The sequence below is a fragment of the Azospirillum sp. B4 genome, assembly GCF_000333275.1.
GTDB lineage: Bacteria > Pseudomonadota > Alphaproteobacteria > Azospirillales > Azospirillaceae > Nitrospirillum.
In genome coordinates, this window is sequence record NZ_BACU01000528.1 from 1 (window position 1) to 53,861 (window position 53,861).

42 protein-coding genes and 2 tRNA genes are annotated in these 53,861 nt (G+C 68.3%); 17 read left to right on the plus strand and 27 right to left on the minus strand.

The genetic code is table 11. The annotated features are described in order from the left end of the window. A partial coding sequence (locus I55_RS23490) for an IS110 family transposase (RefSeq protein ID WP_044563050.1) occupies positions 1-412 on the plus strand: 412 nt, incomplete at its 5' end. An 8-nt stretch (positions 413-420) separates the two neighbouring features. On the opposite strand, the gene I55_RS23495 is transcribed toward I55_RS23490, so the two are convergent. From I55_RS23495 to I55_RS23515, 5 genes are all read right to left on the minus strand, one after another. Further along, the gene (locus I55_RS23495; RefSeq protein ID WP_044563051.1) at positions 421-1,272 is read right to left on the minus strand and encodes a glycosyltransferase family 2 protein; all 852 of its coding nucleotides are present in this window, start codon (positions 1,270-1,272) and stop codon (positions 421-423) included. A gap of 58 nt (positions 1,273-1,330) precedes the next feature. Beyond that, positions 1,331-3,082, minus strand: coding sequence for a hypothetical protein (locus tag I55_RS23500; protein WP_044563052.1), 1,752 nt, complete (start codon positions 3,080-3,082; stop codon positions 1,331-1,333). A gap of 203 nt (positions 3,083-3,285) precedes the next feature. Continuing rightward, positions 3,286-3,834 carry a GNAT family N-acetyltransferase gene (locus tag I55_RS23505; protein ID WP_044563053.1) on the minus strand — a complete coding sequence of 183 codons (549 nt, stop codon included), beginning with the start codon at positions 3,832-3,834 and terminating at the stop codon, positions 3,286-3,288. A 524-nt stretch (positions 3,835-4,358) separates the two neighbouring features. After that, on the minus strand, positions 4,359-6,224 hold the full coding sequence (locus tag I55_RS23510) for a DUF885 family protein (protein ID WP_049974431.1): 1,866 nt from the start codon (positions 6,222-6,224) through the stop codon (positions 4,359-4,361). Positions 6,225-6,374: 150 nt separating this feature from the next. Beyond that, positions 6,375-7,298, minus strand: a complete 924-nt coding sequence (locus I55_RS23515; RefSeq protein WP_252181285.1) for a ferritin-like domain-containing protein — start codon at positions 7,296-7,298, stop codon at positions 6,375-6,377. Positions 7,299-7,445: 147 nt separating this feature from the next. Here I55_RS23515 and I55_RS23520 point away from each other — a divergent pair, with 147 nt between their 5' ends. Further along, positions 7,446-9,509 (plus strand): TonB-dependent siderophore receptor, encoded by a 2,064-nt coding sequence (locus I55_RS23520; protein ID WP_083901368.1) that lies wholly within the window; start codon positions 7,446-7,448, stop codon positions 9,507-9,509. Positions 9,510-9,570: 61 nt separating this feature from the next. Here the strand turns inward: I55_RS23520 and I55_RS23525 are convergent, their stop codons facing one another. Together I55_RS23525 and I55_RS23530 are read right to left on the minus strand one after the other, a co-directional pair. Next, on the minus strand, positions 9,571-9,777 hold the full coding sequence (locus tag I55_RS23525) for a hypothetical protein (RefSeq protein WP_044563055.1): 207 nt from the start codon (positions 9,775-9,777) through the stop codon (positions 9,571-9,573). Between the two features lie 187 nt (positions 9,778-9,964). Then, the gene (locus tag I55_RS23530) at positions 9,965-10,543 is read right to left on the minus strand and encodes a flavin reductase family protein (RefSeq protein WP_044563057.1); all 579 of its coding nucleotides are present in this window, start codon (positions 10,541-10,543) and stop codon (positions 9,965-9,967) included. A gap of 552 nt (positions 10,544-11,095) precedes the next feature. Between I55_RS23530 and I55_RS23535 the strand changes: the two genes are divergently transcribed. Further along, on the plus strand, positions 11,096-12,004 hold the full coding sequence (locus tag I55_RS23535; RefSeq protein ID WP_044563059.1) for a DMT family transporter: 909 nt from the start codon (positions 11,096-11,098) through the stop codon (positions 12,002-12,004). A gap of 1 nt (position 12,005) precedes the next feature. Here the strand turns inward: I55_RS23535 and I55_RS23540 are convergent, their stop codons facing one another. Next, positions 12,006-12,617 carry a TetR/AcrR family transcriptional regulator gene (locus I55_RS23540; RefSeq protein WP_044563061.1) on the minus strand — a complete coding sequence of 204 codons (612 nt, stop codon included), beginning with the start codon at positions 12,615-12,617 and terminating at the stop codon, positions 12,006-12,008. A 200-nt stretch (positions 12,618-12,817) separates the two neighbouring features. Between I55_RS23540 and I55_RS23545 the strand changes: the two genes are divergently transcribed. From I55_RS23545 to I55_RS23555, 3 genes are read left to right on the plus strand one after another with little or no spacing between them, the layout of a single operon-like run. Next, a complete protein-coding gene (locus tag I55_RS23545; RefSeq protein ID WP_049974433.1) occupies positions 12,818-15,037 on the plus strand; it encodes a TonB-dependent receptor in 2,220 nt (739 codons plus the stop codon). 27 nt (positions 15,038-15,064) lie between these two features. Then, positions 15,065-15,955: a phosphodiesterase gene (locus I55_RS23550; protein ID WP_049974434.1), complete on the plus strand. Its 891-nt coding sequence runs from the start codon at positions 15,065-15,067 to the stop codon at positions 15,953-15,955. Beyond that, positions 15,952-17,286 carry an MFS transporter gene (locus I55_RS23555; RefSeq protein ID WP_083901370.1) on the plus strand — a complete coding sequence of 445 codons (1,335 nt, stop codon included), beginning with the start codon at positions 15,952-15,954 and terminating at the stop codon, positions 17,284-17,286. The genes I55_RS23550 and I55_RS23555 overlap by 4 nt, the downstream gene beginning before the upstream one ends. Here the strand turns inward: I55_RS23555 and I55_RS23560 are convergent. From I55_RS23560 to I55_RS23570, 3 genes are all read right to left on the minus strand, one after another. Next, positions 17,273-18,118, minus strand: a complete 846-nt coding sequence (locus I55_RS23560; RefSeq protein WP_044563064.1) for a class I SAM-dependent methyltransferase — start codon at positions 18,116-18,118, stop codon at positions 17,273-17,275. The two genes, I55_RS23555 and I55_RS23560, sit on opposite strands and share 14 nt — an antisense overlap. Positions 18,119-18,187: 69 nt before the next feature. Further along, a complete protein-coding gene (chrA, locus tag I55_RS23565) occupies positions 18,188-19,519 on the minus strand; it encodes a chromate efflux transporter (RefSeq protein WP_252181286.1) in 1,332 nt (443 codons plus the stop codon). 72 nt (positions 19,520-19,591) lie between these two features. Then, positions 19,592-20,140, minus strand: coding sequence for an ester cyclase (locus tag I55_RS23570; protein WP_049974435.1), 549 nt, complete (start codon positions 20,138-20,140; stop codon positions 19,592-19,594). A 245-nt stretch (positions 20,141-20,385) separates the two neighbouring features. Between I55_RS23570 and I55_RS23575 the strand changes: the two genes are divergently transcribed. After that, positions 20,386-22,140 (plus strand): DUF885 family protein, encoded by a 1,755-nt coding sequence (locus I55_RS23575; protein WP_044563067.1) that lies wholly within the window; start codon positions 20,386-20,388, stop codon positions 22,138-22,140. A gap of 1 nt (position 22,141) precedes the next feature. Here the strand turns inward: I55_RS23575 and I55_RS23580 are convergent, their stop codons facing one another. The 4 genes from I55_RS23580 to I55_RS23595 form a co-directional block, all read right to left on the minus strand. Next, complete coding sequence (locus I55_RS23580; RefSeq protein WP_044563069.1) at positions 22,142-24,082, minus strand: cytochrome c/FTR1 family iron permease; 1,941 nt, start codon at positions 24,080-24,082, stop codon at positions 22,142-22,144. A 303-nt stretch (positions 24,083-24,385) separates the two neighbouring features. Beyond that, positions 24,386-24,462: transfer RNA gene (locus I55_RS23585), tRNA-Arg, on the minus strand. A 16-nt stretch (positions 24,463-24,478) separates the two neighbouring features. Further along, positions 24,479-24,784, minus strand: coding sequence for an ETC complex I subunit (locus I55_RS23590; RefSeq protein WP_044563070.1), 306 nt, complete (start codon positions 24,782-24,784; stop codon positions 24,479-24,481). A gap of 110 nt (positions 24,785-24,894) precedes the next feature. Further along, a tRNA-Pro gene (locus tag I55_RS23595) sits at positions 24,895-24,971 on the minus strand. Between the two features lie 243 nt (positions 24,972-25,214). Between I55_RS23595 and I55_RS23600 the strand changes: the two genes are divergently transcribed. After that, a complete protein-coding gene (locus tag I55_RS23600) occupies positions 25,215-25,856 on the plus strand; it encodes an aspartyl/asparaginyl beta-hydroxylase domain-containing protein (protein ID WP_044563071.1) in 642 nt (213 codons plus the stop codon). A 462-nt stretch (positions 25,857-26,318) separates the two neighbouring features. Further along, complete coding sequence (locus I55_RS23605; RefSeq protein ID WP_044563072.1) at positions 26,319-28,169, plus strand: flagellin; 1,851 nt, start codon at positions 26,319-26,321, stop codon at positions 28,167-28,169. Positions 28,170-28,345: 176 nt separating this feature from the next. Here I55_RS23605 and I55_RS23610 read toward each other — a convergent pair whose 3' ends face one another. Beyond that, positions 28,346-28,699, minus strand: coding sequence for a hypothetical protein (locus I55_RS23610; RefSeq protein ID WP_044563073.1), 354 nt, complete (start codon positions 28,697-28,699; stop codon positions 28,346-28,348). Between the two features lie 369 nt (positions 28,700-29,068). On the opposite strand from I55_RS23610, the gene I55_RS23615 reads away from it, so the two are divergent. Then, positions 29,069-32,065: an autotransporter domain-containing protein gene (locus I55_RS23615; RefSeq protein WP_044563074.1), complete on the plus strand. Its 2,997-nt coding sequence runs from the start codon at positions 29,069-29,071 to the stop codon at positions 32,063-32,065. 81 nt (positions 32,066-32,146) lie between these two features. On the opposite strand, the gene I55_RS33425 is transcribed toward I55_RS23615, so the two are convergent. The 4 genes from I55_RS33425 to I55_RS23635 all read right to left on the minus strand — a co-directional run bounded on the left by I55_RS33425 (position 32,147) and on the right by I55_RS23635 (position 38,611). Then, positions 32,147-35,077, minus strand: a complete 2,931-nt coding sequence (locus I55_RS33425) for a response regulator (RefSeq protein ID WP_049974436.1) — start codon at positions 35,075-35,077, stop codon at positions 32,147-32,149. A gap of 201 nt (positions 35,078-35,278) precedes the next feature. Beyond that, positions 35,279-35,722, minus strand: coding sequence for a phosphoribosyl-AMP cyclohydrolase (gene hisI / locus I55_RS23625; protein ID WP_044563075.1), 444 nt, complete (start codon positions 35,720-35,722; stop codon positions 35,279-35,281). Further along, positions 35,719-36,918 carry a cystathionine beta-lyase gene (metC, locus tag I55_RS23630; protein ID WP_044563076.1) on the minus strand — a complete coding sequence of 400 codons (1,200 nt, stop codon included), beginning with the start codon at positions 36,916-36,918 and terminating at the stop codon, positions 35,719-35,721. The genes hisI and metC overlap by 4 nt, the downstream gene beginning before the upstream one ends. Positions 36,919-37,051: 133 nt before the next feature. Further along, positions 37,052-38,611 carry a tannase/feruloyl esterase family alpha/beta hydrolase gene (locus I55_RS23635; RefSeq protein ID WP_044563078.1) on the minus strand — a complete coding sequence of 520 codons (1,560 nt, stop codon included), beginning with the start codon at positions 38,609-38,611 and terminating at the stop codon, positions 37,052-37,054. A gap of 327 nt (positions 38,612-38,938) precedes the next feature. Between I55_RS23635 and I55_RS23640 the strand changes: the two genes are divergently transcribed. From I55_RS23640 to I55_RS23650, 3 genes are read left to right on the plus strand one after another with little or no spacing between them, the layout of a single operon-like run. Continuing rightward, on the plus strand, positions 38,939-40,246 hold the full coding sequence (locus I55_RS23640; protein WP_044563079.1) for a CitMHS family transporter: 1,308 nt from the start codon (positions 38,939-38,941) through the stop codon (positions 40,244-40,246). A gap of 25 nt (positions 40,247-40,271) precedes the next feature. Continuing rightward, positions 40,272-41,621: an acyclic terpene utilization AtuA family protein gene (locus I55_RS23645; protein ID WP_044563080.1), complete on the plus strand. Its 1,350-nt coding sequence runs from the start codon at positions 40,272-40,274 to the stop codon at positions 41,619-41,621. Then, the gene (locus I55_RS23650; RefSeq protein ID WP_044563081.1) at positions 41,618-41,929 is read left to right on the plus strand and encodes a hypothetical protein; all 312 of its coding nucleotides are present in this window, start codon (positions 41,618-41,620) and stop codon (positions 41,927-41,929) included. Before I55_RS23645 ends, I55_RS23650 begins: the two co-directional genes overlap by 4 nt. Here I55_RS23650 and I55_RS23655 read toward each other — a convergent pair. After that, on the minus strand, positions 41,855-42,829 hold the full coding sequence (locus I55_RS23655; protein WP_064742530.1) for a LysR family transcriptional regulator: 975 nt from the start codon (positions 42,827-42,829) through the stop codon (positions 41,855-41,857). The genes I55_RS23650 and I55_RS23655 overlap by 75 nt on opposite strands. A gap of 365 nt (positions 42,830-43,194) precedes the next feature. Between I55_RS23655 and I55_RS23660 the strand changes: the two genes are divergently transcribed. Beyond that, positions 43,195-45,834: a TonB-dependent receptor domain-containing protein gene (locus I55_RS23660; RefSeq protein WP_044563083.1), complete on the plus strand. Its 2,640-nt coding sequence runs from the start codon at positions 43,195-43,197 to the stop codon at positions 45,832-45,834. 61 nt (positions 45,835-45,895) lie between these two features. Here the strand turns inward: I55_RS23660 and I55_RS23665 are convergent, their stop codons facing one another. Next, positions 45,896-47,218: an amidohydrolase gene (locus tag I55_RS23665; RefSeq protein WP_044563084.1), complete on the minus strand. Its 1,323-nt coding sequence runs from the start codon at positions 47,216-47,218 to the stop codon at positions 45,896-45,898. A gap of 388 nt (positions 47,219-47,606) precedes the next feature. Between I55_RS23665 and I55_RS23670 the strand changes: the two genes are divergently transcribed. After that, positions 47,607-47,915 carry a hypothetical protein gene (locus I55_RS23670; protein ID WP_148293928.1) on the plus strand — a complete coding sequence of 103 codons (309 nt, stop codon included), beginning with the start codon at positions 47,607-47,609 and terminating at the stop codon, positions 47,913-47,915. A gap of 353 nt (positions 47,916-48,268) precedes the next feature. Beyond that, a complete protein-coding gene (locus I55_RS23675; protein WP_044563086.1) occupies positions 48,269-48,649 on the plus strand; it encodes a hypothetical protein in 381 nt (126 codons plus the stop codon). A 57-nt stretch (positions 48,650-48,706) separates the two neighbouring features. Here the strand turns inward: I55_RS23675 and I55_RS23680 are convergent, their stop codons facing one another. From I55_RS23680 to I55_RS23700, 5 genes are all read right to left on the minus strand, one after another. After that, complete coding sequence (locus I55_RS23680; protein ID WP_049974437.1) at positions 48,707-49,894, minus strand: FUSC family protein; 1,188 nt, start codon at positions 49,892-49,894, stop codon at positions 48,707-48,709. Continuing rightward, a complete protein-coding gene (locus I55_RS23685) occupies positions 49,891-50,589 on the minus strand; it encodes a GNAT family N-acetyltransferase (protein WP_252181287.1) in 699 nt (232 codons plus the stop codon). Before I55_RS23685 ends, I55_RS23680 begins: the two co-directional genes overlap by 4 nt. A 137-nt stretch (positions 50,590-50,726) precedes the next feature. After that, positions 50,727-51,350 (minus strand): GNAT family N-acetyltransferase, encoded by a 624-nt coding sequence (locus tag I55_RS23690; protein ID WP_044563087.1) that lies wholly within the window; start codon positions 51,348-51,350, stop codon positions 50,727-50,729. Positions 51,351-51,372: 22 nt separating this feature from the next. Then, positions 51,373-52,224 carry a 3-mercaptopyruvate sulfurtransferase gene (gene sseA / locus I55_RS23695; protein ID WP_044563089.1) on the minus strand — a complete coding sequence of 284 codons (852 nt, stop codon included), beginning with the start codon at positions 52,222-52,224 and terminating at the stop codon, positions 51,373-51,375. A gap of 13 nt (positions 52,225-52,237) precedes the next feature. Beyond that, positions 52,238-53,236 carry a cysteine synthase A gene (locus I55_RS23700; RefSeq protein WP_044563090.1) on the minus strand — a complete coding sequence of 333 codons (999 nt, stop codon included), beginning with the start codon at positions 53,234-53,236 and terminating at the stop codon, positions 52,238-52,240. A gap of 272 nt (positions 53,237-53,508) precedes the next feature. Between I55_RS23700 and I55_RS23705 the strand changes: the two genes are divergently transcribed. Beyond that, positions 53,509-53,861: hypothetical protein (locus I55_RS23705; RefSeq protein ID WP_199902696.1), on the plus strand; the 353-nt coding region annotated here is incomplete at its 3' end.

Consider the following 53,861-nt stretch of genomic DNA (forward strand, 5'->3'; position numbering starts at 1 on the left):
GTATCGCCGCCGCGACGCGATGGCCAGCCGGTGCGCCATCCTGACCAGCATTCCGGGCATCGGTTTCCTAACCGCATTCGCCTTGCTGGTCGAAATGCCTGAATTGGGGACTTTGGAACCGGGCCAAGCCGCAAGTCTCGCGGGGCTCGCTCCAATCACCCGCCAGTCCGGACAGTGGCGCGGGCGCTCTTTCATCCAGGCAGGACGCGCCACTGTCCGCACTGCCCTTTACATGCCGGCCCTCGTCGCCGCCCGATTCAATCCAGACCTCAGCGCCAAATACACCCAGTTGATCGCAGCCGGAAAGCCTCCCAAGGTTGCTATCACAGCCATCATGCGCAAGCTCGTCGTCCTCGCCAACGCTCTCCTCAAAAAGGGCTCACACTGGCAGGAAAAAGCGGCTTGCACATAACGGATACTCTAATGAACGCCCTGCCCCAGGTGGTTCACCATATGCGGCTTGCCCTGGTCGTCGTGGATCACCCGCGGCGGGTTGCCGAACCGGGTCAGCAGGTCGGCGACGCTGGTGAACCGGGCGACGTTCCAGACCTCCCCCTCTTCCATATACGGGTGTTCCTCATCGAAGAAGAAACCCTCGCCCGCCGAGCGGCCGGGGACGCCTGTCTCCAGTTGGGACCGTTTCGCCCGTCCGTCCGCCTCATACATCTCCGGCCTAGGGTCGTAGCATTTGAAATGCAGGTAGATCGGCATGCAGTTGGGCAAGGGCTCTCCCAGGTAATTCATAGGGATCACTTCCGAACTGGGCTTGGGATTCTCCAGGTCCCAGACGGGTTCGCGCACGAACCGCCACATGCGGAGCTCGCAATGCGGCAGACGGCCCCGGCGCCACCAGAAGTGCCGGAACAGGGCGATCGGCCGCCGTCCCCCCATGGCGTGCCACGCGTCCATCTCCGAGGTGTGGGGCAGGATGTGCAGCGGCAGCCATAGGAACAGGTTCCACGGAAGATCCATGAAGGAATGGGGATCGTGGACCAGGAATTCGTCCGGATGGGCGTTGAATATCCAATCGCCCTCGGTGATGTCCCCCCGCAGGAGTTCGAAGCCGTGATGGCGCAGGGTCTGGTCGGTGATGGGACTGGCGGGGTCGGTGCCGTACCGGATGTTGGGATAGGGCGCGCATGCGGTGCGCGTGAAGTCGCCATCCGATCCATCCACCACGGCGATGGTGTCGAACATATGGTGATGCCGCTCCAGCCAGTCCTCGATGATCAGGTCGTCGTTGCGGGTGATGAGGATGGCATGCAGTTTCATCGGCCTGTTCCGTGCGGTCCCCTGATTACTCACCCACACCATAGCGGGGGCCGGTTCGTCACGGAAGCGGGCCTGTGCGCCATTGCTGGATGGCGTTGGCAAGGCTGGGGATCACCTGGCAATGGTGTTCCCGGACCTGCTGGATGAAGCTGACTTGGTAGCCTTCCGGCATGTCGTCGAAATAGTACATGCGGATGCCGGGCGGCTTCGGATAGCGGGCCAGGTTCCGCTTCAAGGGGGCGAGCTGGTCCTGGCTGGTGGCGAAAATGCCGATGGCCTTGTCGCCGAACAGGACATTGTCAGGCCCGGCCCACAGGGCCACCAGACGCCAAGTGTCGGGAATCACCTCCGCGATGGGGTCCCAGCAGATCTGGATGATGGCCAGGGGCGCGCCCGCCGCCCGTGTCCAAGCGTCGACGGCCTGCCAGTCCAGCCCGGCGGGGGACAGGCGCAGACGGGCGATGTCGTTGTTGGCCAGACCGGCCAGGTCCAGCACGCGGGAGGCGGGGGAATACCAGGCCACCGCGCCGATATCGTTCACCACGATGGGACTGTCCGGGTAAAACTGGCGGACGAATTTTGCCGGTTCCACATGTTCCCACCGGCGGTCGGCCGGGGCGGCGGTGGCCAGATAGATCGCGTCGCCGGCACGGTAGGCCAGCATGAGCCCCAGGCCGGCCAGCACCAGTGCCCGCACGCGGGGCTTGTGATCCAGTATCAGCAGGACGAGGGCTGACACCAGGTTCAGGGACAGGACGGCGGCCTCATACCGGTAGAGCCAGCCGGCGGCCCCGGCCAGCAGTTGGGCGCCGGCACTGGCCAGCGCGGTGGCGGCGAAGACCGTGACCCAATCCCGCTGCCCGATCGCCAGGAGGGCCCGCAGCCGCCCGGCCCTCGTTCCGCCGGCGTCCAAGGCGCGCCACCGGCGGCGCAGCCGTACGGCGGCCAAGCCGGCGTTGACCGCCATGGCGCCGGCCAGCGTCAGGCTGCCGGGCAGGTTCTGGATAACATGCCTGCCGTTCTGGTCGTGCAGGATCAGCTTCATCACTATGGAATTGGGCACCAGCCAGCCGCCGTCCTGCAGCCACAGCAGCCCGAAGCTGGCGATGGGCAGGACGGCGCCCAGGATCAGCGCGGCGGCGTAGGTGAAGCGCCGGTTCAGCAGGGCGACGCCGGCCAGCGGCCCCACCACCAGGACGCTCTCATACCGGATGCCCACCGCCAGATAGGCGGCGATGAAGAGCAGCAGGGCGTCCTGCCAGGATTGCGCCCGCCGGCTGGCCACCGCCTTGCCGCCATGGTAGGCGAGGGCGACGTCCGTCAGGCACTGAAGGGTGTGTTCCATGCCGATCAGGGTCATCACGGCCAGCGGCGTGGCGACCGCCGGCGCCATCAGCAGGGCGAAGCGCAGGCGGGCTGACGGTCTGGCCGCCGCCGGCGCCATGGCGGCCGCGTCGTCCAGGATCCTGTCCCAGACCAGCAGGCTGCCCACCATCGCCAGGGCGTTGATCACCAGCGGCACCCATTCAAAGGCCGCCAGCTTTCCGGCCAGCGTGTAGGCCACGGCCAACAGCAGGACGTAGAATGGTGAGGACGAGGCGGCCGCCGGATCAAGGCGGTCGATCCCCCAGGTGCCGCTGTCGTGGAGCGTCCGCGCGACCGACATCTGGATGTAAGCGTCATCCAGGGGGTACGCGAACGGCCGGCCGCTGGCGAGGATCAGCGCCAGCAGGATCGTGATGTTGATCGATATGGCGAGAAGGACTTCCGCTCTAATGTCAGTCGATGAAGACCGGTCGATGGCGTCCATCGAATACCCAATCCAATTAAATAAATTGAAGAACAAATTATATTGTAGGGTATGTGGGTAAATATCTGCGCAATGCTATCACTATATGTCAGAATTTGCCATAAATAGTGAGCCGATGTAGCGATCGTAGCAAGAGTGTTGGCGGTGCGGCAATGGGGGAATCGGCCGCCATCAGATCTTATTTCTGGTCAGGGATGGGCGTCTTATTTGCTGTCGCGGGACTTACGGTACAGCACGTGGCGACGCAGGGGGTGACCCTCGGCCAGCCGGGGATGGTCGAAGTCCTCCGCAGGGTCACGCACCATGCCCAGCCGCTCCATGACGGCGCGTGAACGGCGGTTGGCCGGTACCGTCAGGGCGATGACCTCCTCCAGGCCGAAGCGGTCGAAGGCGGTGCCCATCGCCGCCGTCGCCGCCTCCGTGGCGTAGCCCTGGCCCCAGTGCCGGCTGTCCAGCCGCCAGGCGACCTCCACCGCTGGGGTGAAGGCGGCCTCGAACCCGACCATGCCCAGGCCGACGAAGCCGATGAAGGGCGCGTGCCCCTGCACCTCCACCGCCCAGTAGCCGAAGCCGTGCCGGGCGAAATGGGCCTCGACGCGATCCACAAGGGCGTCGCTGGCCGCCCGGTCCAGGGGCAACAGGAATTCCATCACCTTGGGATCGGCCGCCATCGCGGCGAAGGCGTCGCGGTCCTCGGCCGTCCAGGGGCGCAGCAGCAGGCGGGGTGTCGTCAGTGTGGGAATGGCGGGCATGGGACCTCTCCTTCAGGGGCTGAGGATGGTGGGACCAGATGGCGCGGCCCAGATGGCGTGTGGCCATCATTTTTCGAACAAGAATCCGGCGCAGCCGAAGATGTCGGCGCGATCCTGCGCGGCGCGGAGGCGCAGGCCAGGATATGTGGTGGTGGTGACGCCCTGCGCATACTGGGCGGTTTGCGATCCGCGACGCCGTACAAGCTGTGCGCGGAACTGGCGGCGGCCCGGCCGCCGGTCTCCAACCCCTTAAGACCGGACCCAGGGTTTCCCGAGCGATGGGGCCAAACGCGAAGGGGCGGCCCGTGATGAGGCCGCCCCCCGTGTTCGAAAACTGCCAAAGCTCTCGTTTGGATTGGGGGGCCACCTGTGGTTGGGCACCCTTTCCCCTGTTACGCGGCACCCTGTCCCGACCCGTCGCCGGCCGCCATCCTTTTCCATGGTCGGGGTCGCATGGCGGATATGGGCGGAGCGGTCGCCCGATTGGCATGGTCACCAAATAACATGACCGCCGAACAGTGGGGTCAGGCGGCGGTGCGCTTCACCCAATCCTGCACCAGTACCTCCAGCACCGGCAGGTTGACCGAGCCGGAGGTCAGCACCGTGTCGTGGAAGGCGCGGATATCGAACCTGGTTCCCAGCTTGGTCTTCGCCGCCTCGCGCAGTTCCAGGATCTTGTTCATGCCGATCTTGTAGGCCAGCGCCTGGCCCGGCCAGACGAAGTAGCGCTCGATCTCGGTTATGTTGTCGTGCTCGGGGTTGGCCGTGTTCTCGTTCATGTAGGCGATGGCCTGTTCCCGCGTCCATCGCTTCAGGTGGATGCCGGTGTCCAGCACCAGGCGGGCGGCGCGGAACAGCTCCGAGGCGATGCGGCCCGCGTCCGAGTACGGGTCCTGATAGTAGCCGTACTCCTTGGGGAAGCGCTCGGCATACAGCGCCCAGCCCTCACCATAGGCGCTGTTCCAGATGAAGCGGCGGAAGGTGGGCAGGTTGGCCATCTCCTGCGCGATGGCGATCTGCATGTGATGGCCGGGGATGCCCTCGTGATAGGCCAGGCTTTCCAGCATGGGGATGGGGTTGACCGACATGTCGTACAGGTTGGTGTAGAACACGCCGGGGCGCGACCCGTCGGGCGAGGCCGGCTCGTAGAAGGCGCTGGCCGTGGCCTTCTCACGGAAGGGCTCCACCGCCTTGACCACGATGGGGGCCTTGGGCTTGGTCAGGAAGAACCGGTCCAGATCCGACCGCATTTTATCGATGATGTCGGTGGCGCGCTTCAGCATGGTGGCGCGGCCTTCGGGCGTCGCCGGGTCGTAGAAGCGCTTGTCGGTGCGCAGATAGTCGAAGAAGGCCCGCAGATCGCCCTTGAAGCCGACCTTGGCCATGATGGCGCGCATCTCATCCTGCAGCGCCGCCACCTCCTTCAGGCCCTGGGCGTGCACGGCGGCCGGATCCAGGGGCAGGGTGGTCATCAGCGCCACCTGCGACCGGTAGAAGCGCTCGCCATCCGGCAGGGCCCAGACGCCGTTGCTGGCCGTGGCCTTGGCCTCCAGCGCCGAAATGGTGCTGATCAGCTTCTGGAAAGCGGGCTGCACCTGGCCGGTCAGGGCCTTTTCCGCCGCCGCCAGCAGGCGCGCCTGCTCCGCATCCGGCAGCTTCAGCGCCGTCACCTTCTCCGTGATGTCGGCCAGCAGGGGGCTGCTTTCCGTGGCGTTGGCGGAGCCGGCGAAGGGCTTGCCCGTGATGACGTTGCGCGCCGCCTCCAGGATGGATTTGAAGGCGAAGGCCGGGGGCAGGATGCCCATGTCCGCCTGCTTGGCGATGCGTGTCAGGTAGACGTCCATCAGCGGCGCGATGGCCACCAGGCGGGCCACGTAATCCTCAGCGTCCTGCGCGTTGGTCACGCCGTGATAGGTGATCAGGAAGCTGGCGATGTCGGTATGTGGCCCGGTCAGCTGGCTGATCACGTAATTGTGGTTGCGCCACGGATACTGGGTGATGGTCTGCTGCAGCTCATTCTCGAACAGGCGGGCGCTGACCTGGGCGCCGGGCGACAGCTCTGTCGCCTTGAAGCCCTTCAGGGTCTTCAGCCGCTGTTCGGCCAGATGGAAGGTCTCCAGCAGGCGGGCGTCATCGGGCACCGTCCACTTGTCATGGGGGCCAGGCAGGCCCAGCACGGTGCGCTGCTGCGGGTCGCGGGCCAGATCCTCGTTCCAGCAATCCTCGAAGAAGGCGTTCAGCGCCTTCTCCGTCGCCGATAATTCGGCCGCGGCGGCGGGGATGGACAGGTCCGGCAGGGCGGTCAGGGCCACCAGGGCGGTACCGGCCATCAGGCCGCGGCGCAGCAGGGTACGGCGGGACATGGCGTTACCGGAAGTGTGGGTGGTCATGGGCGTTCAGGTACCGTGGATGGGGCTGGCGGGCAGCCGGGAAAGGCGGGAACCGCGCGCGGGGCACGGCCGGATGGCGCGGATGGTAGCAAGGGCGATGCGTCCCGCCCAAGGACAGTTTGTTACCGAACGGTAACGGCGCGAACGGGCTTAGTCGTCCAGCCCCGGCAGGATGGCGTCCACCGGAGCCAGCGGCTCATACCAGTCGGGCGGGAAATCGGCCTTGATTCGGCTGGCGTCGTTGAAGGGCCGCTTGATCTCGCCCTTGAAGTACCGGCGCACTAGGGCGCGCCAGCGCTCCGCCGGGTCGTCGCCCGCGGCGCTGGTGATCACGCCGAACCAATGGCGGCCGGCGGCGACGTGGCCGATCTCCTCGTCATGGATGATCTGAAGCACGGCGGTGCTGTCCTCATCCCCCACCTTCTTCAGATTGGCGATCATCCCCGGCGTCACGTCCAGGCCGCGCGCTTCCAGCACCATGGGCACCAGCGCCAGGCGGGCGGCCAGGTCATGGGCCGTGACCTCGCTGGCCTGCCACAGCCCGTCATGGGCGGGCAGGTCGCCATAGGAGGCGCTCAGCGTGGCCAGGCGCCCGGCCAGCAAGTCATGGTGCTTGGCCTCCTCATCCGCCACCCGCACCCAGTCGTCCTTGAAAGCGCGGGGGGCCGGCGTGCCGTCAGGAAAGGCGGGGAAGCGGGCGATGATGTCCCAGGCCAGGTCGATGGCGTTCAGCTCGATATGCGCCAGCGCGTGCAGCAGGGCCACGCGGCCGGCCACGCTGCCCGCCTTGCGCCGCTTGGGCATGTCGCGCGGCATCTTCAGTTCCGGCCGCGCGGGCCGCGCCGGCCGGTCGGGTGGGGTGGGGCCGGGCAGGTCCGGCAATTGGCCCGCCCGCCAGGCGGCGGCATAGCCTCGGGTCAGCCGCACCTTTTCCGCCGGCGCCGCCGTGGTCAGCACGCGCACCGCCGCCGCCGCCAGGCTGGGCGGCAGGGGGAATGATTCGGATGCCGAATCACTCTGGAATGGTTCTAAAGTATCGGCCGGCATGGGGGCGGGAACATGGTAGGGTGCCATGGCGTTCTTGGACGCCACCGGCGGATTGAAGTCAAGGGGCCCCCTATCGCCGCCGGCCGTCGCCAGGTTTGACAGGGCCCCGGCCGACGCATAAGCCGTCGGGCCGGCGGCCTGGACGGGCCGCCGGAATGGATCAGGGGGCGGACCATGAGGCGGATCGGTTTGGGCATGGCGGCGTCGCTGGCGCTGCTGCCAGCGGTGGGTCGGGCGACGCCCGCGCCGGTGGAGGAGGTGCCGACGGTCATCATCACCGGCCGCGTGCCGCCGGATGCCGCCACCGAACGCATCTACGGCACCCTGCAACTGGACGGCGCCTGGTTGAACGCCGCGCCGGAGCGGCGGCTGGATGAGGCGCTGCGCGGCGTGCCCGGCTTCTCCCTGTTCCGCCGCACGGGCAGCACCAGCGCCCATCCCACCTCACAGGGCATCTCACTGCGGGCGCTGGGCCCCAATGGTGCCGGCCGCACCCTGGTGCTGGTGGACGATATCCCGGTCAACGATCCCTTCGGCGGCTGGGTGTACTGGAGCCGCCTGCCCACCGCCGCCATCGCCTCGGTCGCGGTGACGGAGGGCAGTGGTGCCGGCCCCTGGGGCAACCAGGCGCTGGACGGCGTCATCCGCATCACCACCAAGGCGCTGGAGGGGGGCGAGGCGCGGGCCGGCAGCAACGGCCTGGCGGAGGGCACGGCGGGCGCCTCGGCCGGCGGCGTTTCCGTCATGGCGCACGCCAGCCGCAGCGACGGCAGCTATCTGGTGCGCTCCGACCAGCGCGGTCCCGTCGACACCCAGGCCGGCTGGGATGACGCCTGGGTGGACGTGAAGGCCCGGGGCGACCTCGGCCCCCTGGCCCTGGCCGGCACCGTCTCCGCCTTTCATGAGCATCGCGGCAACGGCACGCCCTTTCAGGAGAACGGCACCGACGCGCTGGAGGGCAGCCTGCGCCTGGCCGACGCTGACGGCCCGCTGGGCTTGCCGTGGCACGGCACGCTGTACCTGCGCCGCTATGTCTTCAAGAACCGCTTCTCCTCCGTCAACGCCGCGCGCACGGCGGAGACGTTGTCGCTGGACCAGTACCGCGTGCCCGCCACCTCCGCCGGCGGGTCGCTGTCCACCACGGTGGAGGAGGGCGGCGGCCGCCGGACGGTGCTGGGCGCCGATTTCCGCTGGGCGGAGGGGGCGACGCATGAGCGCTTCCAGATGGTGTCGGGCGTCTTCACCCGCGACCGCGACGCCGGTGGCGATCAGGCGGTGGGCGGGACGTATGTGGAGCAGACCTGGCCGCTGACCGCCGCCATCGACCTGCACGGCGGCGTGCGGGTGGACGCCTGGGCCACCAGCGACGGCCACCGGGTGGAGCGCTCCATCCAGACGGGCGCCCTGACCCGGGACGACAGCTACGCTGGCCGAAGCGGCGCCTTGCCCACGGCGCGCCTGGGCGCCGACTGGCGGCCTGCGTCGGATTGGACCCTGCGCGCCGCCGCCTACACCGGTTTCCGCCTGCCCACCATCAACGAGCTGTATCGCCCCTACCGCGTCGGCAACGACATCATCGAGGCCAACGCCCTGCTGAAGCCCGAGCGCCTGGTGGGGGTGGAGGCCGGCGTCACCTGGCAGCCGGCCAAGGGTCCCACCGTCAGCCTGACCGCCTATCATGACGGCGTGACCGACGCGGTGGACAATGTTCTGATCACCACCCAGCCGGGCACGGTGCCGGGCTTCGGCGTGGTGGTGCCGGCGGGCGGCACCTTCGCCCAGCGGCGGAACCTGGACCGGGTGCGGGCGGAAGGGGTGGAGATGCGCGCCACCTGGACGCTGGACCCCACGCTGGACGCCGGGCTGGGCTACCTGTGGAGCCGGTCGACCGTGCTGCGTGCCGACGGTTTCCCCCAGCTGGTGGGCAAGCGGCTGGCGCAAAGCCCCCTGCACCAGGGCACGGCCGACCTGACCTGGGCGCCGGTGGCGGCCTTCACATCGGCCCTGCGCATGCGCGCCAGCGGCCAGCAGTACGAGGACGGCCTCAACAGCCGCTCGCTGGCGCCGACGGTGACGGTGGACCTGTCGGCCACCTGGCATGCGCGGGATTATCTGGATGTCTTCGCCACGGCGGAGAACCTGTTCGACCGGACGGTGGAATCAGGGCGCCGCATCGATGGCCTGGTGGCGATCGCCCCGGGACGGATCATCTCCGGCGGGGTGCGCGTGAACTGGTAGAAAAGCGTAGGGAGGGCCGAAGGAAGTCAGGCGGAAGACCCGCAAATACTCAGCGAAATACTCAGCGCGGGGCGGCGGGGGTGATGGCCGGCTGGCTCACGTAAAACTCGGCCGGATAGGCCGGCTTGTAGTAGTGGCCGGACTTCACCAGGGCGCGTTCGTGTTCCGAACGCATGTAGCTGATGACCGGCAGGGACCAGGCGATGCTCAGCAGCAGCACCCACAGCGATAAAGCAACCAGGCGATCTTTATTGAACACGGCGGTCATGATTCCTACTCCTGAACTGTCCTCACCGTGGTCCTTTATTGTGGAAGGATTGTGGCGGACAGTAGCGCGTTACGGCTCATGACATTATTTTTACGCCCCGGAAGATGAACAGGACGCTAACGCCCGCCCCGGGACCCCTGAATTTTTTGCACGGCGCTTTGGTCAAGCATCCCGGTCGGCGCAGGGCTCAGTCTGCGGTGGGGTTGACCGGTGCCCCGATGGCGCAGAAATGGCCGCCGGCGACGTGGTGCAGTCTGCGCAGGCTGGGGTCCGCCTTCTCGAACATCCAATGACCGTCCTTGAACACGCGGGCATCGGCCCAGGCGGCTTCCACCTCGCCGATGAACAGGTCATAGCGTTGCTGGTTGTGCGGCTCGGGCACCAGACGGCACGCCAGCCAGGCGGAACAGCCGGCCACCAGCGGGACGGCGTGGCCCGGCATGTGGAACAGCTCCACCCCCGCTTTCGTCAGTTTGTCAGGATCGTCGGCCAGGCTGACGCCGCCCACGGCCCGGGTCAGGTCGGCCTGCGCCACGGTGGGGACTTGCAGGGCGAACCGGCCGCTGCCCTCCACCAGCGCGCGGGTGCGGGTCGCCTTGTCCAGCACCACCGTCACCTTGGGCGGATCGAAATCCAGGACGCAGGCCCAGGCGGCGGCCATGACGTTGCTGGTGCCGTCATGGCTGGCGGAAACCAGGACGGTGGGGCCGTGGTTCAGCAGGCGGTAGGCCTTGGGCAGGTCGACGGGCAGCACGGGCGCACCCATGGAACAGGCTCCTGCGATGGTTGGGGGCACAGAGCTAAACCATTTCGGCGCCGGAGGCGCGCACAATCCCATCGGAAGAATAATGGAAGAAGGAATTCCCCCCAGCCAGCGCTACCGTCCTGTCGTCGGCGCCAGGCAATACCGCTGGCCCGATGGGAACGGGATATTAATGAAATGCCGGGGAATTGGCGTGCAGGTGCCGATATCCCGGCGCGAAATTGAAATGAAGAAGTCGTCATTTGGAATAGGTGCCGCGGTTGCCGCCGTTATTTTGCCGGTGGCTGGCTGGGTCGCCGATGCGGAGATTGTTGTCAGCACCCCGACGGCGGCGGCGCCTGCCAGCTGTCCGTGCGGGAGACGGTGACGTCGACGCCTAAGCCGCCCGCCACCGCGGTCACCACTTGTGGCCCGGCGCCGTCGAAAGGCGCCGCCGGGTGCGCCGGGAAAAATGTCACCGGCACAAGAAACGGATTGGCCCCGGGATGATGGGCGCTCTACCGTTGCGGCCCCCGCGTCGGTGATGACCGGCGCCTTGCTGCCCGGGTTGCCGCCATGTCGCCCACGCTGGCCCTTTACCTCGTCACCGTCCTCATCTGGGGGTCGACTTGGTATGTGATCGAATTCCAGCTGGGTGCCGTCGATCCGGCCGTGTCGGTGGCCTACCGCTTCGCGCTGGCCGCCGTGCTGTTGATGGGCTGGCTCGTGGCCACGCGCCAGCGGCTGGTCCCGCCCCGGCACGCCTGGAAGCAGGTGGCTCTTGTCGGCACCTTCACCTTCTCCACCAACTATCTGCTGGTCTACCTGGCGACGGAACGGTTGCCGTCCGGCCTGGTGGCGGTGGCGGGATCGGCGCTCAGCCTCATGAACGTGCTGAACGCCCGTCTCTTCCTGGGCCAGGCCGTCCGACCCCTGGTGCTGCTGGGCGGCCTGATCGGCATTTCCGGCGTCGTGCTGCTGTTCCTGCCCGAAGTGCAGGTGGATGGGCTGACCGGCAAGGCCGCCGTGGGCTTGGGCCTGGTCATGCTCAGCAACTACAGCGCCTCCATGGGCAGCATCACGGTGCAGCGCGGGGCCAAGACCGGCGTGCCCCTGATGCCGGCGACGGCGTGGAGCATGGCCTTCGGCGCCACCCTGATGGTGGGGGTGGCCCTGGCGCGGGGCGCCACCTTCAGCTTCCCGGCCAGCCTCAGCTACGCCGCCTCCCTAGGCTATCTGGCGCTGTTCGGCTCGGTCATCGCCTTCCTGTCCTATTTCACCCTGATCCGCCGCATTGGCGCCGACCGGGCCGGCTACATCGCCGTCATGGTCCCCATCCTGGCGCTGGTCATCTCCACCCTATTCGAGGGCTACCACTGGTCGCCGGCCGCCTTCATCGGGCTGGCGCTGGCCATCGCCGGCAACCTGCTGGTGCTGGGCCCCAAGACCTGGCGCAAGCCGGAGGGGGAACCGGCCTCGGCCTGACTTAAGCCTTCGGCACGGCCCCGTTCAGCCCTTCCAGCGCATCCAGGGCCATGTCGACCACCGCGTCGAACAGGGCGGTGTCGGGCTTGCGCGAATATTCCAGGGCGATGCCCCGGGTCAGGGAGCGGAAGAAGTATTTGAGGACGCGGAAGTCGGCGTCGCTCAGGCGCGACAGATGGGTCGCAATGTCCATGTCGCCCCGGTCGTTCACCTCGCGCAGGGTGGTGTTCACCCGGTCGCGCAGTTCGGGATCGCTTTTGGAGGCGATCCACACCTCGATCAGGAACCAGGTGGCCGGGTCGCGATAGGCGGCCTTCATCGCCGCCCGGGTATCCACCGTCTCCCCCTCGGCGGGTGACGCGCCATAGAAGGAGGCGTAGGCCTCCTGCCGTTCGCGCAGGATGTGCTCCGTCACCCGGGCGATGATGTCGACGCGCCGGTCGCCGAAATGATGCTGGATGGCGCCGCGGGTGACGCCGGCGGTCTGGGCGATGACGGTCATGGTGGCGCCGGCGTAGCCATGTTCGAACACGGCGTTCACCGTCGCCGTCACCAGCTTGCCGTAGGTCTCGGCGCTGCGCCGTTCCTGCGCCTGGGTATCGTCCCCCGCCATCCGCGTTCTGCCCGCTTGTGTGTTGCCCACCTGTCGCATCCCCTTAAAACTGGCCCGCACCGTTCCAAGATTTGGTCGCGGCGTCAAATGGTGCGGGCGCGATGTCATTGAATTGTAACGCTGGTGACGTCATCGCTTCTTACTCCTCCCCTATACATACATTCATGAATGTATCTTACATGGGGCGTGTGATGAAGAGAATGGCGGTGATCCTGTTGGCCGGCGCGGGGGCGATGCTGGCGACGGCGGGACGGGCGCAAACGGCGGCACCGGACGATGCCGCCGTGCTGGAGGAGATTGTGGTGACGGCCCGCAAGCGGGCGGAGCCGCTGGGCCACACCCCCCTGTCCATCACCGCCCTGAAGGGGGAGGAGATGCGCGAGCGGGGGCTGAACACGCTGGAGGATGTGGCCGCCGTCACCCCTGGCGTCAGCTTCCGTGAGGACGTGGCTGGCCGCGCCGGTCCCGCCATCACCATTCGCGGCGTGGGCTTCGACGATTATCACGCGGGCGGCAGCCCATCGGCTGCCGTGCACATCGATGAGGTCTATCAGGGCTCCAGCGCCTGGATCACGGCGCAGCTGTTCGACATCGACCATGTCGAGATCCTGAAGGGACCGCAGGGTACCCTCTATGGCCAGAACTCCCCCGCCGGCGCCATCAACATCCTGACGCGCCAGCCGACCGATACGGCACAGGGCTATATCACCGCCAGTTATGGCAGTTACGACGCCCTGCGGGTGGAGGGCGGGGTGGGTGGGCCCATCGCCCCGGACCTGTCCGGCCGCATCGCCTTCCTGCGCCAATCGGGCGGCGGCTACATGACGGCCAAGGGCAACGCGGCCCAGGCCGGCACCACGCCGCTGCCGGGCGTCATCCCGCCCCTGGCCAAGGTGGACGCCCAGGACGGCTTCGGTGACGCCGACTTCTGGGGTGTGCGCGGCACCCTGCGGTATGAGCCCGGCGCCGACACCCGCATCACGCTGGAAACCAGCTATGGCCGGGACCGGGGCGCCAACACCCAGACCGACGTGCTGGGCCGCTCCGCCACCGGTTTCACCGAGCCGGATGCCGATCCCCGCACCTTCTACGCCAATGTCCTGCCCTTCATCGATGCCCAGCAGGTGGGCGGCCGGCTGAAGCTGGAACAGGATGTGGGCGACGACGTCACCTTCACCGGCATCGCCGCGCAGCAGCATTTGCGGCGCACCTACACCCTGGATCCCGGCTCGCCTCTGCGCGCCTTCGACATCCTTTACGGCGACACGTTGGACCAGACGACGCTGGAGGCGCGCTTCGCCAACCGCAAGGGCGGGGCGGTGGATTGGGTGGCCGGCGCCTTCTACTTCCGCGACCGGGTGGCGTCCGACCAGAACGAGGACGTGACCGACCTCTATCGTTCCATCATCGATGCCCGGTCGGTGCAGCGGCGGGAGAGTGCCGCCGCCTTCGGGGAGGCCGACTGGCACGTCGCCCCTGGCGTCACTGCCACCACCGGACTGCGCTACACCCATGAGGACGCGCGGTTCAGCGGCGCCACCGTCGACCTGAACCCCTACGGCACCAGCATCGTGTCCCGTGCCTTCGCCTTGCCGGTGGTGTTCAACAACCATTTCACGGACGACAACGTCTCCGGACGCGGCGTGCTGACCTGGACCCCGGATGAGGCCAGCACGCTCTATGCCTCCATCAGCAACGGCTACAAGAGCGGCGGCTTCGATGGCGCCACCATCTTCACCGCCAGCAAGGCCCAGCCCTTCAAGTCGGAAACCGTGCTGGCCTATGAGGTCGGCTACAAATGGTTCCCCCGCGACCGTCCCTACACCCTGACGCTGTCCGCCTTCTATGACGATTTCAGCGACATGCAGGCGACCGCCGTGGTCAACCTGGGCGGCATCCCCACCAACGTCCGCACCAATGTCGCCAGCGCCACCCTGTACGGCGGTGAGATGCAGATGGGCCTGCGTCCCCTGCCGGGCCTGGACCTGACCGCCGGCCTGGCGCTGCTGGACAGCAACATCGACGACATCGTCTCGGCCGACAAGGCGGAGGCCGCGCGGCGCAAGGACCACAGCCTACCCAACGCCCCCGGCCTGTCCTTCACCGCCGGCGCCCGCTACCGGCGGGAGATGGCGGGCGGCTGGGTCCTGACCCCGTCCGTCAACTTGTCCTACACGGGCCCCCAGTTCATGGAGCTGGATCATTATATCGAGGCCGCCGGCTACGCCCTGCTGGACGCCCGCCTGGCGCTGGAGGAGCCGGGTGGCCGCTGGTCCCTGGCGCTGTGGGGCCGCAACCTGACGGACAAGACCTATTTCGTCGGCATCGTCCCGGCGGTCAGCGGCGGCGCTGTCATCGGCCAACAGCGCATCGCGGGCGCCCCCCGCACCGTTGGCGGCGAACTCAGCTACCGCTTCTGATCCCGCCGGCCTTTTGGAGCCCACGCCTTGCTGATCGCGCACATCACCGATTTCCATATCGTTCCCGAACCCGCCCTCTGTTACGGGCACAGCGACACCCGGGCCGGTCTGCGCCGGGCCGTGGCCGCCCTGATGGCGATACGGCCCCGGCCGGATCTGGTCGTCGCCAGCGGCGACTTGGTGGACGAACCATCACCTGAGGCCTACGCCACCCTGCGCGGCCTGCTGGCCCCGCTGGACATCCCGCTGGTGCTGATCCCGGGCAACCATGACGACCGCGCCCTGCTGGCCGCCACCTTTCCGGAGCACACCTACCTGCCGCCAGGCGGCGACCTCGCCAACTTCGCCCTGGATTTCGATGCCGTACGCCTGATCGGCTTCGACGCCGTGGTGGCCGGCAAGGAATACGCCGACCCGGCGCCGGCGGCGCTGGACTGGCTGGCCGCCACCCTGGCGGCGCAGCCGGGGCGGCCGACCATGATGGTCATGCATCACCCGCCGCTGCGCACCGGCCTGGCCTTCATGGACGCCATCCAGCCGCCCTGGCCCTCCCGCTTCACGGAAATCCTGGAGGCCAACCGCCAGGTCAAGCTGATCGCCTGCGGCCACGTGCACCGCGCCATCGAGGGCGTGCTGGGCGGCGCCCGCGTGTCCAGCGGGGGCAGCACCGGCCATCAGTTCGCCTTCGCCACCGACCTGGACCAGGCGCCGCAGCTGAGCGATGAACCGGCGATCATCCGCCTGCACCTATGGCATGAAGGGGCGGTGACCAGTTTCACCACGCCGGTGGGGCGTGACTTCACGGTCCGGCCCTTCGCCGGCATCGACGCGGCCGCCTGGCGGCAGATCAGCGCCGCCCTGCGCGCGGGCCAGCGGCGCCCCGCCGGTGCGGTGGCGGAAGCGGAGGGGGACGCATGACCCGATCGACTCTTAAGGTCACCACCCGCGTGGTGGCCAGTTACGCGGCGCTGGGATTCGCCATCAAGGCGCTGACCCTGCCGCTGATCTCCTACCTGCCGCCGGCCATGGCGCAGGCCACGGGGCTGTCGCTGGCCACCGTGGGGGTGCTGTTCATGGTGGCGCGGCTGTGGGACATCGTGCTGGATCCCATCGCCGGCCATGTCATCGACCGCTTCGACCCACCGCTGGGCCCGCGCAAGTTCTGGGTGCTGGCGGCGGCCCCCCTGATGCTGCTGACCATCCCGCCGCTGTTCGCGCCGGCCTGGTTCGGCGTGGGCGCCGGGGGTGACGTCGCGGGGCCGGCCCTGCTGCTGCTGGTGTTCTACTTCGGCTGGACCCTGATGTCGGTGGCCCACGCGGCCTGGCCGGGCGACCTGGCCCGGGGGGCGGCGGACCGGACGCGGCTGATCGCCTGGCGGGAATGGGCGGGTGTGCTGGGCATGATCGCCATCGTGGCGGCGCCGGCGGTGGTGGAGCAGGTGTTCAAGGGCCGGCTGGCTGACCAGTTGACGGTCATGGGCGGCTTCGCCCTGGTGGCCATCCCCCTGGCGCTGGCGGCCACCGTGGCCTGGCTGCCGGCCGGCGGACAGCGACGCACGGTCGCCGCCGACCCCCTCGCCGCCTTTCGCCTGGTGGGCGACTCATCGCCCTTGCGCTGGCTGCTGCTGGCCGATCTGCTGTCGGGCGGCGGTTTCGCCATGATCAGCGCCACGGCCTTTTTCATCATCGGGCAGTACCTGGATCTGGCCGGCCGCTTCTCCACCCTCATGCTGGTCTATTTCCTGGGCATGGTGGCGGGCGTGCCTCTGTTCCTGCGGATCACCCTGCGCCGGGGGCCGCGCCGGTCCTTCCTGCTGGCTATGGTCGGGGCGGCGGTGGCCACCCTGTGTTTCGCCGGGGTACCCAAGGGGGCGTTCTGGGCGGCGGCGCTGCTGCAATTGGCGACCGGCCTGTTCACCGGCGGCTACCAGACCAACCTGAATGCCGTCATGGTCCAGGTGGCCGACCACCATCGCCGCGACACCGGGCGCGACGCCACCGGCGCGCACTTCGCCCTGTTGGCCCTGACAAACAAGGTGGGCTACGCCCTGGCCATCGGCGTCAGCTATCCGCTGCTGCAGGTCCTGGGTTTCCACCCGGGCGGCCAGCCCACGCCGGCCGCCATGGTGGGCCTGCTGGCGATCGGCCTAGGCGGGGCCGCGCTGTTCCTGGTGGCGGGGGGCTTGGCTCTCCAGCGCCTGCCAGGGCCGGTGGCGGCAGGGACGGCGGTTCCTGCTACGGCCGCTTGAACTCCACCCGCACCAGGCCGGGCAGCTTGTGGCGCAGGGCGGGTGTCAGGCGGAAAAGCGTGTCCATCAGTCGGGGCAGGCCGCGGGGCATGCGGTACTCCAGGGTCTCCACCGTCGCCAGGTCGGGCACCCAGCCGCGCAGGGTGGATGCCACCCGATCGGCATCGATGCCGAACGGCATGGGCGGCATCCGGTAGTGCGGCGTGCGGTTCAGGCCGCGCAGGGTCAGGCGCGACAGCCAGACGGGGACGGTGTCGAACACCAGGTGCCCGCCGGGAAAGCGTCGGGCCAGGGTGGCGACCAACTGGCGCACGTCGGCCTCCGGCAGGTACATGAACAGGCCCTGGGCCACGATGTGGGTGGGGCCGCCGGCCACCGCGTCCATCCAGGTGGGGTCGCGGGCGTCAGCCGCCAGGTGGCGGACGCGGGGACCGGGCGGCAGGAAGCGCTCGCGCAGGGCGATGCCCTCCGGCAGGTCCACCGTCAGCCAGGTCAGGCGGCCGTTGTCCACCCGGGCGCGCTGCGTCTCCAGCCCTTCGCCCAGCGAGACGATGGTGCCGTCAGGGTGGCGTTCCAGCCAGCGGCGCAGGATGGCGTCGATGGCGGCGGCGCGCATGGCGTGCGAACCGTCCGCCCGGCCGAAATGCCGCTCATAGTCATAGGCCAGGGACTGGTAGATGCGCACGGCCTCCGGGTCATGGAAATCGCCGTTGGGCCGCAGGGCCTCCGCCGCCCGGTTGTGCAGGGTCCACAGCATGGTCTCCGGCACGCCGGTCAGGCCAGGGGAGGTTAAGCCCGGGGGCAGCTTGGGCGGCGGAACATCGGGACTCATGGATGCGGCACCTCTTCGACGGCGTGCGACAGGCTGTCCAGTTGCGTGCGCCACCAGTCGCCCTGGTTGTCAGGAAGGGCAGGTCAGCCAGACCATGGCGACACCGGCAACAGCGCATACCCCCAGAACGGGCAAGAGACCCACCTTGAACCGGTTGAGGGCGATGAAGGCCACGATCGCCAGCAGGGCCGCATCCCCGTCCAGGTCCGTGGGCAGGGGCAGGGTGACGGGGCCCAGGATGAGCGGCTGGCTGCCCCGGAACAGGACATGCAGCCCGAACCATACACCCAGGTTCAGGATGACGCCCACCACGGCGGCGGTGATGGCGGCCAGGGCGGCGGTGATGGTGGGGTTGGTCCGCACCCGCTCCACATAGGGGCCGCCCAGGAACACCCACAGGAAGCAGGGGGCGAAGGTGACCCAGCTGGTCAGCAGGCCGCCCAGGACGCCGGCCAGCAGGGGTGGCAGGACGCCGGGGTCGCGGGCGGCGGCCAGGAAGCCCACATGCTGCAGCACCAGGACCAGGGGGCCAGGTGTCGTCTCCGCCAGGCCAAGGCCGTCCACCATCTCCCCCGGCGCCAGCCAGCCATAGCCGCTGACCGCCGCCTGGGCGACGTAGGCCAGGGCCGCATAGGCGCCACCGAAGGTGACCACGGCCATGCCGCTGAAGAATTGGGCGATGTGTGTCCACACGCTGTCCGCGCCGGTGGCCAGGCGCAGGGCCGCCAGGGGGCCCAGCCACAGCGGCAGCCACAGGGCCAGTGTGCCCAGCGCCCGGTGGCGGCTGGGCTGGGCGTGGGGCGGCAGGCCCGTCGCCAGCCGCTGGTCCACAAGGGCGTCGGCCGTGGCCTCCGGCGGCTGCGGTGCGAAGGCGCGCCGGGCCGCCATGCCGATGCCGGCCGCGGCCAGGATGACCAGGGGGAAGGGCAGGTGGCCCACCGCCAGCGCCACGAAGGCCAATCCCGCCACGGCGACGGCGGGGCCGCCGCGCAGCGCCCGACGTCCCAGGCGGATGACGGCGTCGGCCACCACGGCCAGCACCGCCGCCTTGACGCCATGGAACAGGGCCGCCGTCAGGGGCGCCTGGTGGTACAGGGTGTAGAGCGCGCTGAGCCCCAGCATGACCAGCACGCCCGGCAGGATGAACAGGCCGCCGGCCACTAGCCCGCCCCGGCGGCCGTGCAACAGCCAGCCGACATAGGTGGCCAGCTGCTGCGCCTCCGGTCCCGGCAGCACCATGCAGTAGCTGAGCGCGTGCAGGAAACGCGCCTCCCCGATCCAGCGGCGGTTCTCCACCAACTCGCGATGCATCATGGCGATCTGCCCGGCGGGCCCGCCGAAGCTCAGAAGCCCGATGCGGGCCCAGACGCGGGCGGCCTCACGCAGGGTGGGTGGGGACATGGGACGCGGCCGGCGATGGGGACGGAGGGGCCCCATGACTAAGCCCCCGGCCGGACCGGGCGTCAAGCGCCGCTAGAAGACGCCGTCGGCGTTGGGGGCGCCGGCCGGTATCGCCTGGCGGACCGACCAATGCTCCACGATCCTGTCGTCCGCCACGCGGAAGATCTCCACCACCGCCTCGCCCTGGTCGCCGGGGCTTGGGATGCTGTGGACGTGCAGCACCACCATGTCGCCCTGGGCGACGCTGCGCACCACCTCCACCTTGGTGTCCGGGTGGTGCTGGAAGACCTGGGCGTAGGCGTCCTGCAAGGCGCGGCGGCCGTCGGCCAGGCCGGGGGTGTGCTGCTTGCACTCCTGCGCCACATAGCGGTCGGCCGCCGACAGGTCGTGCCTGTTGAAGAAGGCGTCATAGAAAGCCAGCACCGTCCGGCGATTGGCTTCCCCCTCCGCCGCGCTGTCGGGAATGCGGGTGCTGGTGGCGCCCGCCGCCTGGTTGGCCGGGGGCTGGTTGGCCGGGGGCTGGTTGGCGGGGGGCTGGTTGGCTCGGGCGGGGGAGCTGAACGGGGGGGCGCACCAGGCCACGGCGCATAAGGTCAGGCCGTGGATGATCAGACGACGCATCTCTTCCTCACCGGAGGTCTACACGACACGGGGTCAAGGCTGCTTCGCCAGCCCCTTCCCGCGCCTTCGTTACCTGCGCCGCCTTTGTGGCGACTCTATGGATGGCGACTCTGGGGTGGTGGCGTGGAAGGGGTGGAGCCAGCGTCGAATCACGTTAGAACTGGATATAATATTGGAAATACAATATCCAATCGAAGAGTATCGTTTACGATGACAAGCAGATGGGGGCTGTTGTGGGGGCACCGATGAACCGTACCGCGCTGGCGCTTGTGCTGGCCCTGGCCGCGATGGCGCCGATTTCCATCCCTGCCGCGGCCGAACCCGCCGCCCATGCGGCGGTGCCCGGGACTTCCGCCGTCGACGCCGTCATCACCGACTATGACGCGCTGGCCCGCCAGACGGACGGCGCCGACGGTCCGGGCTGGCCGGACGTGAGCAAGGCGGCGGCCGACCGGCGCGCCCGGGGTTACGCGGCGCTGAAGGCCCGTCTGGACAAACTACCCCCCTCCGCCCCCGATGGCGAGGAGGCGTTGACCCGCCGCCTGCTGGAGTGGCGCCTAGGCATGCTGATCGAAGGCGCCCGGTTCGATGAGGACCGCATCCCCTTCGACAACGGCGACGGCTTTTTCAACACCGCCAACTACGCCGCCGCCACGACCGTGATCCGGACGGAGGCCGACGCCCAGGCCTGGATCGGCCGTCTGCGGGCCTTGCCCGCCTATTATGACCAGCAGGTCGCCAACATGCGGCGCGGTCTGGAGACGGGCTTCATCCAGCCCCGGCCCACCGCCACCTCCGTGCTGAACATCCTGAAGATCGCCGCCGATCAGCCGGCCGATGCCAGTCCGCTGCTGTCGCCGCTGAAGACCCTGCCGGCCACCATCCCGGTGGTGCGCCAGGCGGACTTGCGTGCCGATGCGCTGGCGGTGGTGACCCAGGCGGTGAAGCCGGCGCAGGCCAGGCTGGTGGCGTTTTTCGAGCAGGAGTACGTGCCCCATTCCCGCGACACCTTGGGCGCCAGCAGCCTGCCCGGTGGCCGTGATTACTACGCCTATGCCGTGCGCCGCTCCACCACCACCGACCTGACGCCGGACGCCGTGTTCGCGCTGGGCGAGCAGGAGGTGACGCGCATCCGGGGGGAGATGGAGGCCGCGATGCGCGCCACCGGCTTCACCGGCAGCTTGCCGGAATTCATCGCCAAGCTGCGCACCGATAAGCAGTTCTACGCCCCCGACCTGGCGACCTACGTGGAAAAGGCCAGTGAGATCGGCAAGCGCATCGACGGCCTGCTGCCGTTGTGGTTCGGCAAGCTGCCGCGCCTGACCTGGACCATCCGGCAAAAACCGCCGGAGCAGGAAGGCTCCTCCAGCGGCTATGACCTGGGCGACCCGGTGAAGGGCGTGCCCGGCCGGGTGGTGGTGGGCTCCAAGTCCTTCGGCGACCCGCTGTTCGGCCTGCCCTCCTGGATCCTGCATGAGGGCGTGCCCGGCCATCACCTGCAGATCGCGCTGGGCCAGGAGCGCACCGACCTGCCGGCTTTCCGCCGTAAGGACGAGCCCACCGCCTTCATCGAGGGCTGGGCCCTCTATGCCGAGCAGCTGGGCGAGGACATGGGCGTCTACCGCACGGCTTACGAGCGTTTCGGCCGCCTGTCCTTCGACATGTGGCGGGCCTGTCGCCTGATGATGGACGTGGGCATCCACTGGAAGGGGTGGAGTGCCGAGCAGGCGGCCAGTTGCCTGCGCGACAACACCGCCCTGCCGGAGCGGGCGGTCCTGGGCGAAACCCAGCGCTACATCGCCTGGCCGGCCCAGGCGCTGGCCTACAAGGTGGGGGAGCTGAAGTTCCTGGCCGAACGCCGGCGCGCGGAACAGGCGCTGGGCGCGCGCTTCGACATCCGCGCCTTCCACGACGCCGTGCTGGACGACGGCCCCATGCCCATGGACATCCTGCACGACCAGATGGGCCGCTGGCTGGTGAAGCAGGGGGGGAAGTTGTAACTCACGCCTTTCGCTTGGCGTTCCAGCTGTTATAGGCGAATCCCGCCGCCAGGGCGGCGGCCATCACCAGCTGGGCCGCCACGGTCTGCGCCGTGGGGAACAGGCCCACGATGTCCACGCTGGGCACGTGCGCCAGGGGGATGACGTCCAGCCAGCCGGCCTCCTGCAGGGCCTTCACCCCCTTGCCGGCCAGCACGACGGCCAGCACCGCCATCAAGGCGGAGCTCCAGGCGAAGAAAGCGCCGATGGGCAGGCGGCGGCTGTAGCGCAGCAGCGACCACGCGATGACGGCCAGCAGCAAGACGGCGGCGCCGGCCCCGGCCAGCACGGCGGCGTGCGCCCCCTCCGCCCACAGCGCCATGTAGAACAGGATGGTCTCGAACACCTCGCGGTAGACCACCACGAAGGTCAGCAGGAACAGGAACCAGGCGGAGCGGCGCGACAGGGCGCGGGACAGCTTCTCCTTGATGTACTGCTGCCAGGCGCCGGCCTGGGATTTGCCGTGCATCCACACGCCCACCGACAGCAGCACCAGGGCCGCGAACACCGAGCCCAGGCCCTCCGTCAGCTCCCGGCTGGCGCCGCTGATGGACACCAGGTAGGTGGCCACCGCCCAGGTCGCCAGGCCGGCCACCAGGGCGATGGCCCAGCCCAGGTGCACGTGCGGCAACACATCGGTGCGCCCGGCCTTGCGCAGGAAGGCGATCATGGCCACCACGATCAGCAGGGCTTCCAGCCCTTCGCGCAGCAGGATGGTGAAGGCGCCGACGAAGGTGGAGGCGTCGCTGGCGGCGGCTGGCGACAGCGCATGCTCCGCCTCGGTCAGCAGGCCGGTGATGGCCTGGGCCTGAGCCCGCACCTCGTCCGCTGGCCGGCCCTGGCCGATGACACCGCGGAAGGCGCCCATGGCGCTTTCCACACGGGTCATCAGGCCGCCATCGCGTGCTTTCAGGATGGGCTCCACCGGCTCGAAGCCGTCGAGATAGGCGGCCAGGGCCAGGTCGCCCGCCGCCTTGGCGTCGCCGGCCTCATAGGCTTTCACGGCCAAGCCCAGCTTGGCGCGGGCGATGGCCAGGCTGTCGTTGGCCTTGGGCATGACCGCGTCGGGATGGGTGCGTAGATAGGCCAGCAGCGGCCGGGCGATGTCGGCGCCGACCTGGGGTTCCAGCGTGGCCAGGGAGGTCTGGGTCAGGGACTCCAGGCTGGGGAACAGGGTGTGCAGGTCGGCCCGCTCCCGCCACAGCCTGGCCCCGGCCTCGGTGTCGGCGGGGGTGAAGGCGAAGCCGCCGGCGACGAAGGCCAGGGCCCAGCGGTCCTCCGGCGGCAAATGCGCGAAGCTGACCATGGGCGTGCCGTCCAGCCCCTGCTCTATCACCTGCTCCAGGGCGAAGGCGCTGCGCTCCCGCGCCCGCTCTCCGTCGGTGAAGTCCACGGGCTTGGGGTCCAGCGCGGCGCCGGCTTGCCCGTCGCCCTTGCCGGTGTCGCCATGGCAGGCGGCGCAGTTCTCGGCATAGAGCGCGCGGCCCCGGGCCAGGTCGGGCGGGCTGGCGGGCGCCAGCGGCACGGGGTATGCGGCCAGCAGCTCCCGGCCCAGGGCGCGGGCCAGGGTCGCCACCTCGGTCCCCGGCGCCTTGGCGGCGATGGCGGCTTTCAGCGCGTCGGCCTGGGCCTCCAGCCGGGGCAGGGCGGGGGTGGGGGCCAGGGCCTCCATCCGCTCCCGCGCGCTGGCCGCGAACTCCGCCTGTTCGGCGTATTCGGAGTCGCTGACCACCCGCCCATCGACCACCGCGCCGGGATAGTCCACGGCCACATAGTCCAGCAGCCGCCAGATGGTTTGCGCCGGTGCCGTTTCCGCCCACGCGGGCGGGGCGGCCAAGGACAGGCCCAGCAGCATGCCCAGAAGTGGCAAGGCGAGGAGCATGAGGCGGTGCGGTGCGACCATGGACGGCGTGCCTGGGGCTGAGCAATGAGAGTCATTCTCAGTTAGCGTCGCCGGAAGTCTATTTGCAAGCGTTCCGTCTTATAGGCGTGGGATTTGATCGCGGCCGATCAAATCCACCCTCAGACGGCGGGCGCCGGCATCCGCCGGCTTGCCTGATCCTCGGTTTCCGGTCCGCTGACGCTCCCCAGAAACCTGCGGCGCCCGCAGTCGCGGGCTACAGCGGCATGAGCCGCTGGTCTTGCGGGGGCTGCGGAAACGACAAGACCCGCCGCACGGGGGGACGTGCAGGCGGGTCTGGCGTACTGGCGACCCCGGCAGGGCTCGAACCTGCGACATCTCGCTTAGAAGGCGAGTGCTCTATCCAGCTGAGCTACGGGGCCTTCCGGCTGGCCCTAATCAGAAGCGGCCGACGCGGGGACGGTCGGCGCGGAAGTTGTCGGCGTAGTTCTTCGGCCGGACGATACGGTCGTTGTGGGTGATGACCTCATAGTCCCAGCCCTTGCGCGTCGCGTAGGCGACGGCCTCGTCGGCGCTGTCGAAGGTCAGCTTCACCTGGTTCAGGGTGTCGCCGGAGCTGACCCAGCCCATCAGCGGCTCCGGCCGGCGGGCGGTGGCCAGTTCATATTCCAGAACCCACGACTGGGTCTTGGCGCGGCCGGACTGCATGGCCGTCTTGGCCGGCTGATAGATACGAACCTGCATCTCTGGAACGTCCCCGGGTTGAACGGAACAACTGATGCCCGCCGCCCGGTGCCCCGTTCGACAGGCCGTTGGAAAACCCGGACGTCGCCGCTGGGCGCCGGTCCGGGCGATGGTCGGGGCGCCCGGATTCGAACCGGGGGCCTACGGTTCCCAAAACCGTCGCGCTACCAGACTGCGCTACGCCCCGAAACCATCGCAGGGCTAGGGTTTACGCGGTTTGGCGCCAGGCGGTCAATCAGGAAAGCGGTCCACTGGGTGGCAACCTGGGCGTTGAATTTTACCGGCCGGTTCGCACTCCGTTCCGCCGAAAGCCCATGGCCGGCGGCGGCCCAGGTCGGTAAAAGGATTGGAACGCCTGATGGGGCGCTTACGGCACGCCCACGGCAGGCCTTTGGGGGGGCAAGGAGCGTAAGAAGGGATGGGGGCTGGATTGCATCCTTGGCAGGAGCGCACCCGCGGCAGCGGGCTGACCCTGCACGGCGCGTTGGACATGGCGATCGATCCGCTTCCCCTGCAACGCGATTTCGCGGTCCTGGACCGCGACCTGCCGCAGGGTGCCCGCAAACATTTCGGCGCCACCGATGGCTGGACCGCCGTGTCCTTGCTGGACCGCGCCCTGGACGCCCCGGCGCGGGCGACGCCGGCGCTGGCGCTGATGCCGTCCGTCGCCGCGCTGCTGGCGCGCGCGGATTGGGATGTGCGGGGTTGCTATCTGCTGCGCCAGGCACCGGGCAGCGTCCTGCGGTGGCATTTCGACCATCAGGCCCTGCACCTGGAGGAGGCGCGCCTTCTGATTCCCATCATCGTGCCGGCGGCCGCCACCACCTGGATCGGGCACGAGGCGGTGGCCTATCCGCCCGGTCGCGGCTGGACGGGCGATTTCGCCCTGCCCCACCAGGTCGACAACCCTTCGGACGGACAGCGGATCGTCCTGGGCATCGATGTCGTGACGACGCCCTCGCTGGTCCGCCGGTTTCCGGCGGCCCTGATGGCCGACGTTCCCCAGCGGTGCGCGCTGGCGGGCGAATGCAGCAACCTGCTGCTGGCATGGCGGGCCGGACAGGGCCTGTAGCCGGTTCCCCATGGTCGCTTCGGCGGCCCTCCACCAGGAAATCCTGACCGCTTGTCGGCGGCGTACCCGGCAATTTTGACCGACCGAGCGGAAATTTCCGCCCCCGGCCAGGGATGCGTCCCGGCCGGGAATAGCCTGCACATCGGCAGGAAATCCCTTTATTTGCAATGACGTGAATATCTCCCCGGTGGTTGGCACGGTTTCTGCGGTTAGCCCGCCGAACCTAACCGTCCATCAGAGGAGGTTGATGGCGACCACGGCAACGAACCGCCCCCGGGCATTCCCGGACGGACCTTTTCCGCCATTCCGGCAGGAAGGGGCCGCCGCCCGGAGACGGGGACTTAGGCCCCCCCGGCAGCGGGCGGGTGGCGTTATCGGTGCCATGGAAGCCAGCAGCTTGCTCTCGCCAGAAGGATCAGACCGGCCCAAACGGCCGCCCTCCGGCAGCTCAAAAGGAGATAGATGATGTCCCAAGTCGCCCTCACTTCGGCAATGCGTTCCAACCTGTTGCTGCTGCAGAACACCAACAGCTCGATCGACAAGCTCCAGACCCAACTGTCCACGGGCAACAAGATCAACAGCGCGCTGGACGGCCCCACGGCCTTCTTCGCGGCGCAGGGCCTGAACCAGCGTGCCAGCGACCTGTCCACCCTGAAGGACGCGATGGGCCAGGCCATCAGCACCATCAAGGCGGGCAACCAGGGCATCACCTCCATCCAGAAGCTGATCGACCAGGCGAAGGGCCTGACGACCTCGGCCTATTCCAACCTGGGCGATGACCCGTCCTCCATCGCGGCCCGCAAGTCGCTGGCCGACCAGTTCAACGCCATCAAGGACCAGATCGACAAGCTGGCCGGCGACAGCGGCTACGGCGGCAAGAACCTGCTGGCGGGCAGCGGCCAGACCTATGACGCCACCTCGGTGTCGCGGGCGACCGTCAACTCCATCACCGGCCTGTCCAACAGCCGCGTGACCAACGTCACCACCTCGGACACCTATTCCGTCCGCGTGGCCGGCACGGGCGACATCTCCGGCAATGCCGGCGACATCGCCGCCGCCGAAGATGCCCGCGGCCTGTTCGGCCTGAAGATTTCCGGCAAGCTCAGCGGCACCGCCGGCAACTTCTCCGACGTGTCGATCGAGGTGCGCGGCGCCGTGGGCCAGACCCGGACGGTGGTGATCACCGAGGGCGACGAATCCCGGTCCATCACCTTCTTCGACAACAGCCAGGCCACCAGCAACCAGCTGACCGTGGCCGGCAAGTCTGGCACGAAGCAGGCTTCGCAGGTCAACATCACCGGCAACATCGACGAAGGCGACACCTTCAACGTCACCGTCAACGGCCGGTCGTTCAGCTACACCGCTTCGGCGGGCGACGTGGCCAATCCGTCGCCGACCACCCGCCAGGCGAACATCGCCGCGCACCTGCAAAGCATCGTGAGCGCTGGCCTGGCGGCCTCCGGCTTCACCGTCGGCACCGCCGGCACAGGCAACAACTTCACCATCACGGCCAGCGGCTTCTACGGCACCTCCAACAGCTTCACCCTGGGCACCTCGGCCACCAACGCCCTGACCAAGGACATCTCCGTGTCCTTCACCTCGGGCTCGGTCGTGTCCTTCACCGTCGATCGCACCACGCTGGAAGCCCTGGGTACGACGGGCAACGGCACCTCGACCATCGAGAAGGACGTGGACGTCTCGATCACGGCCACCGACCTGAACGGCGTGTCCATCACCCGGTCGGGCACCAATGACCGGGGCAGCGCCAAGCTGGCGGACGGCGAGAACGCCATGTCCTTCAGCACCGGCACGGTGCGCATCAACGTCGACGCGACCAAGATCATGCAGGCGGCCTCGGCCAGCGGCTTCGCCAACATGACGACGACGCAGCAGACGCCGGCCAACACCCAGAACGATCTGTCGGTGCAGTTCAACGAGACCAACACCAACTCGCTGACGGTGAAGTCCACCAACGTCACCACCGACGGCCAGGGCCTGCGCCTCGACTATGCCCAGAACAACTTCCTGGATCGGTCGGACATCGACGCGGCGGTGGCCCAGCTGACCTACGCGACGAACCAGCTGCGGTCCGCCGGCCAGACGCTCAGCACCAACCTGAACGTCATACAGACCCGGTCCGACTTCACCGACTCGTTCAACAACGTCCTGACGGACGGTGCGGACAGCCTGGTGCAGGTCGACCAGAACCAGGCCGGTGCCGAGTTGCTGACCCTGCAGACGCGCCAGTCGCTGGGTGTCACCACCCTGTCGCTGGCCAACCAGAGCCAGCAAGCCATCCTGAAGCTGTTCTAATCGGTGACGGTAGGGGTGGGGCTGGTGGCGGGCACGCCACAGGGCCTCCCCCCACCGGCCCCATACGGACACGGACGGAAAAGAAAAACGGGCGGTCCCCAGTGGGCCGCCCGTTTTTCTTTTCCGGTCTCCGCCTGTACGGGCTTTTTCCGATTCCGGCCCTCACGGGCCGGCGATCACGCCTCGCCCAGGACGACTAGGCGCGCCGGCTTGCGGAAGTTCATGGTGATCATCAGCGTGGCCCGCCCCTTGATGACGTACAGGGCCTTGTCGGCCACCACCGGCAGGGGGACGTTGCGGGACATGCAGTACCCCACCAGTGACGCCTGCAATTCCTGCTCGGGCACGGCCAGCTCGCTGACCTGGCCGTTCAGCGTGGTGGACAGGCGGGCGCTGACCCCGCGGTTGAGGGTGTAATCCAGGCCGGTGACCTCGCCCTCGGGGAAGACCTCGTTCAGCTTGCGCCGCCGCTCCATGATGGCGGACACCACCTCGCGGTCGGTGAAGACGATGCAGCGTAGTTCCTTCATGCGGGGCGCGTTCCGGCAGGCCTGGGCGGGGAACTCTACGCCAGGTGTCCGCACCCCCGCCAGTTGCAAATGCCGCACGCTGTCCCGGTCGCCGGGCGCGGATGGATAGGGGGCACATCGGCCGCATAGGGCCGGCTGCGGCAAATTGGCTGAAAATTGCGGTTCCGCGACTTTTTTTATTCAGGCGCCCGCCGGGTTTCGACGGACGCGCCGTGTAATACGGTCCGTATGGGCCGCATTCCCGGTCCCGCCCCACCCTCACCGCAACCCCCAAGCCCGTCCCTCTTATCCGCCGGTGCCGCCGGCTGCGCCCATCGCCCGCCGGCCAAAAGCCCCTTACTCGTCTGAACAGGCAGGATTCCTCAGCAAATGAAGCGCCTTCTCGCGCCGGTGGCCGCAGCGCCCCTGTGCCTCGCCGCCCTGACCGATCTTCATGCGGCGACGACGATCTCCGGAACCCAGTCCACGGCGGTGTCAACCTCCTCGTCCGGCGACCTCACCATCACCGGCACGGTCAGTCCGTCCAGCGGCACGGCGGTGACGCTGGACAGCAGCAACACCATCACCAGTTCCGGCACCATTTCCATCACCGGCAACGATGACACCACCGGTATCCTGGTGAAGGGCGGCAACACCGGCAGTGTCGGCATGAGCGGCACCCTTACCCTGACCGACAGCAGCGTCAGCTCGACCATCCCCCTGACCTCGGCGGAGCGGCGCTACGGCATCTGGGTGGCCGGCACGGGCGTGTTCACGGGTGACATCTCCACCTCGGGCACCTTGACCGTGCGCGGCAACGACAGCGCCGGCATCCTGGTGGCGACCGAGATGGACGGCAGCCTGACGATGAGCGGCACGCTGTCGGTCACGGGCAACAATTCCTACGGCATCCACACCACGGCGCTCACAGCCGGCACCATCCTGATTTCCGGCAGCGTCAGCGTGCTGGGCACGGGTTCGGTGGGTGTGGCCGTCGACGGCGTCACGGAAGGCGTGGTGGATGTCACGGGCACCATCACCTCCACCGGTTATCTGTCGACGACGCGGCCCACCACGACGTCCGGCCTGGCGGCGCTGACCGCCAATGACGAGTTGCAGGGGGGCGCCGCCCTGCGCATTTCCGCGACCGTGACCGGCGGCCTGAACGTGGAATCGACGGCCACCGTCAGCTCCTACGGGTCGGCGCCTGCCATCCTCGTCGGCTCCGCCACCGACGGCATTGAACTGGGGCCCTATCCGGACAATACCCGTGGTCTCGTCCTGGCCGGCTCCATCATCGCCAGCGGCGTCTATGACGGGTTCAGCACCACCGCCCTGCAGGTTGGCGGCCTGGGCGGCACCGTTCTGGTCGACGGCGGCCTCAGCCTGTCGGGGACGATGACCAGCCTGGCTTACAAGGCGGACGCCACCGGCATCCTGATCGGCTCGGGCGCCACCGTCACCGATATCGCCATTTCAGGTTCGCTCAGCTCGACGGTGGTTTCGCAGTCCTCCACGGCCACCGCCATCTCCATCGCCAGTGGCGCCACCGTCAACAGCATCAATGTCGTCGGCACGGTCGCGGCCTATGCGTCCGGCTACGCCGGGTCCACCACGGCGGTGGCCAGCAACGCCGTCGCCATCAAGGACGCCAGCGGCACGGTCAGCCTGATCAACAACAGCGGCATCATCCTGGCGAAGGTGTCGGAGTCCACCAGCAACACCGGCATCACCGGCACGGCCACCGCCATCGACCTGACGGCCAACACCTCGGGCGTCACCATCAACAACAGCGGCACCATCACCGGCGACGTGCTGCTGGGCTCGGGCGATGACACCCTCAACCTGACCGCCGGCACCGTCACCGGCGCGCTGTCCTTTGGCAGCGGCAGCGACACCCTGGCCATTAGCGGCGGCGCCATCTACACCGGCGCGCTGACCAGTGACGGCACTCTTGCCGTCAGCGTGGCCAACGGCAAGCTGCGCGACACAAGCACCAGCACCATCAACATGCGGTCGCTGACCCTGGGCTCCAGCGGCGAGATCGACTTCACCGCCGATCCCGCCAACAACACCAACACCCTGTTCAACGTGTCGGGCACCGCCTCGCTGGCGTCGGGCAGCAAGATCGGCCTGATCTTCAAGAGCAAGGTGACCGACACCACCACCTTCACCGTGATCAAGGCAAGCAGCCTGAGCGTGGGCACCACCGACCAGACGCTGCTGGGCGACGTGTCCTACTGGTACAAGGCCAGCATCGCGGCCGATGCCACCGCCGGCACCGTGTCGGTGAACGTGGCCCGCCGCTCCGCCGCCGAGGCCGGCATCACCGTGGGCGCCAGCGCCTTCAACGCCGTCTATGACGCCTTCGACAAGGATACCCAGGTCGGCCAGGCGTTCTTCAACGCCACCAGCGCCAGCACCTTCGGCAGCCTCTATGAAAAGATGCTGCCGGATTATAACGGCGGCCCGTTCCAGTTGCTGAACCGGGGCATGATGGCCCTGGCCCGCACCCAGGCCGACCCCACCGTGGCCATGAGGGATGAAAAGCGTGGCGCCTGGGTGCAGGAACTGGGCTTCGCCGTGTCGCAAAACCGCGACCAGGGACCGGGTTACAATGGCAACGGCGTGGCCCTGATGGGCGGCTATGAGAAGTCGGTGGAGAATGTCGGCATCGTCGGCCTGTCTTCCGCCTACATGATCACCGCCATCAATGACCCTGACGCCTCCTCCGGCAACCAGGTGAAGGGCCAGGTCTTCACCGGCGGCGCCTATTGGCGCGACCGGCTGGGCGGGCTGATGGCCAACGCCAGCCTGAATGCCGGCTACATCCGCTTCTCCAGCAAGCGCGTCTTCACCGGCACCGATGACGACAGCAACGCCTTCGAGCGCGACGCCGACGCCCATTGGACCGGCTATATGGGCGATGCCCATTTCGGCCTGGGCTACGAACAGTCCTTGGGCTTCATGTTCGTCCGGCCCAACGCCTCGCTGGACTATTTCATGCTGTATGACGGTGCCCATCAGGAAAGCAACGGCGGCAGCGCCTTCAACCTGAACATCGCCGAGCGCACGGGCCAGCAGGGCAACGCCGAGGCCAGCATGACCTTCGGCACCCAGTTGGGCGGCGACTTCCAATGGAAGCCGGCCCTCACCGTGGGTTGGAAGCAGGTGTTCGGCGACGGCGCCGGCGACACCACGGCCAATTTCGCCGGTGGTTCCAGCTTCACACTGGTGCCGCAGTCCATGGTTGGCGGTGGCCCCATCGCCCGCGTCACGGTACAGGGCGGCAACCGCTACTCCGACATCGCCCTGGAACTGGGCGGCGAAAGCCGCCACGGCTATGTCGGCTACGATGCCCGCTTCGTCAGCAAGTTCCGCTTCTGATCCTGCGGCGGCCCAATGGGAAGGCGGCCCCTGTGCCGGGGCCGCCTTTTTCATGACCGGCGCTTGAGGGCGCGTTCCGCCCTAACTCACTGGCGCGCCCAGGAAGCGCTGGTGCAGCGTGTCCCAGGAGCGATGACCCAGCTCGGCCAACTCCCGCAGCAGGGCTGGCGTATCCACCACGGCAGCTGCCCCCGGCGCCAGCCCGTCGGACAGGCGGCGGGCCAGGCGGGCCAATTGGACCAGGCCGCAACTGTCGGCCATGACCGCCAGGTCGCGCGTCGCCTCGCGCAGGGCATCGGGCGCGCCGGCGCCGGCCAGTTCCAGGACGGTATCCAGACGCCCCCGGCCGCGGCTGACGATGCCGTCGACCAGGGCGCGGAAATCCGCCGGGGGCACCGTACGCTCCAGCCGGGCCAGCACCTTGGGTTCCAGCAACAGGGCCACCCCGTCCGGCTCATCCGCCGCCTGGGGGGCCCGCGCCGCCAGCCATCGCGCCACCGTTTCCAGAAGGCGATCAGCCTTGAAGGGCTTGGATACGTAGTCGTCCATGCCGGCGGCCAGGTAATCCTCCCGCACGCCGGTCATGGCGTTGGCGGTCATCGCGATGATGGGCATGGGCGGCGTGCGGTTGTCCACGGCCCGGATGCGACGGGTGGCCTCGATGCCGTCCATGACCGGCATCTGGATGTCCATCAGCACCAGGTCGAAGCGGGTCTGCAGGCAGGCGCGCACGGCCTGGGCGCCGTCCTCGGCGATCTGCACCTGGTAGCCGGCCTTTTCCAGCAGGACGGAAGCGATGGTCTGGTTGGTGATGTTGTCCTCCACCACCAGGATGCGGCCCTTGGTCGCCAGGGTCACGGGGGTCTGGGTCAGAGGGGTCTGGGTCACGGGGGTCTGGGCTTCGATGCGCAGGCCGCAGGCCTTGGCCAGGGCCTCCAGCAGCTGGGGCCGGCGGATGGGTTTGGGCACCACGGCATCGAACAGGCTTTCGCGTGATCCCAGGGGGCCTTCCAGCGAGCTGGCCATCAGCAGACGCACGCCGGCCAGGCGCGGCTCCGACCGGATCCAGGCGGCCAGGGCCGGCCCGTCCAGCCCGGGCATGTGGTGGTCGATCAGGATGACGTCGGGCAGGGGGCAGCCCGCGTCGTCCTGGTCCATCGCCGTCATGGCCTGGGTCAAGTGGTTGCGCGCCTGGGGGCCGCCCGACGCCTCGTCCACCGTCATGCCGCAGGTGGCCAGGTGATGGACCAGGATCAGGCGGTTGACGGGCGTGTCGTCCACCACCAGGGCGCGGCGGCCACGCAGATGGTCGCCCAGCGGCCGCACTGCGAGCGCGGGCGCCACCGCCCGCTCCAGCGGCACCTCGAACCAGAAGGTGGCACCCTCGCCGGGCGTGCTCTCCACCCCGATGCCGCCGCCCATCAGTTCCACCAGCTGGCGACTGATGGCCAGGCCCAGGCCGGTGCCGCCGAAGCGCCGGGTGATGGAGGAATCGGCCTGTTCGAACATCTGGAACAGCTTGCCGGCCTTGGCGGTGTCGATGCCGATGCCGGTGTCCTGCACGGTGACGCGCAGGCGGCGGGTCTGTTCCGGCAGGGCGGGACCATCGCCCAGAAGCGTGATGTCCACCGACACCGTCCCCTTGGCCGTGAACTTGATGGCGTTGCCCACCAGGTTCAACAGCACCTGGCGCAGGCGGGTGGGATCGCCCCACCACATGCCGATGGCGGCGTCGTGCACGAGCGCCCCGATCTCCAGCCCCTTGTCGCGGGCCTTGGGGCCCAGGATGGCCAGCACGCCGTCCACCAGCTCATCCAGGTTGAACTGGACGCGTTCCAGCGTGACCTTGCCCGCCTCCAGCTTGGAGATGTCAAGGATGTCGTTGATGACGCCCAGCAGGGCGTCGGCGTTGTCGCGGATGATTTCGGCATAGCCGCGCTGCTGGGTGGTCAGCGGCGTGTCCAGCAGGATCTGCGCCATGCCGGTGACGCCGTTCATGGGGGTGCGGATCTCATGGCTCATGTTGGCCAGGAAATCGGACTTGGTGGCATTGGCCCGTTCCGCCACCTGGCGGGCCTCTTCCGCCGTGCGGCGGGCGCGGTCCAGGTCGTCGGTCAGGGTCAGCAGCCGTTCCCGCTGGGTGTTCAGCTGACCGTTCATCAGGTGGACCCGGCGGTACAGGCTGACCATCTCCCCCAGCAGCATCATCAGGACGACGCTGGAGGCGATGGCGCCGTCGGCGCGCGCCAGGAACCAGCCCAGGGTGAAGCGGGCCAGGCCCAGGCCGTTCAGCAGCGTGTCCAGCGCCAGCGCCACGGTGGAGATCAGCAGGCCCAGGTCGCCCACCGTCCGCACCCGGGTGACGGTGGCCAGGATGGCGGGGGTGCAGAAGTTCAGCAGCAGCATGACCAGGTAGACGGCCTTGACCACCATGCTGTTGTTGTAGGTGTTGACCAAGGTGACGCGTGGCAGCCAGCGGTCCATGGCGTACAGCACCGCGACCATGGTCAGACCCGCCGCCACCACGGCCCCCAGGCTGGTGACCAGCGCCAGCGGCCTGCGCGCGTCGGCCGCGACCGCCGGCGGGGCCGTGCGCTGGAAATGGGCGAAGCCCAGCACGGCGAGGGGGAAGACCGTATGCCAGGCCACATACAGCCACAGGGCGGATTGCGACAGCGCGCCGTCGGGATCCAACGGTGCGAAAGCCCCGGGCAGGGCCGCCACCTGCAGCACGGACATGATGCCGGAATAGGCGTAGCCGCCGATCAGCCACAGCAGGGCGCGCTGGCCCGACAGCAGGAACTGGCTGGCGATGAGGAAGGAGGTCAGCAGATCGGTGATCAGGATGATGACGCCATAGGCCGGCAACAACCCCGGCACGTTGCCCACCGGCGTCTTGGCCCCCACGGCCCCCACCAGGAACAGGGCCAGCATCGCCAATCCGACCAGGAAGGCCGCCGCGTGCTGCGATGGCTTGGTGGGCACCATGAACAGGGTGGTGGGCTGCGCCAACCCCCGGAGCCGGGGGGATGCAAGTCCCCGTCCGCCACCAGCCCCCCGATCAGCGCCAGTCATACGAGATTTCCCCCGCTGAACCCGCCGGTTCCACCCAAAAACCGGACAGGCCAGCTTACCGCCAAAATGGTCGGCGCCCAAATGGCCACCATCAATTGGGACAATACTGGAAACGGAAGTGGATTGCTGGCCTTTTAGCTAAGTTGCGTCGTGTTCGTGGCCATGCGCGGGATACAAGTCCAGGGGATCGGTGACCACATCGGCGATGATGCTCAGCCCTTCCGGCGTCGCCGCGCGGTAAAAGCAGGACCGGCGGCCGGTGTGGCAGGCCACGCCCACCTGGTCGACCAGCAGCAGCAGCGTGTCGCCGTCGCAGTCCACCCGCAGTTCCCGCAAATGCTGGACCTGGCCCGAGGTGTCGCCCTTGCGCCAGAACGCCTGGCGGGATCGCGACCAATAGCAGACCCGTCCGGTGGACAGGCTTTCCGCCACGGACTGGGCGTTCATCCACGCCATCATCAGCACCTCGCCAGTATCGAACTGCTGGGCGATGGCCGGCACCAGGCCGTTGGCGTCGAAGCGGATGGCGGCCACGGTGGCCGCGACCGCGTCCTCGGGCAGGGGATAGGGAATGGCGGTCATGCGGTGGCCCCGTTCATGCGGGCGAAGCCCTTTTCCAGATCGCGGATCAGGTCGTCGGCATCTTCCAGCCCGGCATGCAGGCGTATCAGGGTGCCGGTGCCCGTCCAGGGCGTGGCCGTGCGGATTTTGCGCGGGTCGGTGGGCAGGATCAGGGATTCGAAACCGCCCCAGCTGAAGCCCATGCCGAACTGTTCCATGCCATCGACCAGCGCGGCCACGGCGGCGCGCGGCTGCTTCTTCAGTTCCACCGTGAACAGGCCGCTGGACCCGGTGAAGTCACGCTTCCACGTTTCATGGCCGGGGCAGTCGGGGAAGGCCGGGTGCAGCACGCGCTGCACCTCCGCCCGACCCTTCAGCCAGCGGCCGATGGCCAGCGCCGTCTCCTGGTGGCGGGCCATGCGGGCGGACAGGGTGCGCAGGCCCCGCAGGGCGAGGTAGAGGTCGTCACCCCCGACGTTCTGGCCCAGCTGCAGCGCCGTGTTCTTCACCCGCTGCCATCCCTCCCGCGTGCCGACGATGACGCCCACGGTGGCGTCGGCATGGCCCACGAAGTACTTGGTCGCGGCGTGGATGACGACGTCGGCACCCAGGTCCAACGGCTTGCTGCAGATCCCGGCCGACCAGGTGCTGTCCACCAGCACGGCCACGCCGCGGTTGCGGGCGGCGCGGGATATGGCCGGGATGTCCTGCACCTCGAAGGTCAATGACCCCGGGGATTCCAGCAGGATGGCCGTGGTCTCGGGGCGCAGCTTGTGGGCGATGTCGGCGCCGATCAGCGGGTCGACATACTCCACGGCCACGCCCAGGCGGGCCAGCACCCTGTCGCAGAAATCGCGCGACGGGCCATAGACGGTGTCGGCCACCAGCAGGTGGCTGCCGGCCTCGGCATAGGCCAGCAGCGCCGTGGTGACCGCGGCCAGGCCGGAACTGGCAACCACCGCCCGGTGCCCGCCCTCCAGCGCCGCCACCGCGTCCTCGAACGCCAGGCTGGAGGGGGTGGATCGGCGGCCATAGCGCGGCGCCCGGTGCTCAGGGTCATGCCCTTCCAACTCATCCAGGCAGGAGAACAGGATGGTGGAGGCGCGGTAGGGCGGCACGTTGACCACGCCGTAATTGTCCTGCGGGTTGCGGCCGGCATGGACCAGCAGGGTGGCGGGGCTTGTCGTGTCGCCAGCGCTTTTTGTGTCGTCAGACATGGACTTCAGGATCGAAACGGAAAGGAGCCGCCATCTTGGCACCGGTACCGGCCCCAGGGAAGCGGCCCCGCCGCCGCCCGCCGTCATGCCTCCGTTGCGCCCGCTGGCCGTTGCGCCCGCTGGCGTCTTCCCATCACCCCCGCTCTTGGCCGCTCCGGGCGCAGATGAAGTTTTCCGCCTTGTCGGTTGAGCCCTTGCCGGTCCAGCGGGCGACGCTGGGGTAGGGGCACAGGGGACGCGTCCGCAGCACGGGCGAGGCCGTGTCCCGGTCATCGGCATACTTGGTCGCCACCAGCCGGTCGGGCGCCTTGCCCCGTTCCACCCAGGCGCGGAGCGCCGTGACGGCGTCGAAGCGGTTGGGGCCGGGGCCGCCGAAGCAATGTCCCATGCCCGGCGCCATGAACAGGCGGAAATAGCCGCCCAGCCGGTGCCGGGCCTGGGCCGGATCCGTGGTGCCCGCCACGGCGTGGTAATACGCGATGGGGTAGGTCTGGGCGTTGAACTGGTCGGCCCAGCCTTGGCTCAGGATCAGCTTGCCGCCGCGGGCCTGGAAGGCGGTCAGGTCCGGCGTCACCGAGGTGATGATGGCGCCGACCTTGCCGTCGGTCAGCGTCACGTCGCGGTCGAAGTCGAAGTCCTGCCAGCGCCAGGCCAGGTCGTCATAGACCATGTTCTGGAACAGGGGGATGACGTAGGCCTCCAGCAGCTTGCCCTGCTGCAGGTCCCAGCCCCATTCGCTGCCCCGCGCCAGCCCGGGATAGATCGCCTCGCCCGTGTGCGGGTTGCGTGGACCGGCATAGAGCGCGCGCGCCGCCGCCACTTGGGGCGCCGTTAGGCAGGTGGCGGCATCCGCCCCGGGGGCGCATTGCAAGGGGGCGGGGTCGAAATGGCAGGTTTGGGGATCCTCGATCACCCCGTCCTTGACGCCATCGTCGGCGTCGCAGGCGTTCAACACCGCCTGGTGCAGCAAGGTCAGTTTCTCCGGGGGCAGGGTGCTGGCGGAATCCAGCAGCGTGGCCCGCGAACTCCACAGGAAGCTCATCATCAGGTGGGTGTAATTCATGCCCGGCGCCCCGGCGTGGATGCCGTCATAGTCGCCCGGGAAATACTCCGCCTCCGCCATGGCCTGGGCGCCGCCGGTGGAACAGCCCTCGAAATAGGCGTGGGAGGCGGCGGTGCCGTAGCGGGCGCGGATGATGGCCTTGGCCGCCACCGTCATGCGGTGGATGGAGCTGTGGCCCCAGTTGTCCAGCTGAACCGGGTCATGCATCCAGTCCAGCCGGGTGCCGGGCTTGCCCTCCGCCGGGCCGTGGCCGGTGTCGGTGCCGGCCACGGCATAGCCAGCCTTCAGCGCAGGACCCATGGTGTAGTAGCTGACGGCGCCGGCGAAGCCACCATTGCCCACGCCCTGCAGGCGGCCGTTCCATCCCGCCTGGGGCAGCCACATCTCCACCTTCACATTGGTTTCCGCCATCGCGACGACGCGGCAGAAGGCGGGCAGGTCGGGAAAGGTGATGGCGCCGTCCGGCGCCTTGTAGGGCCCCGCGGGCACTACCTCCGCCGACAGGATATGCGCTTCCGGCAGGGTTTGCCCGGCCAGGGCGCCGCAATCGGCCGCCCACGCCCCCGGTGCCGCCACCGCCCATGCCATCAGCGTGCCGGCGGCCGCCCCCGCCCAGGTCTTCGCACCCATCGCCCTCTCCCCATGAGCCGCTTTATCTGTCCACCGGGAATGCCATGGCGGCGGGCATGACGGAATTAGATTAACTTTATGCGATTGATAGATTTTGATTATCACCGGCGGACCCACAACGGGCGGCCGGGGAATTCATTAAACTTTCCTATCATAAATATAGAACAAATCTATTTCCCTTATCGTCCTGTCCTCCCTCACCCTGGAGACCGAACGGTGCCGACGGGGCGTCCAAAACCATGGGGCCACTGCTGTGGGGCCAAAGGCTGTGGGGATCCCCGGGCGGTGCCCGGCTGGACGGACCGTTGGGGGGAAGGGGGATCAGGCATGCTCGCGGCACTGGGCTTCGGCACGGTCATCGTCCTTTTCCTGGCCATACTTAGCAACCGGCTCTCACCCTTGGTGGCCCTGATCGCGGTACCGGTGGCCGCCGCGCTGCTGGGCGGCTTCGGCCTGGGCACCAGCCGCTTCATCCTGGACGGCATCAAGGCCATCGCCCCGGTGGCCGGCATGTTCGTCTTCGCCATCCTCTATTTTGGCGTGGTCACCGACGCCGGCCTGCTGGATCCCATCATCGGCCGCATCCTGCGCTTGGTCGGTCAGCGGCCCTGGCGCATCACCGTCGGCGCCGCCTTCCTGGCCCTGCTGATCCATCTGGATGGGTCGGGGGCGGTCACCTTCCTGGTGACCATTCCCGCCATGCTGCCCCTGTTCGACCGGCTGGGCATGGACCGGCGGGTCCTGGCCTGTGTCACCTCCCTGGCGGCGGGTGTCAACTTCCTGCCCTGGACCGGCCCCATGATCCGCGCGGCGGCGGCCCTGCACCTGCCGGTGTCCGATATCTTCCGGCCGCTGGTGCCAGTGCAGGCGGCGGGCCTGGCCTTCGTCTTCGCCACCGCCTGGTGGCTGGGCCGGCGGGAGGAGCGGCGCCTGGCCCGGACCGGCATCGGCGCGGCATCCGGCGCCACGATCCTGACCGACCGCCCCCTGAGCGAGGAGGAGCGGGCCTTGCGCCGTCCGCGTCTGTTCTGGGTGAACCTGGTCCTGACCATCACCGTCATGACGGTGATGGTGGCGGGTTGGGTGGATCCGGTGGTCATGTTCATGCTGGGCACGGCGGCGGCCCTGGTGCTGAACTATCCCGACGTGGCGGAACAGCGCCGGCGGGTGGACGCCCATGCCAAGGCGGCCTTGATGATGGCCGGCATCCTGTTGGCGGCGGGCGCCTTCACCGGCATCATGCAGGGCAGCGGCATGCTGAAGGCCATGGCCGCCGCCGCGGTGGCGGTGATGCCCCAGGGCATGGCGGGCCACCTGCCCGTCATCCTGGGCGTGCTGTCCATGCCGCTCAGCCTGCTGTTCGATCCCGACTCCTTCTATTTCGGGGTCCTGCCGGTCATCGCCTCGGTCCATGGCGGCCTGGGCGGCCAGCCGGTGCACATCGCCCAGGCCGCCGTTCTGGGCCAGATGACGACCGGCTTCCCGGTTAGTCCGCTGACGCCCGCCACCTTCCTGGTGATCGGGTTGACCGGCATCGGCCTGGGTGAGCATCAGAAATTCAGCATCCCCTATCTGTTCGGCGCCACGCTGATGATGACGGCGGTGGCCGTCGTCATCGGCGTGCTGCCTCTATAGGGCCCGTGATCAGGAGGCATCCGCGTTGAAGCGCGTCAGACTAGGCACCGGCGCCGGCTATTCCGGCGACCGTATCGAGCCGGCGGTGGAACTGGCCGAGGCGGGGGACATCCGCTATCTCGTCTTCGAATGCCTTGCGGAACGGACCATCGCCCTGGCCCAGCAGGCCAAGCGCCGCGACCCCGCCGCCGGCTTCGACCCCCTGCTGGCCGACCGCATGGCGGCGGTGCTGCCCGCCTGCCGACGCAACGGCATCACCATCATCACCAACATGGGGGCCGCCAATCCCCATGCCGCCGGCGCCGCCGTGGCGGCCGTGGCCAGGTCCCTGGGGTTGGGGCCGCTGCGCATCGCCATCGTCACTGGCGACGACGTGGCGGAAATCATCCGCGCCCGCCAGGATTTGATTATCGAGGAGACGGGCGCCCCCGTCGCCAGCCTGGGCGATAGCCTGGTGTCGGCCAACGCCTATCTGGGGGCCGAGCCCATCGTGCGGGCGCTGAAGGGGGGGGCCGACGTGGTCATCACCGGCCGGGTGGCGGATCCGTCGCTGTTCCTGGCGCCCCTGGTCCATGAATTCGGTTGGGCGGCCGACGACTGGGCGCTGATGGGCAAAGGCACGCTGGTCGGTCATCTCATGGAATGCGCGGGCCAGGTCAGCGGCGGCTATTTCGCCGACCCGGGCTACAAGGATGTGCCCAATCTGGCGCGGCTGGGTTTTCCCATCGCCGAGGTCGCGGCCGATGGCGCGGCCCTCATCACCAAGGTGGCGGGCAGCGGCGGCCTGATCACCGGCGCCACCTGCCGGGAACAGCTGCTGTATGAGGTGCACGATCCCGCGCGGTACCTGACGCCGGACGTGGCGGCCGATTTCAGCGGCGTGACGATCACCGAGGCGGGCCCCGACCAGGTGCGGGTGGATGGCGGCGGCGGCGGCGCGCGGCCAGGCAGCCTCAAGGTTTCGCTGGGGTATGGCGACGGTTACATCGGCGAGGGCCAGATCTCCTACGCCGGCCCCGGGGCCCTGGCGCGCGCGCGGCTGGCCCGCGACATCGTGGCGGAACGGCTGCGCATCATCGGCCTCCCGTTGCGCGAGGCGCGGTTTGACCTCATCGGCGTGGACGCCATCCATGGGCCGGAGTTGTCGGCGGCGGCGGCGGAACCGTATGAGGTCCGCCTGCGCGTCGCCGGCCGCACCCATGCCCGAAAGGACGCCGAGCGCATCGGCAACGAGGTGGAGGGCCTGTACACCAACGGCCCGGCCGGCGGCGGCGGCGCCACCAAGACAGCCAAGGAGGTCATCGCCGTGCAGTCAACCCTGATCCCCCGCGATCTGGTCAGTCCGCAGGTGCACATGATGGAGGTTCGGCCGTGAAGCTGCGCGATCTCGCCCATTCCCGCACGGGGGACAAGGGCAACACCTCCAACATCTCCGTCATCGCCTACCGGCTGGAGGACTACGCCCGGCTGGAGGCGGCGGTGACGGTGGAGCGGGTGCGCCGGCACCTGGGGGCGCTGGTCCAGGGAGAGGTGGTACGCTACGCCTTGCCGGGGCTGGGGGCGCTGAACTTCGTCCTGACCCGCACGCTGGGCGGCGGTGTCACCCGGTCACTGGCCCTGGACGCCCACGGCAAGTGCCTCAGCTCCGCCATCCTGGATCTGGAGATCGAGGCATCCGCCTGAGGTCGCCGGGCAGGCCGTGGCGGCGGCCAGCAGCGCCTTGGTGAATTCCTCAACCGCCGGCAGCAGTGAGCTTCCCCGGCGCTTGATGATGACAATGCGGCGGACAAAGCCGGCATCGTCGATCGGCCGCGTGGCGATGTCGGCGAAGCCCCGGATCTCGATGGCCGACGCCGGCAGGATGGCCAGGCCCAGGCCGGCGCGCACCATGCTGACTGCCGTGGACATATAGGTCGCCTCGCACGCCGGGGTGGCGATGGAGCCGGCCGCGGCGAACGCCTCGTCCACCAGGCGGCGGACGCTGGTGTCCTTGTCCATCAGCACCAGTGGGAAGTGCGAAATGACCGGTACCGAGGCGAGCGGCAGGTCGCCGACCGCATGGCCCTGGGGATAGACCAGCACCAGGCGGTCCTCGCACACGTCGATGGTATCCAGGTCCGGTTCGTCCACGCCGCCCACACCGATGCCGAAGTCCACCTCGTCATTGCGCACCATGGCCAGCACGCGCTTGCCCACCGCGTCCTTCAGCACGAAGGAGACGCGCGGGTTGCGGGCGCGGAAGTCCGCGATCAGCGCGGGCAGGGGGCCGGCGGCGAAACTGGGCAGAACCGCGACGCGGATGGTGCCGCGCGGCTCTTCCGAGAATTCCCGGATATCTGCCATGGCGCCGTCGAAATCCTTCATCAGGCGCTGGAACACCGGCAGCAGTTCCTGGCCCACACGGGTCAACTGCACCGACCGGGTGTTGCGATCGAACAGACGCAGGCCGACCTGGTCCTCCAACTGGCGGATGCGGATGGTCAGCGCCGGCTGGGAAATGTTCAGCGCGGCCGCGGCCCGGGTGAAGCCGCCCAGCCCGACCACCGCCAGGAAGGCGCGGATCTGTCGAAGATTGACGTCCATATAAATTTCTTATCACGGCACTGCCATTCATCACAATTGCTGGCCCGCATGGCGGAGCAGTTTTATGATGGTCGCACTTATAAGAATAAATTATTAATGCATGCAAAAAACAAATTTTACAAATCTAACGTCGCTAACAATACTCCTCATGAATAGAGAAGGCGATGCCGTCGTGGGACGGCGTAAAATGCCAGTCGGGGAGGGAAATAATGAAAACAGGAAGAATAGCCGTGCCTGGCTTGCGGACCCGTTTGCGGGCGACCGCTTCGCTGGCTGCCTTGATTTCTTTATGCGTTGGCATTGGTTCGGCTGGTGCCCAGCAGAAAGACGCGGATCAGGAAGACGGTAGCCTTGCCGAGATTGTCGTGACTGGCACCTACCTCAAGGTGAAAAGCCAGGCCGATATTCCCGATCCCACCCAGACCCTGGACCGTGACGCCATCAGCCGCTCGGGCATCAGCAACCTCAGCCAGTTGACCAACTTGACGCCGGCCAATATCGGCAGCATGGGCGGCGCGCAGGATCTGTCCAAAGGGGGCCCGGAGAACCACGGCTCCCGCTCCGCGAACCTGCGCGGCCTGGGGCCGTCCTCCACCCTGGTGCTGTTGAACGGCCGCCGGACGGCGGCCACCGATACCGACAGCAACCTCAACCCCTACGTCAACCTGAACACCCTGGTGCCGCTGATCGAAATCCAGCGGGTGGAAACGGTGCTGGACGGCGCCTCGGCGCTGTACGGGTCCGACGCCATCGCCGGCGTCATGAACTTCATCACCGATGACAAGTTCAACGGCGTGGCCGCGGGCGGCCAGTACACCTTCATCGACGGGGCGCCGAAGTATCTGGCCGAGGGCATGTACGGTGGTGGCAACGACCGTTTCCATGTCGTCGGGTCGTTCAGCTATGAACACCAGAAGAACCTGCAGAATTCCCAGCGCCGGGTGACCAACTTCTACAGCCCGTCCGGCACGTCCCAGCCGGGCAACTACATCCTGTCATCGGCGCCGCACACGGCCAGCGGTGGCGACGTCATCATCGACAACGGCGTGAACGGCGCCATCAACTATACCCAGTTGTACAACAACACCGTGGCCGCCCGCGTGGCCGCCGGGGCCAGCCCCACGGCGACGGCCACCAGGAACGTGCAGGTGGCGGACCCCAGTTGCGACGTGCCCGGCACCGGCGGCGTGTTCGTCGGTAGCAGCTTCCCCCTGGGCGCCTGCCAGTTCAGCTATCAGGCCATGAACCCGATCCAGCCGGCCTACAAGCAGGTGCTGTCGCATCTGTCGGGCACCTATGACCTGACCGACACGCAGCAGATCTTCTTCGAAGGCCGCTATTACTTCCAGGACTCCGACCGTTACGGCGTGGCCAGCACGCCCATCACCCGGGGCAGCATCGTCGTGCCGGCCAGCAACCCGGGCAATCCCTTCGGTGTGCCCGTCACCTTCTTGGGCCGCGTCCTGGGCGTGAACGGCCCCTATGATGACGACAAGACCAACCTGACCGGCACGCACCTGGTGCTGGGCGCCAAAGGCAAGCTGTGGAGCGACTGGGAATACTCCCTCGACGGTGTCTACTCCCGCGAGCAGCAGGTCTATGACGTCAAGGAAACCGACCTGGTGTCCCTGCAATACGCCGTCAATGGCTACGGCGGCGCCGGTTGCCCGGTGTCCTTCAACGGCACCGCCAGCTTTGCCCCTGGCACCAACGGCTGTTCCTATTTCAGCCCCTTTGGCAAAGACCAGAAGATCAACAGCCAGGCGGTCGTCGACCAGTTCTTCACCTACACCACGTCACGCACGGTGTCGGAATACATGATCGCGGAAGGGGTGGTGACGGGGAAGCTGTTCGACCTGCCGGGCGGCACCAGCGCCCTGGCGGTGGGCGGCCAGTTCCGTAACGAATACCGGTCCATCCTCTATGACGCCTTCCGCACCAGTGGGCGCACCGCCTATCTGCCGCCGGGCGTGTCCGGCTCGGGCACCCGCCAGATCGGCAGCGGCTTCGCCGAACTGGGCCTGCCCATCCTGAAGGATCTCTATGTCGACGGCGCCATCCGGTATGAGGACTACGGCCCCTTCGACAGCGTCGATCCCAAGATCGGCGTCAACTGGCACGCCACGCCGGAGCTGACCCTGCGGGCGGCGGCCAGTACCGCCTTCCGCGCGCCGGCCCTGGCCCAGTCGGTGGGCAGCGCCGCCACCAGCGGCACCTCCAACCTGTACGATCCGCTGGTGGCCGGCGACAAGGGCACGTTCCGCAACGTGAACACCGTGCCCAACAACAAGCTGCAGCCGGAAACCTCCACCAACTATGACCTGGGCATCACCTGGACTCCCATCCGCCATGCCGAGGTTTCGGTCGATTACTGGAACTATGATTTCAAGAAGAAGATCGCGCTGCAGAACGCGCAGGCTGTGATCAACGCCGATCCCACCGGTCCGGCGGTCATCCGTGACGCCAGCGGCACCCTGGTGGGCGTCAACGTCGGCTACTTCAACGCCGGTGCCGTGAAGACCGATGGTGTCGATGTCTCCGCCGCCTACACCTGGGACCTGGACGATCACCAGCTGACCCTGCGCAGCACGCTGGCCTACATCCACAGCTATGAGATCCAGAACAGCCCCGGCGCGCCGGTGTATGAGGTGGTGGGCCACCGCAACGCCAATAGTTTCGCCCCCGTCACGCCACGCTGGCGCGACAACACCTATCTGACCTGGGAACACGGACCCCACACCGCCACGGTGACCATGCGCTACACCTCCGGCGTGGTGGACGATTACGGCGTGAACCTGGGGGCGGCCAGTTCCGCCACGGTCGGGGCCTGGGTGGTCTGGGACGCCCAATACGCCTTTCAGGCGACGGACGCCGTCCGGGTCAGCGTGGGCGCCGTGAACCTGCTGGACCGCGATCCGCCCTGGGCGAAGTTCACGGGGTATCTGCCCAGTCTGGAGGATGCCCTGGGCAGGCAGGTCTATATCCGCCTGGACACGAAGTTCTGATCTTGCCTTTTCGGCGGCGGCCCCATTTCCGGGAAAGAATGAGGCCGCCGCCGCGTCACGCTTACAGTCCGTACAGATAATCCACTGTCAGGTGGGCCAGGGTGCGGGCCCCGACGATCAGGCCGGACTCGTCCACGAAGAACTTGGGCGAGTGGTTGGACGGGGCCTTGGACAGCTCGACATTGGCCGGCGTGACGCCGACGAACAGGTAGACGCCCGGTACCGCCTGCTCGAAGTAGGAGAAGTCTTCCGACGGGGTCACCTTGTCGATCAGCTTCACATGATCCTTGCCGGCCACCCGCTGCAGGGTGGGCACGATCTTGGCCGTCAGTTCGGGATTGTTGAAGGTGACGGGATAGCCCTTGACCACGTCCACCTCGGCGGTGGCGCCGGCGGCCTCCGCGATGCCGGTGGCGGTGCGGCGCAACCGCTTGTCAATATCCTCGCGCATGCCTTCGTCGAAGGCGCGGATGGTGCCGTTCAGGGTCACCGTGTCGGGGATGATGTTGTTGCGGTTGCCGCCGTGGATGCTGCCCACGCTCAGGATGGACGGCTCCTTGATCACCTCCATCTGCCGGCTCTCAATGGTCTGCAGGCCCAGCACGATCTGGGAAGCGGTGACGATGGGGTCGACGCCGGTCCAGGGCAGGGCGCCATGGCTCTGCTTGCCGTGCACGGTGATGGTGAACTCATCCGCCGACGCCATGAAGGCGCCGGGGCGATAGCCGACATCACCGGCATGCAGGGTGGAAATGACGTGCACGCCGAAGACGGCGTCCGGCTTCGGATTTTCGAACGCGCCTTCCTTCAGCATCTGTTCCGCCCCGCCGACCTCGCCCTTGGCTAGGCCCTCCTCGGCCGGCTGGAAGATGAACTTCACCGTGCCGGGCAGCTGGTCCTTCATTCCCGCCAGCACCTCGGCCACACCCATCAGCATCGCGACGTGGGTGTCATGGCCGCAGGCGTGCATCACGCCCACTTCCGCCCCGTTGTACTGGGTCTTCACCTTGGAGGCGAAGGGCAGGTCCACCTGCTCCGTCACCGGCAGGGCGTCCATGTCGGCGCGCAGCGCCACCACCGGGCCGGGCTTCCCGCCCTTCAGCACGGCGACGACGCCGGTCTTGGCGACGCCGGTGCGCACCTCCAGCCCCAGGCTTTTCAGGTGTTTGGCCACCAGTGCCGCGGTACGCGTCTCCTGGTTGCCCAATTCGGGATGCTCATGGATGTCGCGGCGCCAGGCGATGATCTTGGGCTGCTCCACCGCCGCTCGGGTGTCCACCGTGGCCTGTGCCTGTTCGCGGTCCCCCGCGTAGGCCGGCGCGCCAGCGACCAGACCAATACCCAGTGCCGCGACCCAGCCGAAACGCCGCTGTCCCTTACCCATCTGACCGCCCCTTGTTGTTGTGGCCATCGCCTTGTGCGGCTTGGCCTTTCCTGGGAAGGAGGGTACCTGCCCATCCGGCGAGGACCAGCCTGTGGCAGGGGCGCGGTGGTGCATACCAGCCATGCGCTCGACCGGTTGGTCCGTCCTTCCAGGACCGGATGGCACGAGCAATGGCTGCCGCCTCTACCTTTTTCTCCGGGCCTCCTATGGCCAAGGCGCCGGCAGTGTGTCTTCGGCGCCGTTGACAAAATCCAACAGTCGAAGGTAGCGTTATTACATAACGCGGCCACTATAACGAGAAATTAACAAACCGGTGAAGCAGCCGGACCGCGGCGGGGCGGGTGCGGGTCGAGGAGGATACAGCCTTGTTTTCTCAAGGAGATGACCGATGACTCTGATGTTCAAGTCCATTGTTGCCCGCAGCTGCACGGCGCTGGCCCTGGCCGGCTCTTTTCTGGTGAGCGGGGCGGCGCTGGCCGCCGATGCCGCCAGCCCGTGCGGCCCGGCGCCCGTCCTGTCCCTGAAGCGTCTGGACGCGGCCCCGGCCGCCATCAACGGCGATGCCTTCGTGGCCTCCGTCAACAGCTATGCCGCAAAGGCCAAGGCGCGGGGCGCCTGCCTGGCCAAGGTCGCTGCCGCCAACGATGCCGGCCACAGCGCCGGTCCCGCCATGGCTCCCCCGCCTTCCGGGGACTGATAGGCGGGCGTGACCGCCTAATTCCCTGGCAGCGCTAACCGAGAGGCGGCCGGTCACTGACAGGTCGCCTTTTTGCCGTTTTCCGCATGGCGGGCATGCATTGCATGCGGATGCGAGGCTTAGAACCATAATTCTCTTTCTAAGCAACGGCTTCGGGGTAGACGGCCCCGGAATGATAGCGCTATCAGGTTTCGGGGCGTGGTTGACACCCCAACCGGCAGCCTCTAACTTTGCCGCAACGCACAATGAATACTGTGCGTATGCGAAATCACCGTTTCGCTTCAGAACAAGGTTCATCCGCTGGGGAGGGCGCGACCGTCAAGGGCACAACCTTTCGCCATCGGAGTGTCAGCATGGTTTCCGTTTCCCGCGTTTTTGCCGCCCTGGTCGTGGGTGGCCTGGTCACCGCCGCCGCCGTCCCCGCCATGGCCCAGTCTCTGGGTGTCGAGCGCGCTTGCGGCAAGGCCCCCGTCGCCCCGGTCAACCACCTGTCCGCCCAGGCCTCCCCGGTTGAGGTCAGCGCCGCCACGGCCGAAGTCCGCGCCTATGGCAAGGCCGTCGAGGCCCGTCTCAGCTGCCTGGACAACCTGAGCGCCCGCAGTGTCATCGCCTGGACGCCCGATGGCCGCGCCGCTATCGCCAACAGCTATGACCGCGCCATCCGCGACCTGAAGCTGGTGGCCCGCGACTTCTCCAACCTGCCGGCCGAACAGGTCGCCGACACCGCCCGCTAAGCGGTTCTTCGCACCCTCCGACGGCGAGGCGGGATGGTGGTGTGGCCACGTCCCGTCTTACGCCGGTGGTGGGGTTTCCTGGGGCGGGGCGGCCGCCGGCGGCTCGGCGCCTGCCATGACGGCCGTGACTTCCGCCGCTTTCTCCCCGCGCCGGACCGGCGGGATCGTCTCCTCCGCTCGCGCATGCAGATCCGTCAGGTCCTGGCTCAGCTGTTCCAGCGCAAAGGACAGGGTGTAGATCTGCCCCGTCACGCCGCGCGGCAGCTCCCGCAGCACGCCCTCCGCCCGCAAGGTCTGCACCATGTCCAGATAGGCGTGGGTCGCGGCTTGCACCGGCTCGACGGGCGGTATCTGCTCTTGCCCGTGCAGCGCCGAGGGCGTGCGCATGGCCATGGCAGCGCGGCGCAGGAAGAGGACGCCCTGCCGGCGCACCTCCGCCTGCGGACCCTCCAGCCGCTGGGCGGCGGCCACGCCGGAGGGCGCGCGGCTGCCGGTGGCGCGGCTGACCATCACAAGGTCATGGCGGACCCGGGTCAGCGTGCGCACCAGCGGCGCCGGGTCGCGTTGGTCGCCCAGCCAGGTGCGGCGTTCGCGCTGCGCCTCTTCCGCCGCCGTGTCCAGCGGGCGCAGCGCCGCCCACAGCTGGGCGTGGCGCTTGGAAATTCCCTGGCGCATGTCCTCGGTCATGTCGGGGTCCAACAGCACCTCCAGCATGTCGGCGCACAGGTCGGTCACCCGGGCGGCCGTGGTCAGCACCACGTCATGGGCCCGTGACGGCAGGATGAACAGGGCGACGCCCAGGCCGATGACATTGCCCATGACGATCTCCAGCACCCGGTCCAGCGCCAGCATGAAGGACGACTGGGCCCCGCCCACCGATGTCAGCAGCACGATGACGGCGGTGACCGGCGCCAGTTTGCAAACCGGATAGCGGGCCGCCAGCCAGGCCAGGGGAGCCAGCGCCGCCGCCAGGGTCAGGCACAGGTGGACCAGGGTGTCATGCGGCCCGAAGGTGGCGACCAGGGCGCCCCAAGCCGCCCCCGACAGGGTGCCGGCGAAGCGGTCCAGAGCCGCCTTCATCGATCCGCCGATGCTGGCCTGCATCACCATGATGGCGGTGATGACCGCCCAGTAACCCTGCGGCAGGTTGAACAGCCGCGCCATGGCCAACGCCGCCGTGCCGGCCACGGTCACCCGGAAGGCCAGCCGCAGCTCCGGCGCGCGCAGGGCCGCCAGCAGGGTCATGGACGAAAGGCCATCGGGCGGCGGGGTGGATCACCGATCTGGGGCGGTATGGTTTGGCCAAGGGGGCTGGTGGCCGCAGGGACGGGCGCGGCCAGCGGGATGTGCGGACCGGCGGTCTGGGGAAGCACGCCCGTGCGCCGGGGATCGTCCACCACCTTCCGGTCTTGCCGCAGGCGGCGGAAGCCGGCGCGCAGGTACAGGGGCAACGCCGCGGGGTGGTCGAAGCTACAGGTGTTGATGGTCAGACGGCGGACGCGGGGGCGCTCCCACGCGCGGTGAACCGTCCAGTCCAGCAGCCAAGCCCCCAGGCCCCGGCCGATGGCCCAGGTCATCAGGCCAAGATAGTTGATGGCCACCGTGCCGTCGGCCGGCAACAGGCGCCAATCCAGTTCCACAAAGCCGGCGGGCATGCCGTCGACATGGATCACATGCACCTCCACCTCCGGGTCGGCCAGTATCCGGGCCAGTTCAGTCTGGTCCATGCGCCGCCGGATTTCCCACAGCCATGGCTCGCCGATCGTGTCGTAGAGAAAGCGATAATAGGCGAGGGTGCAGCGCCGGGCCAAGACCGGACCGGCAACCCCGTCAGGAACAGGCCGTTCCGGCGTTTCCGGCCGCCTGGCCATTTCCATGTAGGTGACCAGGACCGGCAGCTTGCCGGGTGGCACCTCGCCCATCGCGCCAACGGTCGTCATCGCCCTGCCCCCTGCCTGATGGCGGGGCGGCTCCTGTGCAGGACTGTGCGCAGAATTGCACCAACCCGCCCCTTAGGGGTGACACGCCGGTGTTTCCCGAAACCGTGCGGCCCGGGGGTGCGGCATATGGTGCCGGCCTATGGCCGGCGGGCCAAGGGGATGTGCGGTGCGGCCGTCAGGGGCAGCAGGCCGGTCAGGCGCGGGTCGTCCACCAGCTTGTCCTCGGTGTGTAGGGGGCGGAAGCCCATGCGCTGGTAAAGGCCCAGCGCCGACGAGTGGTCGAAGGTGCAGGTGTTGACCGTCAGGCGCCGGGCGCCCGGCTTGGCCCAGGCCAACCGCACGCCCCAGTCCAGCAGCCAGGGGCCGATGCCCCGGCCGATGGCCCAGGGCATCAGGCCGAAATACGCCACGTCCATGGTCCCGTCCATGGCCAGCTTCTCCGCGTCCAGCTCGATATAGCCGGCGGGGACGCCGCCCAGGGCGACGACGTGAACCTCCACCGCCGGATCGGCGAGAATCTCGGCCAGGCGCTCCGGCGCCATGCGGCGGCGGTATTCCCACAGCCAGGGATCGCCCACCGTGTCGTAGAGGAAGCGGTAATAGGCGGGCGGGCAGGGCCACGCGCGCACCGGTCCGTCCACGCCCTCCGGCCGCGCGCGCGCCGGTCCCGCCGGCGGCTCCGCCATCTCCAGGTAGGTGATGGTCACGGGCAGCTTGCCGGCCGGCAGGTCGTCCGGCAGCGTCCAGGTCTCAGGCTTCATCGGTCTCACGCTGGCACCAGCCTCACGCGGGGCCGGTGGCGACGGGCAGGTCCGCCCGCCCGCCCCACTCGGTCCATGATCCGTCATAGATGGCGACGTCGGGCTGGCCGATCTCATACAGCGCCAGGGCCAGGATGGCGGCGGTCAGGCCGCTGCCGCAGCTGGTGACCAGGGGGCGGTTCACGTCCACCCCGGCATCCTGGAAGCGGGCCGCCAGCTCCTCCACCGGCCGCAGCCGGCCGCCGGCGATCAGATCGTTGAAGGGCACGTTGCGGCTGCCGGGAATGTGGCCGCCGCGCAGGCCGGCGCGCGGCTCCGGCGCCGTGGCCTCGAACCGGCCCTGGGAACGGGCGTCGATCACCTGTTCCACCTGGCGGTCGATGTTGGCCAGCAGGGCATCGGCGTCGCGCACCAGCGCGGGGTTCAGGCGGGCGGCGATGGGCTCGCCCGCGGCCTTCGGCAGGGCGGCGCCCGTTTCCACCGGCCGGCCCTCGGCCAGCCACTTCGGGAAACCGCCGTCCAGCACGAACACCTTGTCATGGCCGAAGATGCGGAAGGTCCACCACACCCGCGCGGCGCTGAACAGGTCGTAGACGTCATAGACGACGACGGTGCTATCGCGGCCGATGCCCAGCGCCGTCACGGCCTGGGCGAAGACCTCGGCGGTGGGCAGCATATGGGGCAGGGGGATGGTCTTGTCGGCGATGCCGTCGATGTCGAAGAAGACGGCGCCGGGGATGTGCTGGGCCGAGAACTCCGCCTTCGCCTCACGGGGCACGGCCGGCATGTGATAGCTGGCGTCCACCACCCGGATGTCCGGGTCGTTCAGGTGCTGGGCCAGCCAGTCGGTGGTGACGAGCGCGCTTTCGGTCATTTTTCGCGGCTCCTTACAGCCAGGCGGGGACGGGCAGGTTCCGTTCCCGCAGGAATTCCGGGTTGAACAGCTTGGACTGGTAGCGGGTGCCGAAGTCGCAGAGGATCGTCACCACGGTGTGGCCAGGTCCCAGGTCGCGCGCCACGCGGATGGCGGCGGCGACGTTGATGCCGCTGGATCCGCCGACCACCAGGCCCTGGGTCTTCACCAGGTCGAAGATGATGGGCAGTGCCTCCTCATCCGGGATCTGCACGGCGTCGTCGATGGGCGCGTCCACCAGGTTGGCGGTGACGCGGCCTTGGCCGATGCCCTCGGTGATGGAGGTGCCGGAGGAGGCCAGCTCCCCCGTCTTCTTCCAGCTGTAGAGGGCGCTGCCCAGCGGATCGGCCATGACGATGCGGACGCCGGGGTTGCGGTCCTTCAAGGCCAGCGCCACGCCGGCCAGCGTGCCGCCGGTGCCGACGGCGCAGGTGAAGGCGTCGACCTTGCCGTCCGTCTGTTCCCAGATCTCCACACCCGTGGTGGCGCGGTGGCCCTCACGGTTGGCCAGGTTGTCGAACTGGTTGGCCCAGACGGCGCCATTGGGCTCCGTCGCCGCCAGCTCTTCCGCGATGCGGCGGCTGACGTGGACGTAGTTGCCCGGGTCCTTATAGGGCACGGCCGGCACCAGGCGCAGGTCGGCGCCGATCAGGCGCAGCATGTCCTTCTTTTCCTGGCTCTGCGTCTCGGGCATGACGATCACGGTCTTGAAGCCCCAGGCGTTGCCCACCAGGGCCAGGCCGATGCCGGTGTTGCCCGCCGTGCCCTCGACGATGGTGCCGCCTGGCTTCAGCACGCCGCGCGCCACCGCGTCGCGCACGATGGCCAGGGCCGCGCGGTCCTTCACCGATCCGCCGGGGTTGAGGAATTCCGCCTTGGCCAGGATCTCACAGCCTGTGGCCTTGGACGCGGCCTCCAGCCGGATCAGGGGGGTCTGGCCGATCGCGCCAATGAAACCGTCACGTATGTCCAAGGCCGTCTTCCATCTTGAGACAGGGGATGGGCGCCGCCGGGGCGGTCCCGAAGGGAAGAGCAAAGACTAGTGAGCCCGCGCGCGCCCTTCAAGCGCGGCCCCCGCATATTGGCGTTGAACAGCGCGGGAATCACACGACCGACGCTGGTAAACCAGTGGCCGGGATCAGCTGGCCTTCCCTGCGCCAACCACGCGGACCTCCTTGTGTTCCCTCAATGTTAGCGGTAACTTTCGCGGCGCTGCCAAGCATAAGAAAACATCGGGAGGTTCCGTTGCGTCGTTCCTTGCAGATCACCTTGCCCTTCGTCGGCGCGGTCATGGCCGCCACGTGCGCCCTGGCGCAGGAAAAGCCGCCGGCGACGGCGGTCCAGAATCCGGTTGCCCTGAACGGCAAGCATTTCCTGTCCCAGCCGCTGGTGACGGAGATCTACACGGCCGACCCCTCGGCGCATGTGTTCGACGGCAAGATCTACGTCTATCCCAGCCACGACATCGACGCCGGCATCCCTGACGACGACCTGGGCAGCCAGTATGCCATGCGCGACTATCGCGTGCTGTCCATGGACAAGGTCGGCGGGCCGGTCACCATCGGCGGCGTGGCCCTGTCGGTGGAGCAGGTGCCCTG

Coding starts and splice junctions, on each gene's coding strand:
- metC (WP_044563076.1), bottom strand. CDS start 36,918: ATGTCTGACGACACAAAAAGCGCTGGCGACACGACAAGCCCCGCCACC.
- I55_RS23505 (WP_044563053.1), bottom strand. CDS start 3,834: ATGCCCGCCATTCCCACACTGACGACACCCCGCCTGCTGCTGCGCCCC.
- I55_RS23575 (WP_044563067.1), top strand. CDS start 20,386: ATGAACCGTACCGCGCTGGCGCTTGTGCTGGCCCTGGCCGCGATGGCG.
- I55_RS23500 (WP_044563052.1), bottom strand. CDS start 3,082: ATGGACGCCATCGACCGGTCTTCATCGACTGACATTAGAGCGGAAGTC.
- I55_RS23525 (WP_044563055.1), bottom strand. CDS start 9,777: ATGACCGCCGTGTTCAATAAAGATCGCCTGGTTGCTTTATCGCTGTGG.
- chrA (WP_252181286.1), bottom strand. CDS start 19,519: ATGTCCCCACCCACCCTGCGTGAGGCCGCCCGCGTCTGGGCCCGCATC.
- hisI (WP_044563075.1), bottom strand. CDS start 35,722: ATGACCGCCATTCCCTATCCCCTGCCCGAGGACGCGGTCGCGGCCACC.
- I55_RS23680 (WP_049974437.1), bottom strand. CDS start 49,894: ATGACCCTGCTGGCGGCCCTGCGCGCGCCGGAGCTGCGGCTGGCCTTC.
- I55_RS23615 (WP_044563074.1), top strand. CDS start 29,069: ATGAAGCGCCTTCTCGCGCCGGTGGCCGCAGCGCCCCTGTGCCTCGCC.
- I55_RS23655 (WP_064742530.1), bottom strand. CDS start 42,829: ATGGACGTCAATCTTCGACAGATCCGCGCCTTCCTGGCGGTGGTCGGG.
- I55_RS23670 (WP_148293928.1), top strand. CDS start 47,607: ATGACTCTGATGTTCAAGTCCATTGTTGCCCGCAGCTGCACGGCGCTG.
- I55_RS23590 (WP_044563070.1), bottom strand. CDS start 24,784: ATGCAGGTTCGTATCTATCAGCCGGCCAAGACGGCCATGCAGTCCGGC.
- I55_RS23530 (WP_044563057.1), bottom strand. CDS start 10,543: ATGGGTGCGCCCGTGCTGCCCGTCGACCTGCCCAAGGCCTACCGCCTG.
- I55_RS23520 (WP_083901368.1), top strand. CDS start 7,446: ATGAGGCGGATCGGTTTGGGCATGGCGGCGTCGCTGGCGCTGCTGCCA.
- I55_RS23570 (WP_049974435.1), bottom strand. CDS start 20,140: ATGCGTCGTCTGATCATCCACGGCCTGACCTTATGCGCCGTGGCCTGG.
- I55_RS23535 (WP_044563059.1), top strand. CDS start 11,096: ATGTCGCCCACGCTGGCCCTTTACCTCGTCACCGTCCTCATCTGGGGG.
- I55_RS23685 (WP_252181287.1), bottom strand. CDS start 50,589: ATGACGACCGTTGGCGCGATGGGCGAGGTGCCACCCGGCAAGCTGCCG.
- I55_RS23610 (WP_044563073.1), bottom strand. CDS start 28,699: ATGAAGGAACTACGCTGCATCGTCTTCACCGACCGCGAGGTGGTGTCC.
- sseA (WP_044563089.1), bottom strand. CDS start 52,224: ATGACCGAAAGCGCGCTCGTCACCACCGACTGGCTGGCCCAGCACCTG.
- I55_RS23665 (WP_044563084.1), bottom strand. CDS start 47,218: ATGGGTAAGGGACAGCGGCGTTTCGGCTGGGTCGCGGCACTGGGTATT.
- I55_RS23515 (WP_252181285.1), bottom strand. CDS start 7,298: ATGGCACCCTACCATGTTCCCGCCCCCATGCCGGCCGATACTTTAGAA.
- I55_RS23605 (WP_044563072.1), top strand. CDS start 26,319: ATGATGTCCCAAGTCGCCCTCACTTCGGCAATGCGTTCCAACCTGTTG.
- I55_RS23545 (WP_049974433.1), top strand. CDS start 12,818: ATGGCGGTGATCCTGTTGGCCGGCGCGGGGGCGATGCTGGCGACGGCG.
- I55_RS23540 (WP_044563061.1), bottom strand. CDS start 12,617: ATGGCGGGGGACGATACCCAGGCGCAGGAACGGCGCAGCGCCGAGACC.
- I55_RS23640 (WP_044563079.1), top strand. CDS start 38,939: ATGCTCGCGGCACTGGGCTTCGGCACGGTCATCGTCCTTTTCCTGGCC.
- I55_RS23690 (WP_044563087.1), bottom strand. CDS start 51,350: ATGAAGCCTGAGACCTGGACGCTGCCGGACGACCTGCCGGCCGGCAAG.
- I55_RS23560 (WP_044563064.1), bottom strand. CDS start 18,118: ATGAGTCCCGATGTTCCGCCGCCCAAGCTGCCCCCGGGCTTAACCTCC.
- I55_RS23555 (WP_083901370.1), top strand. CDS start 15,952: ATGACCCGATCGACTCTTAAGGTCACCACCCGCGTGGTGGCCAGTTAC.
- I55_RS23580 (WP_044563069.1), bottom strand. CDS start 24,082: ATGGTCGCACCGCACCGCCTCATGCTCCTCGCCTTGCCACTTCTGGGC.
- I55_RS23510 (WP_049974431.1), bottom strand. CDS start 6,224: ATGACCACCCACACTTCCGGTAACGCCATGTCCCGCCGTACCCTGCTG.
- I55_RS23495 (WP_044563051.1), bottom strand. CDS start 1,272: ATGAAACTGCATGCCATCCTCATCACCCGCAACGACGACCTGATCATC.
- I55_RS23675 (WP_044563086.1), top strand. CDS start 48,269: ATGGTTTCCGTTTCCCGCGTTTTTGCCGCCCTGGTCGTGGGTGGCCTG.
- I55_RS23635 (WP_044563078.1), bottom strand. CDS start 38,611: ATGGGTGCGAAGACCTGGGCGGGGGCGGCCGCCGGCACGCTGATGGCA.